43 protein-coding genes (1 of these 43 cut by a window edge) are annotated in these 55785 nt (G+C 61.6%); 18 read left to right on the top strand and 25 right to left on the bottom strand.

Features of this window, described 5'->3' with window-relative positions; translation table 11 throughout:
• Nucleotides 1-41 precede the first annotated feature (41 nt).
• Complete coding sequence (locus BLQ58_RS25075) at nt 42-1583, top strand: IS3 family transposase (RefSeq protein WP_092602868.1); 1542 nt, start codon at nt 42-44, stop codon at nt 1581-1583.
• A gap of 249 nt (nt 1584-1832) precedes the next feature.
• On the opposite strand, the gene BLQ58_RS25070 is transcribed toward BLQ58_RS25075, so the two are convergent.
• A complete protein-coding gene (locus tag BLQ58_RS25070) occupies nt 1833-3590 on the bottom strand; it encodes a hypothetical protein (protein WP_368086174.1) in 1758 nt (585 codons plus the stop codon).
• A 149-nt stretch (nt 3591-3739) separates the two neighbouring features.
• Between BLQ58_RS25070 and BLQ58_RS25065 the strand changes: the two genes are divergently transcribed.
• The gene (locus BLQ58_RS25065; RefSeq protein ID WP_029051478.1) at nt 3740-4849 is read left to right on the top strand and encodes a helix-turn-helix transcriptional regulator; all 1110 of its coding nucleotides are present in this window, start codon (nt 3740-3742) and stop codon (nt 4847-4849) included.
• An 852-nt stretch (nt 4850-5701) separates the two neighbouring features.
• On the opposite strand, the gene BLQ58_RS25060 is transcribed toward BLQ58_RS25065, so the two are convergent.
• The gene (locus BLQ58_RS25060) at nt 5702-6610 is read right to left on the bottom strand and encodes a LysR family transcriptional regulator (RefSeq protein ID WP_029051477.1); all 909 of its coding nucleotides are present in this window, start codon (nt 6608-6610) and stop codon (nt 5702-5704) included.
• Between the two features lie 111 nt (nt 6611-6721).
• On the opposite strand from BLQ58_RS25060, the gene BLQ58_RS25055 reads away from it, so the two are divergent.
• From BLQ58_RS25055 to BLQ58_RS25035, 5 genes are all read left to right on the top strand, one after another.
• Nucleotides 6722-7453: an SDR family oxidoreductase gene (locus BLQ58_RS25055; RefSeq protein ID WP_029051476.1), complete on the top strand. Its 732-nt coding sequence runs from the start codon at nt 6722-6724 to the stop codon at nt 7451-7453.
• A gap of 135 nt (nt 7454-7588) precedes the next feature.
• Entirely contained in the window at nt 7589-8782 is a 1194-nt protein-coding gene (locus BLQ58_RS25050) for an MFS transporter (RefSeq protein WP_092602865.1), read from the top strand.
• 42 nt (nt 8783-8824) lie between these two features.
• Nucleotides 8825-9685 (top strand): oxidoreductase, encoded by an 861-nt coding sequence (locus BLQ58_RS25045; protein ID WP_092602863.1) that lies wholly within the window; start codon nt 8825-8827, stop codon nt 9683-9685.
• A gap of 80 nt (nt 9686-9765) precedes the next feature.
• Nucleotides 9766-10788 (top strand): LLM class flavin-dependent oxidoreductase, encoded by a 1023-nt coding sequence (locus tag BLQ58_RS25040; protein WP_029051692.1) that lies wholly within the window; start codon nt 9766-9768, stop codon nt 10786-10788.
• Between the two features lie 352 nt (nt 10789-11140).
• Entirely contained in the window at nt 11141-15004 is a 3864-nt protein-coding gene (locus BLQ58_RS25035) for an autotransporter outer membrane beta-barrel domain-containing protein (protein ID WP_175459999.1), read from the top strand.
• Nucleotides 15005-15558: 554 nt separating this feature from the next.
• Here BLQ58_RS25035 and BLQ58_RS25030 read toward each other — a convergent pair.
• From BLQ58_RS25030 to BLQ58_RS25005, 5 genes are all read right to left on the bottom strand, one after another.
• Nucleotides 15559-15774 (bottom strand): hypothetical protein, encoded by a 216-nt coding sequence (locus tag BLQ58_RS25030; protein WP_029051465.1) that lies wholly within the window; start codon nt 15772-15774, stop codon nt 15559-15561.
• 566 nt (nt 15775-16340) lie between these two features.
• Complete coding sequence (locus BLQ58_RS25025) at nt 16341-16943, bottom strand: DUF6036 family nucleotidyltransferase (protein WP_029051464.1); 603 nt, start codon at nt 16941-16943, stop codon at nt 16341-16343.
• A gap of 1465 nt (nt 16944-18408) precedes the next feature.
• On the bottom strand, nt 18409-19866 hold the full coding sequence (locus tag BLQ58_RS25015) for an efflux transporter outer membrane subunit (protein WP_368086173.1): 1458 nt from the start codon (nt 19864-19866) through the stop codon (nt 18409-18411).
• Nucleotides 19863-23036, bottom strand: a complete 3174-nt coding sequence (locus tag BLQ58_RS25010; RefSeq protein ID WP_092602859.1) for an efflux RND transporter permease subunit — start codon at nt 23034-23036, stop codon at nt 19863-19865. Before BLQ58_RS25010 ends, BLQ58_RS25015 begins: the two co-directional genes overlap by 4 nt.
• Nucleotides 23037-23038: 2 nt before the next feature.
• A complete protein-coding gene (locus BLQ58_RS25005; protein WP_092602857.1) occupies nt 23039-24235 on the bottom strand; it encodes an efflux RND transporter periplasmic adaptor subunit in 1197 nt (398 codons plus the stop codon).
• A 215-nt stretch (nt 24236-24450) separates the two neighbouring features.
• Between BLQ58_RS25005 and BLQ58_RS25000 the strand changes: the two genes are divergently transcribed.
• Both BLQ58_RS25000 and BLQ58_RS24995 read left to right on the top strand, forming a co-directional pair.
• Entirely contained in the window at nt 24451-25131 is a 681-nt protein-coding gene (locus BLQ58_RS25000) for a response regulator transcription factor (protein ID WP_029051695.1), read from the top strand.
• Nucleotides 25132-25146: 15 nt separating this feature from the next.
• Nucleotides 25147-26556, top strand: a complete 1410-nt coding sequence (locus tag BLQ58_RS24995) for an ATP-binding protein (protein WP_049816001.1) — start codon at nt 25147-25149, stop codon at nt 26554-26556.
• Nucleotides 26557-27374: 818 nt separating this feature from the next.
• Here the strand turns inward: BLQ58_RS24995 and BLQ58_RS24990 are convergent.
• The 7 genes from BLQ58_RS24990 to BLQ58_RS24965 all read right to left on the bottom strand — a co-directional run bounded on the left by BLQ58_RS24990 (nt 27375) and on the right by BLQ58_RS24965 (nt 35277).
• Nucleotides 27375-27776, bottom strand: coding sequence for a type II toxin-antitoxin system VapC family toxin (locus BLQ58_RS24990; protein WP_029051547.1), 402 nt, complete (start codon nt 27774-27776; stop codon nt 27375-27377).
• Entirely contained in the window at nt 27773-28015 is a 243-nt protein-coding gene (locus BLQ58_RS24985; RefSeq protein ID WP_029051548.1) for an antitoxin, read from the bottom strand. Before BLQ58_RS24985 ends, BLQ58_RS24990 begins: the two co-directional genes overlap by 4 nt.
• Before the next feature lie 332 nt (nt 28016-28347).
• Nucleotides 28348-29511 (bottom strand): Wadjet anti-phage system protein JetD domain-containing protein, encoded by a 1164-nt coding sequence (locus BLQ58_RS24980; protein WP_029051549.1) that lies wholly within the window; start codon nt 29509-29511, stop codon nt 28348-28350.
• Complete coding sequence (locus tag BLQ58_RS29575; protein ID WP_254776138.1) at nt 29508-30230, bottom strand: SbcC/MukB-like Walker B domain-containing protein; 723 nt, start codon at nt 30228-30230, stop codon at nt 29508-29510. Before BLQ58_RS29575 ends, BLQ58_RS24980 begins: the two co-directional genes overlap by 4 nt.
• On the bottom strand, nt 30185-33178 hold the full coding sequence (locus BLQ58_RS24975) for an ATP-binding protein (protein WP_254776136.1): 2994 nt from the start codon (nt 33176-33178) through the stop codon (nt 30185-30187). The genes BLQ58_RS29575 and BLQ58_RS24975 overlap by 46 nt, the downstream gene beginning before the upstream one ends.
• Nucleotides 33168-33854, bottom strand: coding sequence for a DUF4194 domain-containing protein (locus tag BLQ58_RS24970; protein ID WP_092602855.1), 687 nt, complete (start codon nt 33852-33854; stop codon nt 33168-33170). The genes BLQ58_RS24975 and BLQ58_RS24970 overlap by 11 nt, the downstream gene beginning before the upstream one ends.
• Nucleotides 33847-35277, bottom strand: coding sequence for a Wadjet anti-phage system protein JetA family protein (locus BLQ58_RS24965; protein WP_029051591.1), 1431 nt, complete (start codon nt 35275-35277; stop codon nt 33847-33849). Before BLQ58_RS24965 ends, BLQ58_RS24970 begins: the two co-directional genes overlap by 8 nt.
• A 988-nt stretch (nt 35278-36265) precedes the next feature.
• Here BLQ58_RS24965 and BLQ58_RS28960 point away from each other — a divergent pair.
• Nucleotides 36266-37057 (top strand): hypothetical protein, encoded by a 792-nt coding sequence (locus tag BLQ58_RS28960; protein WP_139186172.1) that lies wholly within the window; start codon nt 36266-36268, stop codon nt 37055-37057.
• On the opposite strand, the gene BLQ58_RS24960 is transcribed toward BLQ58_RS28960, so the two are convergent.
• On the bottom strand, nt 37000-38076 hold the full coding sequence (locus BLQ58_RS24960; RefSeq protein ID WP_049815975.1) for a helix-turn-helix transcriptional regulator: 1077 nt from the start codon (nt 38074-38076) through the stop codon (nt 37000-37002). The two genes, BLQ58_RS28960 and BLQ58_RS24960, sit on opposite strands and share 58 nt — an antisense overlap.
• A 187-nt stretch (nt 38077-38263) precedes the next feature.
• On the opposite strand from BLQ58_RS24960, the gene BLQ58_RS24955 reads away from it, so the two are divergent.
• Nucleotides 38264-39679 (top strand): hypothetical protein, encoded by a 1416-nt coding sequence (locus BLQ58_RS24955; protein WP_092602853.1) that lies wholly within the window; start codon nt 38264-38266, stop codon nt 39677-39679.
• Between the two features lie 10 nt (nt 39680-39689).
• On the top strand, nt 39690-42959 hold the full coding sequence (locus BLQ58_RS24950; RefSeq protein ID WP_029051403.1) for a hypothetical protein: 3270 nt from the start codon (nt 39690-39692) through the stop codon (nt 42957-42959).
• 164 nt (nt 42960-43123) lie between these two features.
• Here the strand turns inward: BLQ58_RS24950 and BLQ58_RS24945 are convergent, their stop codons facing one another.
• On the bottom strand, nt 43124-44014 hold the full coding sequence (locus BLQ58_RS24945) for a restriction endonuclease (protein WP_175459998.1): 891 nt from the start codon (nt 44012-44014) through the stop codon (nt 43124-43126).
• A gap of 1099 nt (nt 44015-45113) precedes the next feature.
• On the opposite strand from BLQ58_RS24945, the gene BLQ58_RS24940 reads away from it, so the two are divergent.
• The 4 genes from BLQ58_RS24940 to BLQ58_RS24925 all read left to right on the top strand — a co-directional run bounded on the left by BLQ58_RS24940 (nt 45114) and on the right by BLQ58_RS24925 (nt 47835).
• Nucleotides 45114-45509, top strand: coding sequence for a hypothetical protein (locus BLQ58_RS24940; RefSeq protein WP_029051402.1), 396 nt, complete (start codon nt 45114-45116; stop codon nt 45507-45509).
• A 177-nt stretch (nt 45510-45686) separates the two neighbouring features.
• Nucleotides 45687-46082: a response regulator gene (locus BLQ58_RS24935; protein ID WP_092602849.1), complete on the top strand. Its 396-nt coding sequence runs from the start codon at nt 45687-45689 to the stop codon at nt 46080-46082.
• A complete protein-coding gene (locus BLQ58_RS24930) occupies nt 46027-47304 on the top strand; it encodes a LytTR family transcriptional regulator DNA-binding domain-containing protein (protein WP_029051401.1) in 1278 nt (425 codons plus the stop codon). The genes BLQ58_RS24935 and BLQ58_RS24930 overlap by 56 nt, the downstream gene beginning before the upstream one ends.
• A 288-nt stretch (nt 47305-47592) precedes the next feature.
• Nucleotides 47593-47835 (top strand): hypothetical protein, encoded by a 243-nt coding sequence (locus BLQ58_RS24925; protein WP_029051400.1) that lies wholly within the window; start codon nt 47593-47595, stop codon nt 47833-47835.
• Between the two features lie 178 nt (nt 47836-48013).
• On the opposite strand, the gene BLQ58_RS24920 is transcribed toward BLQ58_RS24925, so the two are convergent.
• From BLQ58_RS24920 to BLQ58_RS24905, 5 genes are all read right to left on the bottom strand, one after another.
• A complete protein-coding gene (locus BLQ58_RS24920) occupies nt 48014-48466 on the bottom strand; it encodes a metal-dependent hydrolase (RefSeq protein WP_175459997.1) in 453 nt (150 codons plus the stop codon).
• A gap of 57 nt (nt 48467-48523) precedes the next feature.
• Nucleotides 48524-48832 (bottom strand): hypothetical protein, encoded by a 309-nt coding sequence (locus BLQ58_RS24915; RefSeq protein WP_139186170.1) that lies wholly within the window; start codon nt 48830-48832, stop codon nt 48524-48526.
• The gene (locus BLQ58_RS24910; protein ID WP_029051397.1) at nt 48829-49233 is read right to left on the bottom strand and encodes a hypothetical protein; all 405 of its coding nucleotides are present in this window, start codon (nt 49231-49233) and stop codon (nt 48829-48831) included. Before BLQ58_RS24910 ends, BLQ58_RS24915 begins: the two co-directional genes overlap by 4 nt.
• The gene (locus tag BLQ58_RS28955) at nt 49233-49541 is read right to left on the bottom strand and encodes a hypothetical protein (protein ID WP_139186169.1); all 309 of its coding nucleotides are present in this window, start codon (nt 49539-49541) and stop codon (nt 49233-49235) included. The genes BLQ58_RS24910 and BLQ58_RS28955 overlap by 1 nt, the downstream gene beginning before the upstream one ends.
• Nucleotides 49542-49909: 368 nt before the next feature.
• The gene (locus tag BLQ58_RS24905) at nt 49910-50920 is read right to left on the bottom strand and encodes an IS30 family transposase (protein ID WP_092602843.1); all 1011 of its coding nucleotides are present in this window, start codon (nt 50918-50920) and stop codon (nt 49910-49912) included.
• A 926-nt stretch (nt 50921-51846) separates the two neighbouring features.
• On the opposite strand from BLQ58_RS24905, the gene BLQ58_RS29755 reads away from it, so the two are divergent.
• Together BLQ58_RS29755 and BLQ58_RS29345 are read left to right on the top strand one after the other, a co-directional pair.
• Nucleotides 51847-52110 carry a hypothetical protein gene (locus tag BLQ58_RS29755; RefSeq protein WP_139186168.1) on the top strand — a complete coding sequence of 88 codons (264 nt, stop codon included), beginning with the start codon at nt 51847-51849 and terminating at the stop codon, nt 52108-52110.
• Nucleotides 52111-52326: 216 nt separating this feature from the next.
• On the top strand, nt 52327-52497 hold the full coding sequence (locus tag BLQ58_RS29345) for a sigma factor-like helix-turn-helix DNA-binding protein (RefSeq protein WP_217636078.1): 171 nt from the start codon (nt 52327-52329) through the stop codon (nt 52495-52497).
• 141 nt (nt 52498-52638) lie between these two features.
• On the opposite strand, the gene BLQ58_RS24890 is transcribed toward BLQ58_RS29345, so the two are convergent.
• The 4 genes from BLQ58_RS24890 to BLQ58_RS24875 all read right to left on the bottom strand — a co-directional run.
• Complete coding sequence (locus tag BLQ58_RS24890; RefSeq protein ID WP_029051357.1) at nt 52639-52962, bottom strand: hypothetical protein; 324 nt, start codon at nt 52960-52962, stop codon at nt 52639-52641.
• Nucleotides 52963-52985: 23 nt separating this feature from the next.
• Nucleotides 52986-54128: a hypothetical protein gene (locus BLQ58_RS24885; protein ID WP_139186167.1), complete on the bottom strand. Its 1143-nt coding sequence runs from the start codon at nt 54126-54128 to the stop codon at nt 52986-52988.
• A 242-nt stretch (nt 54129-54370) separates the two neighbouring features.
• The gene (locus BLQ58_RS24880) at nt 54371-54736 is read right to left on the bottom strand and encodes a hypothetical protein (protein ID WP_029051355.1); all 366 of its coding nucleotides are present in this window, start codon (nt 54734-54736) and stop codon (nt 54371-54373) included.
• Nucleotides 54737-54903: 167 nt separating this feature from the next.
• Nucleotides 54904-55785: the end of a CHAT domain-containing protein gene (locus tag BLQ58_RS24875; protein WP_175459996.1), read on the bottom strand. 1242 nt of this gene lie beyond the right edge of the window; the window shows 882 of its 2124 coding nt (coding positions 1243-2124); its start codon lies off the right edge, out of view — the gene reads right to left on this strand; it ends in the stop codon at nt 54904-54906.

Genomic DNA, 55785 nt, shown 5'->3' with positions numbered 1-55785 from the left:
TGGGGGTGCGGCCGAAAACTTGGACTACCTGGAGGTAGTTCATGTACTCGTATGAAGACCGTCTGCAAGCGGTTCGGCTGTATTTGAAGTTAGGTAAGCGCATCGGAGCGACCATTCGACAGTTGGGATACCCGACGAAGAACGCCCTCAAAGCCTGGTATCGCGAGTACGAACAGTGCCATGATTTGCGGGCTGGCTATGTGCGTCTACGACAAAGGTATTCGGCCGAACACAGGCAGGCGGCCGTCGATCACTATCTAAGCCACGGGCGCTGTGCTGCTGCAACCCTGAGGGCGTTGGGATACCCGTGCCGGGCGACGCTGGCAGCCTGGATCGAAGAACTGCATCCCAGCATCGGAAAGCGCGTAGTCGGCAGAGTCGCTGGCAGCGCCCCGAAATCGCAGGAAGTGAAACGGGCAGCAGTCATCGAACTGTGCACCAGAGAGCAAAGCGCACGCGCGGTCGCTCAGAAGGCAGGCGTGAGCAGGCCAACACTGTATAACTGGAAGAACCAGCTACTCGGGCCAGAGGCTCCCGCATCCATGAAACGCCAAACCAAGCGCGCGCCGGACGAAGAGAGGGTGAAACTGGAGCAGCAGGTCGAATCCCTTCGACACGATATCCGGAAACTGCAGCTCGAACACGATATCCTCAAGAAGGCGAATGAACTGATAAAAAAAGAAGTGGGCGTCAACCCGCAGCTCCTGAGCAACCGGGAGAAGACGATGCTGGTTGACGCCCTGAACCAAACGTACGCGTTGCCGGAGCTGTTGGCAGCATTGGGGCTTGCTCGTAGCTCTTACTTCTATCACCGTGCACGCCTGCGCGTCGCTGACAAGTATGCAAGCGCACGTTGTGCTATCGCGAACATTTTTGAGGTCAACCACCGCTGCTATGGCTATCGGCGGATACGCGCGGCACTGGCGAGACAGCAAGTCTTCCTCTCGGAGAGGGTCGTGCGGCGCTTGATGAAGCAGGAAGGCCTTACGCTTGCTGTCACCAAGCGCCGTCGTTACGGCTCCTACCTCGGGGAGATAAGTCCTGCACCTGAGAACCTCATCAATCGCGATTTCCAGGCCGCTGCGCCCAATGAGAAGTGGCTCACCGACATTACCGAATTCCAGATTCCGGCAGGCAAGGTCTATCTGTCGCCGGTGATCGACTGCTTCGACGGGCTTGTCGTAAGCTGGGCTATCGGCACCCGGCCAGATGCTGAACTCGTCAATACCATGCTTGATGCTGCCATTGACTCTGTGGCCAACTGCGATGAAAGGCCTGTGGTTCACTCCGATCGCGGTGCGCACTATCGCTGGCCCGGATGGCTCTCACGGATGCGCGATGCCAAGCTCATTCGTTCGATGTCACGCAAAGGATGCTCGCCCGATAACGCAGCCTGTGAAGGTTTCTTTGGGCGACTGAAAACCGAGTTGTTCTATCCTCGTGACTGGCGGACAGCAACCATTGAGCAGTTCATCAAGGTCGTTGACTCTTACATCCGCTGGTACAACGCAAAGCGGATCAAGCTCTCCCTCGGCTTCCTGAGCCCGATCGAATACCGGGAGAGTCTCGGAATAGCGGCATAAAACAGTCCAAGATTCCTGCCGCACCCCCTTCTCTTGGCCACAGTTTTTGCCTCCGAACGGACCGTTAGCCCGCCCCTAGAGACGATCTCGGCGGTGGTGACCAGTTCTTCCCCGCTCCGCCACTTATGGTCCGCCATCATCTCCATCTCATCGACGGTCCAGCCCTCGCGCGAAACGGATTCCTCGAAGAACCAACAAAAAGCCCCACGCGGCTGCGTGGGGCAAGGGCTGAATCGCCAGTGAGTCGTCTTACGGACGGTCGACCGAGATTGAGTAGAAGTGGTTCAGCGGGTCCGGCGGGTTGACACTGATCGCCACGCTCAGGCCCGTGTTGGGCAGGTTCATCGTGATGGCCTCCGCCGCGCCAGGAGCGCCGCCGGGAATTGCCTGGACCTGCGGGCGATAACGCAAGCCAACCGAAGGCATGTTGTCCTTGAACGTGTCGATTCGGCCGTCCTCGGCGCGCTGGCGCGTAAAGAGGCCATTCGCCGTATCGACGGAGATGACCTTGGTCGTGAACGCGTTGATGCCGTTGGTGCCGATGTTGCCACTGGAGTTCACGTTGACGTCCCAATAGGAATTCGTGAATCCGAGCGCAGGCATCGCGCGAGGCGTGGGCCGTTTCGCCATCCAGAAGCCGTTGGCGTGGATGACTACGATCGACAACTGCCCGTCCACCCCCTTAAAACCAAACGCGCGTGCGGTGCCGTCGCTGAACACGGCGTCGAAGCCGCCATTGGCGTTGGCCGAGACCGTCGGAAGATCTGCGGGAGCCCACGCCGAACAGCCGTTCATACCGCAGTCGGCACCCTTGGTGAACTTGCCTGCGATGTCCACCGTGAACTTGATCAGGCCGGAGCCATAGGTGGAGACGCTGGTTTCTTTTTCGAAGGCCATTGCCACCCAGTCGCCGGCAAGTTCGGCAAGCGGGATGGTCTGCTCGGGAATCACCAGGCTCGGGGCGCCGAGGCGACGCTCCACACCGATTCCAGACTTGGAGATCAGCAGGCGAGCGTCGTTGTTGCTGAAGCGGCACGCTTCGCCAGCGAATGCCGGGAACGACTCCACGGCGCTGGTCGAATCGTTCGTGCGCGTCAGGGCCACGGCATCCACCGTGAAGCGCTGGACGGTATTGCCGGTCAGGTCGACCTTCTGGTACTTGCCGCTGCGGAACGATGCGCAGGTGGCGGAAGCGGGCTGCAGGATCGTCGTGACGCCAGCGGTCGAGCCCGAGTTGGAACCTACTGCGGCGGACAGATCCGCAATCGAGGTCTTTGCGGTCTCAAGCACCCTGCCAAGCGTGTCGAGACGCTGGTCGAGCGCGTTCCCCGGCGTGTTGCCATGCGCGGCCACCAGCGTGTCCTTGAGCGGGTCCATGCCGGCGAGGTCCACCGTGCCGGTCAGGATCACCTTGACGGCCTCGATGGCGTTGCTCACGCCGCTGTTGTTGAGCTTCGATTGCGCCTGGGCGTCGAAGCTATCGAAGAAGGTCTTGGTGCTGCCGCCGGCAATCGACGCGGTGATCAGCTCGGTGAGCGGCGTGATGTTGGCGACGGCTGTCGTGCCGGTGCCCGCTTCGACCACGGAATGCAGCGTGGTGCCATCCGGCGTCGTTACGCTGAGCACGCACGGGCGCGTGGCGTCAGCGATGTTGATCGTAAAGGTGCCGTCGGAGGCCGTCGTTGCGGTACCACTGCCGGAAGCGCACTTGGCCTGCACGGTTGCATTGGGCAGTGCGGCGCCCACGGCTGCCGTGCCGGCGATCTTGGTGGTTGGCGTATTGGATGTGGATGGCGTCGACGACGTCGAGTCCGAACCGCCTCCGCATGCGCTCAAGGCCGCTGCAGCGATAGCAGCCAGATAAAGTTTTGTTTTCATTTCCCGGATTTCCCCCTGTCTGATCAGAACGATTGCGGGAAACGTTGCGTGCCCTAACCCATCCGGGCAATGCGATCCACTTCCCGCGATGCGATTCTCTGAGAACGCCAATCCGCGCGCATCATTCATTTAGATGAAAGGATGGCAATCCCCGCTGACGAAGGGCATCAAATCCGCATGGCCCTATGGGAAGCTGCAATCAGGTCCGCAAGAGACCACCAGCGTTGCGTTGCGATGTAAGCGTGTGCTGAATGAAATGACCCCGGGGAGAGAGAAAATTGTTAAAAGATCACTTGATAGGCGATCTTTACGAGGCCGCAGTTCGACAGGATGGCTTTTTGGCCACATTCCAAGCTGTTGTGGAATCACTGGGTGCCACTGTATTCCACATGTTTAGCTGGGATGCAGCGCGCAATGCGCCGCATTTATCAGTCCACACCGCCGACAGTCACCTGGACTGGGTCGTGTCGCTCTACGACCAGTACTACGGGGCGCTGGATCCCAGGCGCGAGGTCGTGGAGAAAGGGAGCCGCGGCAATTTCCTCTTTTGCCAGGACTATCTCACGGAGTCGGACGTCGCGCGTAGCGAGTTTTACCAGGACTTCCATATTCCGACGGGCTTCCGATATCTTGCGGGCGCGCGCCTGGCGCGTCCGGGGGCAGACGATATTCTTCTTGGATTGGTGCGAGGTAGCGACATGACGCCTTTCTCGCCTGAGCAGCGGGTTGCCATTTCCGGCATGGCGGGACATCTGCAGCGATCGATCAACCTTTGGCAGGATGCGCGGGTGCTGCATCGCGACGCAGCGCTCGGCACGGAACTGATGGCGCAACTGGGGCTTGCAGTGTTTGCGCTTGACCGGGACCGCAAGCTCGTTTTCGCCAACCAGGAAGCCGAAGCCATGCTGCGTGCCACAACCTGTCTGAAGTTGATTCACCAACAGCTGGTCGCGTCGGTCGCCGCCGAGAACACCGGCTTGCAAGCCGCCATCGCGCGCGTGGCACAGTCACGCCAAGGTGAAAGCCTGGCGTTGCGCGCTGAGTCGGGGGTGCAGCCCGAGATTTTCCTGAACATCAGCCGGCTGCCAGGGCGAGACACCCATTCGGCCTTCGGACACGCTGAAGTTCTGGTCACGGCCAGACGGCGCGGCACGGCGCCGCTGGTCACAGCCAGGCAACTACAGCAGTCGTTCAGGTTATCCGCGGCCGAAGCGGCAGTGGCCGAGGCGCTGATTTGCGGCAGGACGCCGGACGAATATGCGGCTGGCACCGGCGTTTCCGTCGCAACCGTGCGGACCCAACTTCGCGCCATCTTCGAGAAGACCAGCACCCGATCCCAGACGGAGGCCGTGGGCGCAATGCTCTGGGTACTGTCGCAGTCCGAGTAAGCCTTGGGGGTACCCGACCACGGCGGGCCAGCCGAAGGGGCTCAGGCAAGTCCGTCGGCGTCCGCGACGCGGAGAGCATCCGGTCCACGTAGCGTGCGATTAGGTGGATTCGGCCCCACCAAGCCTACCCCAGCAAGGGGGCAGCCTCAGACGGGCGCGGGTACAGAAGATGTTCACGTGCGTATCTTTTTTGATGCTGTCTCGGTTTGTCCAATTTCTGCCGTCCCTGACAGCGTTACATCTGCGTACGGAGCTCAGCGACGTCGACGCGCTCCGAGTGCATCGTCGTGTCAACGCGTCCGCCTCTACTGTTTCCACAATCCTGCTCAGATCGACTGACAGTACCGCCGTTTGCGCATCGCCTTAAGTATCGCGGCTCAGGCGCGCCGGCCAGCTATTGCAGGGCATGCGGCTCTATTGAGAGTGGGCAAGGTCGAGCTGTGGGGAAATTTTGTCCGCTGGCGTGCGAAGCGCGATGGGTCTTTGCCCCCGCACAGGCGCGACCGGACCGTAAAGCGCGTCCGATACGTAGTGCTTTGGTCTGCTGCATTCCACACCGTTGGAAAAGTCGTCCAGACTACCCGAAAAACCGATATTCGCGAGCGGCGGCAACTGGCCGGGCCCGGTTGTCGGCCCTCATTCACAGGCCTGGTCTAGCTCAATCGGCGGTTCGCGACCCCTTCCAGACATCAGCCTAAGCCGCACCGATGGCTGCGATGGGCGCCAAATCCGTCACTCGTACTGCCCCATAACGACCTCGGGCGGTGGGTCCTAATGTAAATTTGCGGCGCCGTAGCACCGCAGCACCGTCAACGTCTGCCGAAGTCGCTCATTGCAATCAGGTCTCGCGACTCACTGCGGAAGCCAAAGAGGGCTGTCCCAAGCCTTCAGCTCCTCAAGAAAAGCTCTTAGCTTCGACGGCATAAAGCGGCGCGTCGGATAAACGGCGTGCACCGATATCTCCGGTGATGACCAGTTGGGCAAGATGCGCACAAGCTCACCCCTGGCGATCTGCGCATCGGCATATCCGGAAGGAAGGAGCGCGATACCATGCCCGCGACGTACAAATGCGTTCACGATGTGAAAGTCACGTGCGGCGACAGGGCCGGTCACCCGGATCTTTGCCGACTTTCGGCCGCTCATCAAGTGCCAGTCCGTCTCATTGTTTCGGGCATTGATCAGAACGCATGGATGCACGCGGAGGTCTTCTGGCCGAGAGGGGAGGGCATGAGTCCGCGCGTACTCCGGCGACGCAACCAAATACCGCACACTTCTTCCTACGCGTTGCGCGACCAGGCTGGAGTCTTGCAAATCGCCGAAGCGAATGGCAACGTCCACGTTCTCCGCGATCAGGTCCACGAACAGGTTGGTGAAGTACAGGTCCACTTGGATGCCTGGATACTTGTTCAAGAATGCCGATAGAAATGTATAGAAGGGCTCATATTCCAGCATTACCGGACCCGATACTCGGAGCAGCCCTTCCGGTTTGCGCTGCGTCTCGGTAATCGCGTGCTCCGCGTCGAAAAGGTGACTCAACGGCTCACTGCACTGGTCGTAGTAAGCGCGCCCCTGCGTCGTCAGGCTGAGTTTGCGCGTCGTACGTTGCAAGAGCGTCACGCCGAGGCGTTGTTCCAGGGCGGTGACCTTTCGGCTCACCGTCGAGACCGGCATGTCCAGCGCTTGCGCTGCGCGGCTGAAGCTATCGAGCTGCACCACACGCACGAAGACGGCGATGTCGTTCAGATCCGTAAGTTCGGCCATGGCGACTTTTGCATACGTGGAAAAGAGATTCCAGATATTCTAGTCTAATCAAAAATCGCTCCGTAGCCGAGACTTGTCTCCAAGCAGTTCAACCTCCCTTGGAGAACAGTCATGTCAAGCAAAGTCGTCCTCATCACCGGTGCATCGAGTGGAATCGGAGAAGCCACCGCAAGGCTGCTGGCCTCGCAAGGCGCAACCGTCGCACTGGCCGCGCGTCGCATAGACGAGCTCAAGCAAATCGCTGCCGATATTCAGGCAAAAGGCGGCAAGGCGTCCGCGCACCACGTCGATGTCACCGACCAGGCGCAGGTCGATCGCCTGGTCAGCAATGTCGTCGCCCAGCACGGCCGTCTCGATGTGATGGTGAACAACGCCGGGCTGATGGCCATCGCGCCTCTGACGCTTCGGAAGACCGAAGAATGGGACCGCATGATCAACATCAACATCAAAGGGCTTCTCTACGGCGTTGCTGCGGCGCTCCCGATCTTTGAACAGCAGCAATTCGGTCATTTTGTGAACATCGCGTCGGTTGTCGGGCTGAAAGTCTTCAGCCCGGGCGGTACGGTGTATTCGGGCACCAAGTTCGCGGTCCGCGCCATTTCCGAAGGACTGCGGCACGAGGTCGGGGGCAACATTCGCACCACCGTCATCTCACCTGGGGCGATCGACACCGATCTCAAGTTCGGCTCCGGTGACAAAGACAGCCGAGATTTCGTCGTCGATTTCTACAAGATGGCCATTCCGGCCGATGCGATTGCCCAGGCTATCGCATATGCCGTCGCCCAGCCCGCGTCCGTCGACGTGAATGAGATCGTGATCCGTCCCACGGTGCAGGATTTCTAAGAAGCAGGCGGCCGGTATCGCGGCGCCGCCTCTGGAAAAGTCTCCACGCGCCGGCCTTTGCGGTTGGCGCCCCCCCCGATTGATCATGCGGTGCAGCCACCAGCCAGGCCGGGACCGCGCGCGAGGACAGAGATCATGAAACTTCCGGTTCCCCTGTTGGCCGCAGCCGCCTTTGCGATGCTCACCAACGAATTCAATATCATCGGCGTCATTCCGCTGATCGCGCAGGATCTTGACGTGCCGGTGCCGCAGGTCGGGTTGCTGGTCACTGCCTTCGCTTTCACCGTGGCGATAACGGGCCCCTTCCTGACGCTCGCATTGCGACGGGTCGAGCGGCGACAGCTCTTCACCGGCGTCCTCGCGGTCACCGCCGTCGGTGCGGCCATCGCAGCGATGGCACCGAACTATGGGGTACTGGCTGCCGGACGGATCGCTTCGGCTCTGGCGCTGCCCGTGTTCTGGAGCATGGCTACATCGGCAGCGGCCCGGATATCCGAGCCAGGCAACGCCGGACGCGCCATCTCAACAGTATTCGCCGGCGTGTCCATCGCGAGCGTCATCGGATCGCCTATCACCACGATATTGGCCGACGCGTTTGGATGGCGGATGGCATTTGCCGCCGGCGCCGCACTCTGCGCCACCATGGCTCTCCTGATATGGAAGTTCTTTCCCCGCATGGAGGCGCTGCCCGAGGACACCCCCCATGCGTCTTTCAGGTCGCTGATCCAACCCAAAATCGTGAGCCATCTGGCGATGTCTTTTCTCGCCTTGACGGCCATGTTTACGTCCTACACCTACCTCGCCGACCTACTGACGCGGGTCGGGCATTTCAGCAGTACCTCGACCGGCTGGATCTTGATGGGGTTCGGCGTTGCGGGCATCGTTGGCAATGAAATCGCGGGCCGGTTCGTGGATGTGAATCCTCTACGGGCGGCAGTTGCCGCCGTTGTCATCGCCGGTCTCGCCATGGCGGCTTTTCCCTACCTCCTCGATAGCCATCTCGCTGCCATGGCAGCGCTCGCGATCTGGGGCGCCGCGCATGCGGCCGGGTTCGTGACCAACCACGTGCGGACGATTCGCGCAGTGCCTCCTGCGCTCCAAGACGTAACGGCATCGCTCAGCGTTTCCATCTTCAACGCCGGAATCGGTATGGGTGCGGTCGTTGGCGGCAACGTCATCGGCGCGCTGGGCCTGCGCGAGATCGGTGTTGCTGGCGCATTGATCTGTGGCCTGGCGTTGGGTGCCGCAACGGTGATTGCCCTCGCCGCCGGAAGGCCCCGCGTCATCCCGGGTCGAGCGGGCGCGGTCCTGTCACGGCAGCAATGCTGAGGCCATTCATCGAATTCCCCCCCCCCAACTCAGGAGCAACTCATGACTACCCATACAAAGCAACAGTTCAAGCGCGTCTGGTTCATTACCGGCCCAACGCGAGGCCTAGGCGCACTGATGGCGAAGGCGGCCCTTGCCGATGGCAATGCGGTTGTTGCCAAAGGTCGCAACGCCTCCGCAATCGTCGAGCGGCTGGGCGATTCGCCCGCGCTGCTGGCGCTCCGCCTTGACGTTACCGACGCAGGGCAAGTCCAGGCGGCTGTCGATGCCGCCATCGACAGGTTTGGTCGCATCGACGTACTGATCAATAACGCGGGGTTCGGGCTGCTTGCTGCCATCGAAGAATCGAGCGACACCGACGTCCGTCGCCTCTATGAAACCAACGTTTTCGGCTTGCTAGGCGTGACGCGAGCGGTGCTGCCAACGATGCGCAAGCAGCGTTCGGGCCACGTCATCAACCTTTCGTCGATTGTGGGTTATCAGGCGTCAGCGGGCGGGGGCGTGTATAGCTCGACGAAGTTCGCGGTCGAGGGCATTACGGAAGCGCTGCACGCGGAACTGAAGCCGCTCGGCATCCATGCAACAATGATCGAGCCAGGATTTTTCCGCACGGATTTCCTCGACACATCGTCGCTTGTGGTCGGCACGGACGTGGTCGACGACTACGCCGAGAGCTCGGGCAAGCTGCGCGAGCTTGCCGTTGTCATCAATCACAACCAGCCAGGCGATCCAGTGCGGTTGGCAACGGCGGTCGTCGCGCTCGTCAACGCGGAAACACCGCCGTTGCGCTTGCCGCTCGGTACCGATACCCTGCATGCGATCGCGGCTAAGAACGCGTACGTGGCGACGGAAACGGAAGCATGGAAGACGCTGTCGGCGTCGACAGACTTCCCGGCGGAATGATCCGCCATCCGGGAGACCTCGCTGACTGACTGACGCGCGACTCGCCAACCCGAATCGAAACACCACTGCAGTACACCGTCATGAAAAAGATCGGATTTCTCTCTTTTGGCCATTGGGGCCAAAGCTCGAGCTCTCGCACAAGGACCGCTGCAGACGTGTTGCTGCAGTCGATCGATTTGGCTGTCGCCGCCGAGGAACTGGGCGCGGATGGGGCATTCTTCCGCGTCCATCATTTTGCGCAGCAGCTGGCCTCGCCGTTCCCGTTGCTTGCGGCAGTCGGTGCGAGAACCCATCGCATCGAGATCGGGACGGGTGTCATCGACATGCGTTACGAAAACCCGCTGTACATGGCGGAGGAAGCTGGCGCGGTTGATCTGATCTCCGGCGGCCGACTGCAGCTTGGCATCAGCCGAGGCTCCGGTGAGCAGGTCGTGGACGGATGGCGCTATTTCGGGTACGCGCCTGCCGAAGGCGAAAGCCACGCCGATTTGGCACGGCACCATACGGAGGTGTTCTACGAAGTCCTGCAAGGCAAGGGTTTTGCGCAGCCGAATCCGCGGCCGATGTTCGCCAACCCACCCGGCCTCCTACGCGTCGAGCCGCATTCCGATGGGCTCAGAGACCGCATCTGGTGGGGTTCGGGCTCTAATGCGACCGCGCAATGGGCCGCCAGAATGGGCATGAACCTGCAGACCTCCACGCTGAAGAACGACGAATCCGGGCGCCCTCTCCATATCCAGCAAGCTGAGCAGATCCGCGCTTACCGCGCCGCATGGAAAGAGGCCGGTCATACCCGTGAACCGCGGGTCTCGGTCACCCGCAGCATTTTCCCATTGATAAGCGAGCAGGACCGGGCGTATTTCGGTCGTGGCACGCAGACCGCGGACACCGTCGGCTTCCTCGAGGATGACGTGCAGAAGATTTTTGGGCGGAATTACGCTGCAGAACCTGACGTACTCATCGACATGTTGGCAAAGGATGAGGCCATCGCCGCGGCGGATACGCTACTGCTGACGATCCCGAACCAGCTCGGCGTGGAATATTGCGCCCATGTTATTGAGGCCGTTCTGCAGCAGGTGTCTCCCGGTCTCGGGTGGCGTTGAAGGGCGCTTCTGCATCGGTAGCCGGCACCTCTTATCGCCGCTCGGTTATGCCAGTCGATGTTTGATCGCTGATGCCTCGGAATCGACAGAAGCCTTTCGGAGTGGTTCAAAAGCAACACGGAGCCTGCAGACTGCAGCGCTTCCAAGCCACGTAAACGTATCTTTCGATCCGTAAAATGCGAAAATCCGGTCCCGAGGGACCAGTCGCCTATGCCGTTGCGGCTTTTCGCCGACGCCGCTGAGGTTGGCACGGGCGCCCGCACATTAAAACAATGAAAGCGCGGACATAGCCGGCAAGCAGACGGCTGCCGCGCATAAAAAGGGTCGCCGGCTTGGCCGGTTAAAAATCCGCATGACAAGACATTCGAGTCTCTCCGCCGGTGAACAGCCGTGCCTGCGCGCCATTGCCGGCGCCGTCGCCCTCTTCACGATGTCCGTTGCCGCGTCGCCGGCACAAGCCTCTGGCGGGAACGGCGGTGCCGGGGGCTACACTGCCTTCCTACCAGGTGGGTGGGGCGGCTACCTCGCGGGCCAGGCTGGGCAGAGCGGTCTTACGGTGTTCGATGGCGACGGGACTGGTGGCGGCGGTGGCGCTCGCAACGGGGCCGGTGGCTCGGGTGGCATCAGTTCGTCTCAGACAACGCCGCTGGGGCTGGCCGGCACAGCGGGTACCGCGCCAGGCCAGTTCGGCGGCAATGGTGGCGACGGGCAATTCGACTATGCCTGGTTCACAGGGGGCGGTGGCGGCGGCGGCGGAGGTGGGGCAGATGGCATGGTCAGGGCTGCCGTGCCGACTACCATCTCCACCGCAGTGTTCGGCGGCAACGGGGGCCGGGGCGGCAACGGTGGAAGCGATGCGACCGACCCGCAAGCGGGCTACCAGGGCGGCGGCGGCGGTGGCGGCGAAGGCGGATACGGCCTGATCCACGCGGGTAGCGCCGATATCCTTGTGAAGGCGGGCGGCGCGGTGTACGGCGGCTCGGGTGGCAGCGGCGGGAATGGCGGCGCGTCAAAACCGATGCCCGGCTTCTCGGGCGCCGGCAACGGCGGCGACGGCGGTGTCGGCATATTGGTGAGCAGTGCGGCCACCGTACATATCGAAGCAAATGCCGTGGTGGCGGGCGGCAACGGCGGGGCCGGGGGCAACGGCGGCGACGGCGTCTACGATCTCTACGGCAGCCTGGGAGGAAAGGGCGGGGTGGGGGGCAGCGGCATGGAGCTGGCCAGCGGGTCCACGCTGCTAAACGAGGGCATGATCATGGGTGGCGCGGGAGGCGCCGGTGGCTCGGGCGGCATGAACATGGATGGTTCGCGGGCAGCTAACGGCGCCGCAGGCGCCGGCGGCGTGGGCGTGCTCGGCAGCAACTTGACCATCGTCAACAAGGGGACCATCGTAGCAGGCGGCCCCGGCTTGGCGGCTGTCCAGTTCACGGGCGGCACGAACCGCTTCGAGTTCTGGACCAACAGCGTCGTGGGGAGAATCGAAGCCTACGGCACGGATGACACGTTTGTGCTGGCTGGCGACACCGGCGCTGCCACATTGACTGGCGGCATCGGCAACGCCGGCCTTTATCGTGGCTTCGAGCATTTCCAGAAAATCGGTGCCTCGGTCTGGACCCTCGCCGGTACCAATACCGATATCACAAGCTGGCAAATCCTGGGCGGTACACTTGCGATTGCCTCGGACGCCAACCTTGGCGCGCCAGCCGGCACACTTGGGTTGAACGGCGGCACGCTGCAGACTACCGCAGCCATGACCACGGCGCGTGCAACGACGCTCGGGGCGGGGGGCGGTACGTTCGAGGTGACGAACGGCACGCTCACGCACAACGGTGTCATCGATGGCCCCGGCAGCCTGACCAAGACGGGGAGCGCCACGCTTGACCTGAACGCCGTCAATACCTATTCCGGTGGCACGCTGGTTAGTGCTGGCACGCTGAGCGCCAACGTCAATGGGGCGCTGGGCACTGGCGGGGTCAGTGTCGATGGCGGCACGCTTCGTCTTTATGGGAACTTTGATCTCGGTGCCCGGCAGGTGGTCAATCGATCCGGCTACATCCAACTCTTTGGCGCAGGCACCCTCGGCAATGCGCAGGTGACGAACCTCGGCGGGTTCACATACCTGCTCGGCAGCAGCACGGCGGCCAATGCGACGATCATCAACAACGGCGGCGTGATGTCGTTTCAGGAGGGCAGCACCGGCGGTAACAGCCAGGTGACGACCCGCAGTGGCAGCTACACTGAGTTCTGGGGCTGGAGTACCGCTGGCAACGCCTCGCTGGTGACGGAGGCTGGGGGCTGGGTCGATTTCTCGGGCACGTCAGGTCCGGCGTTCGACCACCGGATTACCGCCGGCGCCATCGCCGGGGCGGGCCGCTTCCAGCTTGGCCAGAACGTCCTGACCGTTGGAGGCAACAACACGTCCACCACCGTGAGCGGCACGATCGAGGACGGCGGGGCCGGTGGCGGCAGCGGCGGGGGACTGGTCAAGATCGGCGCTGGCACACTGACACTGAGCGGCGCGAATACCTATACCGGTGCGACGACGGTGAACGCGGGCACGCTGGCCGTGAACGGCAGTGTGGCAGGGGCGGTCACGGTGAACGACGGCGCCACGCTGAGCGGCACTGGCAACGTCGGCAGTACCGTTATTGCATCGGGCGGCACGCTAGCACCGGGCAATTCCATCGGCACACTGACGGTCAACGGCAACTTGACGCTGGCGTCGGGTTCGACCTATCGAGTGGAAGCCGACCCGGCATCGTCGGCCAGCGACCGCGTTGCGGTGAGCGGTACAGCCACACTCGGCGGTGCGGTTGTCCATGTCGGCCCCGACGGCAACTTCACGTCCACGCGCCGCTACAGCATCCTGACCGCCGGCACGGTGCAGGGCCGCTTTGCCTCGGTCAGCTCGAACTACGCGTTCCTCGACCCGACGCTGACCTATGGCGCCAACGAAGTCACCCTGGCACTCACGCGCAAGGTGGTGACGGACCCCGTGCCGCCCGTCTCGCCGCTCGTTCCCGGCGCAGGTGGTGGCGCTGGCGGGGGCACCCCGCGTGCGATGCGCTTTGCCGATGCCGCAGTCACCGGCAACCAGCGTGCCGTGGCTAACGCACTGGAGACCCTGCCGGACAGCAACCCGGTGCACGAAGCCGTGGTGACGTTGCGCGAGGGCGCGCCGCCGGCCGTCTTCGACAGCCTTTCCGGGGAGGCCCACGCCAGCGTGTCCACGGGTCTGATGACCCTGGCGGGTGGGGCGCGGGCGCTGCCGCTGGCGCATTTGAATGACAGCCTGTCCGCCGGCATGCTGCCCGGCGCGCCCATCGCCCAGCTTGGTGGCCTCCTGCCGCCTGCCGCACTGCCCATTTCCGCCGCCCAGCCGCTGTGGGTGGAAGTGCTTGGCAACTGGCAGAACTTTCATGGAAGCGCAGATGCAGCGCGCGTGCGCCAGCAGACTGGCGGCTTCTATCTGGGTGGCGACGGTGCGGTGGGGCAAGGCTGGCGCATCGGCGGCGCGTTCGGCTACGCCAACAGTACGCTGCGAGTGAGCGAACGGTCGTCGCGCGCCATCACCGATTCATTCAGCGCCACGCTCTACGGCGGCCGCGCATTCGCGCTTGGCGGCGGCAAGCTCAAATGGCTGTTCGGTACCGCCTATAGCTGGCACGACGCCGACACGGACCGGCAGGCCAGCCTCGGCGGCAGTACGGTGCAGTCCCTGACCGCCAGCTATCACGCCAGCACCGCGCAAGTCTTCACGGAAGCCGGCTTCGCCATGCCTCTATCGGCAACCATCCAGCTCGAGCCGTACGGGGGCGTGGCGTGGAGCGACACACGCACGCGCAGCTTCGCGGAGACCGGCGGCTCGGCGGCTCTACACAGCCTAGGCGATAGCAACACGTTGACCACCACAACGCTCGGCCTGCGTACTAGCGCGCGCGTCCAGTTTGGCGGCACTGACGCGGCGTTCTACGTCGGAGCCGGCTGGCGCCATGCGTTCGGCGACGTACGCCCGGCTACCACGCTGGCTTTCGATGGCAGCCAGCCGTTCACGGTGACGGGTGCGCCGATTGCCCAGAACGCGGCGCTGGCCGAACTGCGCGCCGACTTCGCCATTTCGCCCATGGCCACGCTTGGCTTGCGCTATACCGGCCAGTTCGGTAGCGGCAACCAGGACCATACCGGCACGTTGGGCTTGCGGTGGAGGTTCTAGGGCGACGGCGGAGGGCGGTTCGGTCGCTTCGAAGGCGGCCTCTGCATGGCGTCATCCGCAGGGTCATTCGCGGAGTGTCGATACCAATGGCCTGCGCGCCGATGACTTCACCGGCGCGCAGGGCTGCGTCGTAGGCTTCAGCGCGCAGCATCAAGGTTCACGGCGTCAAGCGGGCGGGCAGCCCGATGCTATTGCTACTCTCGTAGCTTTCCTTCACCGGGCAGCCCTTTTTCACGCAAAAGTCGCCGTCACTGATCCTTCATATCCCCCGAGCGGTGGCCTGTGCCGCTGCGGCGTCACCGCACATCGTGCAAGCAGCACAAGTGTTGCTTGCGCTCAATGGCGACCGATCGCAGATGCCAGCGTGGGCCCCACGTCCGACGGCGACGCCAACAGGAGCCAGCAACCACGAAGTCATTTTTGTCCGGGTGGATGCCTTCCGGGGGAAGACGTCGACACCCACCCGCGGCCGTTCGAGCGGTACCCATGGGATGGATTTGATGAAGGTAAGCGCGATGAAACCGGACAGATTAGTGCGTGACGATACGCCTAAACTAAGAACTTTTCCGCTGCTTCTTGCCCCGATCTGCACGGTCTTCCTTACCGGCCGTTGTCTCGCTCTTTGCCTTCTTTCCGCTCTTCGACTTCTTGCCCGACGCCGAAGCACGATCGCTGGACTTTTTGTCCGCCTTCTTGTCTTCGGATTTCTTCTCCGCCTTCTTATCCTTCTTTCTTGTGTCGTCGCTCGCTGTACCCTTGTCCTTCTTCATGATGGTCTCCTGTGAATGGTATTCAGCGTGAGGAAGGCCCACGCTCGTCGTGATATCGCAAGGGCTATGCCAAGACGCTTCACATCGCAAAGTTCACCAGGAAACTGGAGTGTCAACCACGGCGAGTCCATTCTCGCAAGGTGAAGCAGGAAAAATTGTCGTGTAAAGTCGCGCCCACGCATTTGCGGCTCTCGGCAATTGCGCTTCGGCCGCTGCCACGCCTGCGGTCTTCCGCGGCAGCGGTCGTCATTGTTTCGCTTTGGATCGCACGCTTGCCTTCGCTGCCATCCTGCGACTCAAGCGCTTCTTTCGCCTCAGTTGCCGAGAATGCTGGGCATGGCAGCGCCTCACACGACGTCTGCGATTGCGACTGCCATCTATGGCCTCGGGCTGCGGAACAAGTGGTACTTCGGATCTCGACGCTTCCGATCCCGGCGACTTTCGCAACACCTCTTGGGCAAGTTGCGCGCGTTGATGGCTGGCTGTTGATTTGCACGGAAAACGGACCCTACCCGGGTCAGTTCTCAGTGCAAATCAACAATAACGACGCCCCAAGGCGTCAGCACTTAGCATTTTGGCCGGTCCATCGCCCTGTTGGCGTCCATCGCCCGCTCCTCATCCTGAGCTATGGCGACGGCGTCCCGGAGGTTTGCGCGTAGCATCTCAATACCGCCGACATACCCACCAAGGGCTTCGGTAGCTCGCGCCTCGATCTCCGCGGCCGAAGTCAGTCCTTCCGACACCAGCGCCCGAATATCTTCCCGGTCGTTGTCGGCTAGGCGAGCGATTTTGCTGACGGCCAGATCCGTCGGTGACAGGACCCGCACACGGATTTGCTTGAGACCAAGGTCCACCGGAATCGAATCTTCCTGGTAGTCCTCGTGCATCAGAGCGAACGTGGGGTTGTAGTTGGTGTCCAGGTAGATCGCTTGCGTGACACCGTTCTCTAACTTCACGTCCACGAGCAAATCCTGCGGGAGCATCACGCGACCGGCGAACTCGGCGTCAACATCCGTCGTCACCCGGCTGGCTGTGTACAGATGAACCGCCATCCCGCCGGCCAAGTACACGGTCAGCGGCTTTTGCAGCGACAGCCGACCTTCAAGTTGCGCCATCAGATCCCGAAGGCCCTCGGCGAGAGCGGTGTGAGTGTAGAAGCCGTCGGACATGTCAGGCGTGGCGTAGACGCATGGTCAGCATGTCCCGAAGACGCGGAACACTGAGCACCCAACCGTTCCGGACAACGTCGCCACTCGCCACCAAGTCCGTAGGATGCTGGCTGAAATAGGATTCACTGACGGTCAAGAGCCTCTCCGCCTCTGACGGCATCCGCGGTCGAAGAACCATCGAGGCGAGCCGGAAAACGTTGGCTTCACGTTGATCGGTCGCACGCGCGAGTTCACCCCTTGCCGCCGCAGCGCAGCGGCTCAGTAAGGTTTGCTCAACATCTCTGGACGACATCGCATTGCTCCGATCAGAGGCGGTCCGGATTCCGCCATCGAGATCACTTTACCGGTTTATAGTGGCAATCTCAAACCCGGCGGAACAGAATCTTTAAAGTGCCTCATAAAACACTATAATTAAGGTTATGTTAAATAATTAATAAGTGGCTCATCACTGAAACAACCATGCCGTTTAGCCGCTAAACGGGGTGTCCGCCAGCGCGGCAGCGAAATTCCCGCCCTTGCGATGCCGCCAAAACTACTGTATGCATGTACAGTATTCCTGGCTGTTCTCATGTCCGTTGCCCCCACCAAGCCTTGCAGACGCCGAATACCCTCTGTTCGCGCGCGGGGCACCCAAGCCACAAGCACACCCTAGCGCGCTCGGGTTGGGCCCGTTGACTCGCTCTCCACAGCGACGGATGGATCGCCCTGGGGATCGATAAGCGGATCAACCCTCTTGGAAGAGCCGACCGAAATAGCTAGCTCCGCAGCTTCGGCGTTCACGGCAGGCAAAGTCCTCTCCAACGCCCTCCAAAAGGGGCAACTGATGGGCATTGGTGTCAACGCCAATCGGTTCTTTGCTAACCTTCTGTATCGCTGATTGTCGACGATTTAGGTTCAGTCGTCGAACAGCGGCTCCTGGCCGGATCCCGACGCCGGATCTTCAATGACCGTTGTCAGGCTTTTGACCCGGCAACACGCTGCTCAAAAGTCTGCAGCTTCAGGCCAGCATCACCGCCCTACAGGAGTATCCGTCAATGCTGTGCCGCACAATGAGTGCAGGAACATTGGCTTGGCTCTTTGCAAGTTTCGACCGCCCCAAACGTGCAAATTTCGTCGAATGGCAGCTTCGAGGAAGTACCGCTGTCCGCTCAGGGTCGCAGTCGTCTCTGGCGTCTGCAAGCCCGGCCCCAGGTAGGCCGAGGGCAGAGACCGGCCAGATACGGACATAGGGCTGTCGTGGCCCGATGCCCGCTTTAACGTGCTCACCCGTCACTGGGCAGGATTCTTGCTTAAAGACTGATGCCGGAGACCGATGCCGTCGCCCACCTTGCTACCTCTACGCCCTTGAAGGTCGGCAAAGCGTAATTGCGATGAAATGCGGCTTAAGCCGACTTCCACATAGACATCGGTCCGTTTGGAAAAGCTCCTGTGGTGTCGCCGCGCCTGGCGGCTAGCTTTTGGGACTTCACACCCCCTCCCCGCCGCCGCCAAGCACCTTGTAAAGCGTGACCAGGTTTCCCTGCCACGTCAGCTTCAGCGTGACCAGATCCTGCTGCGCGGCGTATAGGGAACGCTGCTCCACCAGCACGCTCAGGTAGCTGTCCACCCCGTTGCGATAGCGCGCCATCGACAGGTCATAGGCAGCCTGGCTCGCATCGACGAGCGACTGCTGCGCCGCCAGCCGCTCGTCGAGGGTGCCGCGTGTGGCCAGCGCATCGGCCACCTCCCGGAACGCGGTCTGGATCGCCTTCTGGTAGTTGGCCACCTCGATGCGCTCGCTCACCTCCGCGGCGTCGAGATTGGCACGATTGGCCCCGCCATCGAACAGTGGCAGGCTCACCGACGGCGCAAACGCCCACGCACCCGAGCCTGCCTTGAACAGCCCCGACAGCGCGCCACTGGCCGTACCGGTGCTAGCGGTCAGAGTGATGCGCGGGAACAGCGCCGCGCGGGCCGCTCCGATATTGGCGTTGGCCGCCTGCAGCGTGTGCTCGGCCTCCCGCACATCGGGGCGCACCAGCAGCACGTCGGACGACACGCCGGCGGACACCTCCCGCATCACGCTCGCGTTGAGGTCTTCCAGCGGCGCCACGTCGTCGGGTATCTGCGTGCCCAGCAGCAACGCCAGCGCATTGCGGTCCTGTGCCACCTGCGCGGTGTAGCGCGCCACGTCCACGCGGGCACTGTCCACGCTGGTCTGCGCCTGCTTGACGGCCAGCTCCGATGCGGTGCCAAGTTCCTGGCTCCGCCGGGTGATGTCGTAGGTGCCACGCTGCGCCGCCAATGTCTGCTGGGCCAGCCTGTACAACGCTGCGTCGCTGCTCCAGGTCAGGTAGGCGGTGGCCACTTCCGAGATCAGGGTGACCTGTGCGGCGCGACGCGCCTCGGTGGTGCCCAGGTAGCTTTGCAGCGCCTGCTCGCGCAGACTGCGCACGCGGCCGAACAAGTCGAGCTCGTAGCTGGCGGCGCCCACGCCCACGCTGTACTGGTGCGAGATGGTGGCGGATGAGCCGCGGGACGCGGTGCCGGCATATGAGGCCGGCGTGCGCGAGGCCGAGCCGTCGGCCGTGGCGTTGATTGTCGGGAACAACGCCGCACGGCTCACTTGATACTGCGCGCGCGCCTTCTCGACGTTGAGCAGGCTCACGCGCAGGTCGCGGTTGCTGTCGAGCGCCAGCGCAATCAGCCGGCGCAGCGTGGCATCGGTGAAGGCTTCGCGCCACGGCAGGTCGGCCGATACGGCGGCCGACTTATTATCCGTGGCGCCTGCGGCATCGGCGCTCTTGCCGTTTGACTCGCCTGCCGGCCACGTGGCCGGCGTGGCGGTGTCGGGCCTCTGGTAGGCCGGCGCCATCGTGCCGCATCCGGCCAGCGCCGCGGCGCAGGCCAGCGTCAGCGCTGCGAGAGAAGTACGCTGCATCATGTCGGCTCCTGGGTATCGGTATGGGTATCGGCATCGGGTGCTATGCGCGGCCGCCGTGCGGCGCGTTGCGCCATCACGTCGGTAATCATGTGGAAGAACAACGGCGCGTAGAAAATGCCGAGCAGCGTGGCGGCCAGCATGCCGCCGGCCACGCCGGTACCCAGCGCGTTCTGGCTGCCGGCACCGGCGCCGGTGCTCACCGCCAGCGGCAGCACTCCAAGGATGAACGCGAACGACGTCATCAGGATTGGGCGCAGCCGCATGCGCACGGCTTGCAGCGTGGCCCGCGTCAGGTCCATGCCCTCGCCGTGGAGCTGCTTCGCGAACTCCACGATCAGAATGGCATTCTTGGCCGAGAGCCCGATCGTGGTTAGCAGGCCCACCTGGAAGTAGATGTCGTTGTCGAGCCCGCGCAGCGTGGCCGCCACCAGCGCGCCCAACATGCCCAGTGGCACGACGAGCATCACTGAGAACGGAATCGACCAGCTCTCATAGAGCGCTGCCAGGCACAGAAACACGAACAGCACCGAGAGCGCATACAGCGCTGGCGCCTGCGAGCCGGACATGCGCTCCTGGTCAGATAGCCCGGTCCACTCGTGGCCGATGCCATCGGGCAGCGTGGCCAGGATGCGTTCGATCGCGGCCATGGCCTCGCCCGAGCTCTCGCCCGGCGCGGCCTCGCCGACGATCTCGACCGACGACACGCCGTTGTAGCGCTCCAGGCGCGGCGGCCCCTGCGTCCACGATGCCGTGGCGAACGACGAGAACGGCACCATGTCGCCATCGGCATTGCGCACGTACCAGTGATCGAGGTCCTCGGTCATCATCCGGCTCGATGCCACACCCTGCACATAGACCTTCTTGACCCGACCTTGGTGCAGGAAATCGTTCACGTAGGCACCGCCCCACGCCGTGGAGAGCACGTCGTTGATGTCGGCCACGGTCACGCCGAGCGCGCCGGCCTTGGCGTGGTCGATGTGCAGGCTGACCTGCGGCGTGTCGTCTTGACCATTGGGACGCACTGCCATCAACGCCGGATCCTTTGCGGCGGCAGCGAGCAGCGTGTCCCGCGCGCCCATCAGCTTGTCGTGGCCCAGGCCGCCTGTGTCCTTGAGCTGCAGGTCGAAGCCGGTGGAATTGCCCATGCCCATCACGGCGGGGGGCACCATTGGGAACACATTGGCTTCGCGGATCTTCGCGAAGGCCATGCGGGCGCGCCCGGCCAGTGCGGCGGCACGCAGCGATGCCCGGTTGCGCACACTCCAGTCCTTGAGTTGCACGAACACCATCGCATTGTTCTGGCCGTTGCCGCCAAGGCTGAAGCCAACCACCGCAAACGCGGACTCGACCGCGTCCTTCTCCTGCGTCAGGTAGTATTGCTCCACCCGCCGGATCACTTCGAGCGTGCGCGCCTGCGTGGCGCCGGCCGGCAGTTGCACCTGCGTCATGATGATGCCCTGGTCCTCCTCAGGCAGGAACGATCCGGGCAGGCGGGCCAGCAGCAGCGCCATCACGACCCCAAGGGCCACATAGAGTGCCAGGTAGCGGCGCCGCCGGCCGAGCATGCCGCGCACCGCGCCTTCATAGCGCGTGGCGCCGCGGTCGAATGTGCGGTTGAGCCAGCCCAGCAGCCCGCGCGACGCTGGCCCACCACCGGGCGCGTGCTGCGGGTGTGGCTTCAGCAGCGCCGCGCAGAGCGCCGGCGTCAGCACCATCGCCACCACCACCGACAACGCCATGGCCGACACGATGGTCACCGAGAACTGCCGGTAGATCACGCCGGTGGAGCCACCGAAGAACGCCATCGGCACGAATACTGCCGACAGCACCAGCGCAATGCCGATCAACGCGCCGGTGATCTGCGACATCGATTTGCGCGTGGCTTCGCGCGGCGACAAGCCTTCCTCGCTCATCACCCGCTCGACGTTCTCGACCACCACGATGGCGTCGTCCACCAGCAGCCCGATGGCCAGCACCACGCCGAACATCGTCAGCGTGTTGATCGAGAAGCCCAGCGTCGCGAGCACGCCGAACGTGCCCAGCAGCACCACGGGCACGGCAATCGTTGGGATCAGCGTGGCGCGGAAGTTCTGCAGGAACACGTACATCACTAGGAACACCAGCACCACGGCTTCCAGCAGCGTCTTCACCACTTCTTGGATGGACAGCGTGACGAACGGCGTGGTGTCGTACGGATACACAGCCTTCACGCCGGCCGGCAACGAGGCCGACAGCTCCGCCACCTTGGCCTTCACGGCCTGCGCGGTGCTCAGCGCATTGGCGCCGGTGGCCAGCTTGATGCCCAGACCTGTGGCGGGCTTGCCGTTGAAGCGCGAGGTGGAGTCGTAGCTCTCACTGCCGATCTCAACCTTGGCGACGTCGCGCAGTCGCACGGTGGCGCCATCAGTGGCGGTCTTGAGCAGGATTGCCTCGAACTCCGCGGGCGTCTGCAGGCGGCTCTGCGCCGTGACCGTGGCGTTGAGTTGCTGCCCCGCGACCGCTGGCGCACCGCCAATCTGGCCGGCGGAGACCTGCGTGTTCTGCGCCTCGATCGCGGTCTTGATGTCTGCGGGTACGAGTTTGTAGCTGCGCAGGCGGTCAGGGTCCAGCCAGATGCGCATGGCGTACTGCGCGCCGAAGACCTGGACGTCGCCTACGCCGTCCACGCGGCTGATCGGGTCCTGGATGCTGGACACCGCGTAATTCGACAGGTCCGCCTGGCTCATCTTGCCGTCCTCGGAGACGAAACCGACGATCAGCAGGAAGCTAGTGGACGACTTGGTCACCGACACGCCAAGCTGCTGCACCGTGGTGGGCAGCAGCGACGTGGCGAGCTGCAGCTTGTTCTGCACCTGCACCTGCGCGATGTCGGGGTCGGTGCCGGCGTTGAACGTCAGCCGGATCGACGCATTGCCTGACGAGTCGCTCGACGACGACATGTAGCGCAGGTTGTCGATGCCCTTCATCTTCTGCTCGATGACCTGCGTGACGCTGTCCTCGATGGTCTTGGCTGAGGCACCGGGATAGGTGGCCGAGATGCTGACCGAAGGCAGCGCGATCTCGGGATACTGGGCCACCGGGAGCGTGCGGATGGCCAGGGCGCCCGCCAGCATGATGACGATGGCAATGACCCACGCGAAGATGGGCCGGTCGATGAAGAAGCGCGACATCGTTATTCGGCCCTCCCCGCCTCACCGGGCTGCGCGTGGCTCGCCACCACGGGCGCCGCCGCCGGCCTGACATCGGCCGCGACCGGCGTCACCGCCATGCCGTCGCGCACCTTCTGCAGGCCGTCCACCACCACGCGGTCGCCCGCGCTGATGCCCAAGGCTACCACCCAGTTGCCACCGGCGCTGCGCGACGTGCTGACTTGCCGCACATGGATTCGGTTATCGCGGTCCAGCACCATCACCGTGGGATTTCCTTTGCTGTCACGGCTCACGCCCTTCAGCGGCACCAGCAGCGCCTTGTCCTCCACGCCTTCCTGCAGCACCGCGCGCACGTACATGCCTGGCAGCAACTGCTGCCTGGGGTTGGCGAACGTGGCGCGCAGGGTGACCGCGCCGGTGCTCTGTTCCACCGAGACTTCGGTGAATTGCAGGCGGCCCGCCTGCGCGTAGGTGCTGCCGTCCTCCAGCACCAGCTTCACGTCGGCCGCGCCGTGCTGCAGCGTGCCTTCGGCCAACCGGCGGCGCAGCCGCAGCAGTTCGGCGCTGGACTGCACCACGTCCACGTAGACCGTATCGAGCTGCTGCACCGTGGCCAGCGCCGTGGTCTGGCTGGCCGTCACTAGCGCACCGGCCGTGACGCTCGACCTGCCAATGCGCCCCGTGATCGGCGACGTCACCCGGGTGCGTTGCAGGTCGATGCGCGCGCTCTGCAGCGCGGCTTCGTTCGAGATGACCTCGGCCTCGTAAGCGTCGAGCGACGCCTTGGCGTCGTCGTAGTCCTGCTGGCTCACACCCTTGATGTCGAGCAGCGCCTTGTAGCGCTGCGCCTTGAGCTTCGCTGTGGCCAGCGAGGCCCGCGACTTGGCCACCGCGCCACGCGCGTTGTCGTAGGCGGCCTGGTAGGAGGCCGCGTCGATCTGGTACAGCACGTCGCCGGCCTTGACCTCGCTTCCCTCGGCAAACAGCCGCTTCTGCACAATGCCACTCACCTGCGGGCGCACTTCGGCCACCAGCGTGGCCGAGACGCGACCCGGCAGCTCGGTCGTCAGCGTGGTGCTGGCCGGCTGGATGGTGACCACCCCAACTTCGGGGGCGGCGGCAGAGGGCGCCGCGCCTTCATTGCCGTGGCAGCCGGCCAGAATTGCAATGCCGGCCACCGCCAGGGCTAGCGGCGGCATGCGTTGGATACGAGTTCTCATGCGTTCCTTTTCCTGAAGCCCGGCGCGGTTGCCCAATGTGATGCAAGGGCAACGCCGACACCGTTCAATTGGCATGCGGCCATTGTCGCGAGGGGCGTCACGGGCAGGGGTAAGCATTCGAAAAGGAATTCGTAAAGAAGCTGTAAAGCCGCAGTTTCGGGGCCAGCGCGGCGGCCCGAATGGCCGATAATGCGGCAACGGAAAATGGGGATAACGTGGAAATCCTGCTGATCGACGACGACGCGGAACTGTGCGAGATGCTGGGCGAATACCTGGCCGGCGAAGGCTTCGCCGTGACGGCCTGCGCTAATGGAGAGGCCGGCGCGGAGCTAGCTGTCTCTGGCCGCTTCGTGGCGGTGGTGCTGGACATCATGCTGCCGCGCGTGAGCGGCATCGACGTGCTGCGCGAGATCCGCACCCGCAGCGCCGTGCCGGTCATCATGCTGACGGCCAAGGGCAGCGACATCGACCGCGTGATCGGCCTGGAACTTGGCGCCGACGACTACGTGCCCAAGCCCTGCTACCCGCGCGAACTAGTGGCGCGCCTGCGCGCCGTGCTGCGGCGTACGCAGGGTGGCGTGCAGGCCGAGCGCACTGACGAACTGACCGCCGGGCTGATCACCATCGCCCCATCGCAACGCGTGGCCCGCGTGGGTAGCCAGCCGCTGGACCTGACCGTGACCGAATTCAACCTGCTTGAATACCTGGTGCGCCATGCCGACCGCGCCGTTTCGAAGGACGACCTGTCGCTGCAGGTACTGGGCCGGCCGCGCATGCAGTACGACCGCAGCCTCGACGTGCACGTGGGCAATCTGCGCCAGAAGCTGACCGCCGCAGGCGCGCCCGAATCGATGCTTGCCACGGTCTGGGGCTTCGGCTACCGGCTCGATAGCTAACAGGGTAACTGAACGATGAAGCGCCACGCGGAGACTTCCATCCCGAACTGTCCCGACACCCCCAACGCACCCAACACCCCGGATGCGCCCAAGCCGCCACGCCGCTCCTGGCTGGGCCGCCTGCCCGTGGGCGGGCTGTTCTGGAAGATCATGGCCGGCTTCTGCCTGACCGTGACGGCGGTATCAATCGGCATCTGGCTATGGTTCACGGTGCTGCGCAACGATGCCCCGCACGTGCAGCTCATCCATGAAATACAGCAGGCTTCCGCACGCAACACGCTGGCTGCCGCACGCACCCTGATGGAAACGGGTGGACAGCCCGCGCTTGAGCGCTTCCAGAGCGAACTGGTTGGCCAAGGCACGCTGACGTGGTCGCGTGTTTCCACCACGTCCGATCCGCTGGCCGAGGATCTCGTCTGGAGTCCGGACGGCCAGCCGTGGCAGATCCACTATGTGCCGCCCGACGTGCTGTCGCGGGTGCCCCCCGATACCGGACCGCCTGCGCCGATCATTGTGCTCTACGTGCTTTGCGGCCTGCTCTACAGCATCGCGTTGGCCTGGTACCTGACCGCGCCGCTGCAACGGCTGCAGCGCGCGTTCGATCGCTTTGGCGCAGGCGATCTGGCAGTGCGCACTGCCGCCGGCGTGCAGGGCCGCCACGACGAGATCGCCGAACTGTCGCGCGACTTCGACGCCATGGCCGCACGTATCTCCCGGCTTGTGGAAGGCCGCGAGCGACTGCTGCACGATGTGTCGCACGAACTGCGCTCCCCGCTTGCACGCCTGCACGTGGCGGCCGCGCTGGCGCGCCAGGAACCCGCCCGCATCGGCCAGTCGCTGAACCGCATCGAACGTGAGGCGGCGCGTCTGAACGAACTCGTTGCCGGCTTGCTGACGCTATCGCGGATAGAGAGCGGAACCCAGCCGGTGGTCGACCATTTCGACCTGCGGGAACTCTGTGAAGCCGTTGCCGCCGACGCCGATTTTGAAGGCTCGCACCGCGGCGTGCGCATTCGCTTCGAGGCAGCCTCCCCGGCCGAGGCGCCGATGCGCGGCAATCTGGAACTGATCCGCCGCGCGGTCGAGAATGTCATGCGCAATGCGCTTCATGTGTCGGCATCGGGCCAGACGGTGACGGTGAGCTTTGTCCACGACACCGACCGGCGCCTTTACCGCATTCACGTGTCCGACGAGGGCCCTGGCGTGCCGCCGCGGTTGCTGGAAACTATGTTCGAGCCGTTCGTCCAGGCCCAATCCAACCAAGGCGGCTTCGGCCTGGGCCTGTCCATTGCCCAGCGCTCCATCGCTGCCCACGGCGGCACCGCGACTGCCGCCAATCGCGTGCAAGGGGGCCTCGAGGTCAGCATCGTGCTGCCCGCGGGCACATCTTGCGCTTTTTCCGCCACAGCGCCTCGGCCGGCCTAACGGCCACCGCATGCGGCGATTGAATGCCTCGGAAACCTCCGAGCATTCGTTTTTTTGGGTGGCTTTGCAGACTTGTTCGAAAGATCTCGCCGCAATCTCTATACGGACAGTGGGGGCGAGGCAGCAAAGGAGAACGGCGAGTTCGCGAGCATTGCTGCGCCGGCCAAATCTATGGCCTGCGTTTACGGGGTGTAGACGGCCGCAATTTGACCGGTATCGGACGCCCGATGTGCCGGTTGCAACGACCGGCGGTCGGTCCGCCAAGGCCGGCTAAGAACGAGTTTGTGTAATCCGGGCGGCAACGGCCTCGCACTGCGAGACGTAGACCGCGGTGCTACCCGGCACCTCCACCAACGTTGAACTCGCGCGCTGGCAGATCGAGACTAATGTCCGGCTCCAAATACCTCGGCAGCCCGTCGCCCTCGATGCGTCGCTAGGCGTAGTTGTTCTTTCGGTGCAAAATCTGGCGCTAGCCAGTAGAGGAACCGTATGCAGCAAGCCTTCGTTGTCGACCGCGCTTTGTGAGATAGGCGCTCTTGCAAACCATTGAATCCGTATGAATTTTTGCTGCCTAACCGCCAGATTTCGCACCAAAAGTACGATCACCCCTAGGGGCGATCAACGGTTCAGGAGGAGGAGCAAAGGACCAGTCAGCAAGTGACTGATGTGACTGGGGTATCAGGCGAGCGCGGCCCGGAAACCCGCACGGATGCTAGGGGTGGCTACCCCGGTAAATTGCACGGGAATCGAGGGGACCCCTACTGGCGATACCGCCGGCTATAGGAGTCGTCTCAGGCCATAGACTGTGCACAGCATTCCTAGTGGCCGCCAGCATGCCAGTCTTCGACCAGCAGCTGCGTCACACGGGAAAACTCGCGTACGTTGTGTGTCACAAGAATGAGGTTGCGCGCCCTCGCCTGTCCGGCAATCAAGGTGTCATAAGGGCCGATCGGCGTACCAGCGGCCGCCAGTTGTGCACGAATTTCGCCTGCGTGCTGGGCGTCCTCCGTATCAAATGGCACCACCTCAAGCTGCAACGCTTCGATTCGCGCAAGGTTCGCCGCCGCGCGCTGGCTCTTGTAAGCCCCGTAGTACAACTCGTGAGCAACGATGGACGGCATCCCGAAGTCCGCCGGCAAATGCGTTCGCAGACGGGCAAGCATGTTGGGCTCGCCCTTGAGCATCGCGATCACCGCGTTGGTATCGAGAAGATACTTCATTCAAAGACGTCCAGGCCAGGCCGCTCCTGCTCCCCAGGCTGGGAGACCGCCGCTGCCTCAAAATCCGCATCGACTGGTCCGATCAGCGGTGATAGCCAGGCCCAATCTTGCGGGACTGGTTCCAGGATAACGGCGGCGCCGTGTCGGCGAATCCGCACTTCCGCACTGTCGAAACGATAGTCCTTGGGCAAACGTACGGCTTGGGAGCCGCCATGGCGGAAGATCTTGGCAAATTCCATTTTTACCCCCCTTTTTTTGTATCTACAAAACGTAGATATCATACAGGCGCAAGGCAGCTGATTCAACCTTCCCGCACGCTTGCTCCTCACGAGTTGCTAAGGGGAGCTCGCCCTGGCCATTCCCAAGTAACCCTCCAATTTGGAAGAACGTTGTGACGACCGAAGAATTGGCCTGACATATCACGGTCCCATGCAGATCCCCTGGGCTCAAGCTCTGCGCCGGTCATTCGATCTACAGTCTGCTTCGAGGAGCACGGAGCATTGAGAATGCGCTTCTCAATACGCTTTGCCTGGCAGGTTTTCGCGTCGTTGTCTGGTATGGGGATCCGACGCTACAGACTTTCTTGATCGACAAATCGGCCAAGCCTACGTAGTGCCGGAAGCAGCACTTCATCTGCATAACGGCATCCGGTAAGGCCAGGATCGGTCTGCCCCGACTTCTTTGCCTCATCCGGGGCGTGGGATTCCTCGGCGAACAGGTGTGTAAGCAGCGCATCGTAGCCAGCCTGCCATGCTTGTGCTTCTGGGAACACTACTCGCAACTCCTTGAGGATCCCCATCCCGGCAAAATCCAGGTCGCCCCAGAAATGAACAGGGCGCGTCATGTCGTTGCCGTGCAGCCACGTAAGAACGCTGAGCCCCAATGCCGTATTCCGCTCAAACACGCTAGGGGCGAAATAAACCGAGCTCCCCATCGGCTGGCGCAGGCGCCTCGCGCTTGCCTTGTAGCCTGATGCATATATCAGGACAAATCCTTCGGCAGCGCTTATCCTCCCCGCCGCCATCGCTTCAAAAGTTGCGGCGTTTTCCACAAACAGAATCGGGGCGGCAGGATCGGCTGTACGGGTGGCTACCAGCAGTTGCACCGGCTTGTCCGGAAACGGGCAGACGTCCGTGTCAAGCAACAAGGCAATGGCTTCCTGCTGGCCGTTAAGAATTTTAGACAATCCCCAGAACTGCCGGCTTGCGACTTCATGGAGCATGAGGTTCTCGCCCGCAAGCGCCGAGATGTCCGCAAAACGCTCCAGCACGTGCTCCGGTGAACGTGAGAGGATGAGGACCGGGCGGGACAGCAGTCGCTCGCACAGCGCCGCGTTGCTAAAGCGCGCCGGCACGGCCTGCCGCCACTGAGCCATCCAGGTGACCAAGGCACTGGGCTGACGCCCCGTCTCGTCGCGAAGAAATGCCTCCGCTCTTTCAGCAATGACAAGCTTCGGTGAGCGCTCCCAGATGTCGAGATCCCGCTGGCCGCGCCGTTGGTCGAGCACCAGCGCCAACCCGGGCTGCGCCTGCAGCGCTTCCAGGGCGCGCCACACGAACATGCGTTCGCCGTGCAGGGCAATGGCAAAAAATTCCGGCCACGTCTCGGCACGCAACGAGAAGCTGATGTCGCGGCGCCTCTCAGCAAATGGCTTAGCCTCGATGCGGTCCACCAGTGCATTCAGCAACGCGGTCAGGGCTGCCGGCCGGCGCGCCAGAAGGTCCTCTGCGCTCATGTCCCTATGTCCGAGATCAACTGCTTGCGTGCCTCCTGAATGTCGAACTGCCATGCCGCTTCACGCTGCACCGCCTCACGGCGTTCAGTCCAGAGGGCTTGCAGCCGGTCGGCCTTCAACAGGGAACTGTCCACCTCGGTAATCTTATCTAGTTCCCCTGCCAGACCCTCCACCTTCATCAGGGAAAAACGATGCTCGAAACTGAACAACTCGAGCAGTGGGCCAGACGCGCGGGAGGGCATGGCAACGACCAGTTGCAGGCCGAGATTCTCGTTAAGGTAACGCATCACTGCAGCAGTGCGCCCCTCATCCATCTTGTCGAAGGCCTCGTCGATCATCATCAGTTTCAGGCTCGGCGTCTTCTCGAACTGGCGAAATGCCTGGGCCAGCACTGCGGCCCTTACGAGATAGGCCGGCGTCATCAACTCGCCTCCCGAGAACGTTGCCATTCTCGCCAAGGACGCCTCGCGTCCATCTTCCGAATACTTGCGGATGTCATATTGGCGATAGTTTCGGTAGTCTGCTATGTCCTTCAGTCGCCGCAACGCGTGGTCGCGGTTGGTGTCGAGCAATAGCAGCTTGATGTCGTCCAGCGCCACGACGCTGTCGGCCGACAGCACGCCTGCGTCCGCCGAGAATAGGTCCACCGGCGTTTGCGTCTCGGCTAGCCGGTTCAATTCCTGGAACAGGTCGAAGTACTTCTTGTACTCCTTAACCATCTGCCCGTATTCGATCTCGAAACGGTCTTCGCCGAATGCCAGTCGCTTGAGCTTCTCGTTGAGCCGCTTGAGGGGATCGATGCCCTGCTCCACCGCAGTGCGTACGGCCAACGCGAAATGCGTACTGAAGGTATTGTTGAAGCTCTTCTCGGCACCCGCAGCTCGCTGGTGTTGTTCAGAATGCGCACTTGGTCCAGCCGTTCTAGCATGGCCGCGATCTGCCGCCGGGCGGCGGGTATGCAGCCATAGGCTTGCCACTCGTACTCCCCCTGTGTTGACTGGCAAGGCTGAAAGTCGACTCGTTCATCGAACGACGAAGACAATAGGTTATGTGCCTCCAATTTTCGCTCGAATGCCTCCCGCTCCTGGCGGTAGAGGCCGGCCTGCTGGCGTCGCCGTCCATCGAAGGACGCGGAGGTCTGCTCCATGGCTGCATCCCGGGCGCGCCGGTCCAGCCGGACCGGATCGAAGTGTGGATTGAGCCGAATCAGTTCTGCGACGCGGGCGTTGACCTGCCTCACCCCGTCTTGGCACCCCGCAAGCTTAGCCTCGGCGTCAGCGATGTTCCGTTCGAAGCCACGCGCCTGCCCCTGCGCGTCGCCCGCCAAGCGCGATGCAGTATTGGATAGGCGTTGGTGGCCGTCCAATAACTGTTCCGCACGCGAGACGCGGCGCTCCAGCGCGATGAGATCGGAATCATCCAGACTGGCGAGCTCCGCTGCGAGACTACTCAGTCCGCGCTGCGTCTCACCCAGCTTGTCCAGCATTGGCGCGATTGGGACAAGCTTCAGCCCGAGCAAACGCGCGCCCCAAGCGGCCAACGCCGCAGCGCTTGCACGATGTGTGTCCCTTTCTCGCGTCTTTTCTTCGATCTCACGGGAAAGCCTTACCACGCGCTTACGCCGCGCCTCTGCACCGAAGGCAAGTTCGCCATCCTCCACCCACGACGAGAACATCTTGAACCCACCGCTGGCCATGCCGTCCATGGTCAGTGCCTGTGGCGCGCCGCGCAGCGCCTGCGCATCCGCTACCTTGACATAACGGCCGTAGCTTGCAACCAGATAGGCGCGCGCGGTCTCATCGGCGATCACCAGCTCCTGCAGTACGGCATCGGGCGACAGCGCTTGGTTTTCCGCCCGCCGTTTGGCGAGTTCACCCTGCACCACAGAAGCTTCTCGCCCTTGCCTAACCGCCGGCATCTCATGCCGCATCGACCGAATAGCGCTCGCCTCGTACTGCGGGTCCACGAGGATTACGAAGCGGTTGCCGCCCAAAAGCCCTTCGATGGCGTTCTGCCAGCGTGAGCCCTCACGCGGCTGAACAAGGTTGCAAAGCACCTGAGGACGGGCGGCCGGTATCTGAGTTTCCAGATGCCGGACTGCGGCCTCCACATGCGCCGGCAAATCAAAGTGGCCGTCTTCAAGCCCTTGCCGGCGCCGCTTCAGCTCGTCGATTTCGCCTTGCAGAGCGGCAGCGCGATCAGACTCCCGCACCTGCTCCTGTATCACTGCGCCATATAGGCCTTCGGCGCTGTTCAATTGCTGCGAAATGGAAGCCAGGGCGGCATCCATCCTGGCGAACCGGTCGCGCTGCAAGCTTGCCGGGTCAATCTGCGCGCCTGTCAGCATTGCCGCCAATTCACGCGCGGCAGCTCGGCCGTCGGTGGCATCGATCGCCGCGGCCTCGACAACGAGACGCTCCACATGGGGTGCGTAGGCGCAGGCCTGGGGTGCCGGCTGTTTAGCCAGGGTAGCCAGTTCGTCCAGCACGCCTCGCAAGCCCGTCAGGGCGGCTAGGACGTCCAACGCGATTTGCGATCGACTTTCAGTGGCCACGGTCATCTCGCGGCCGAGGCGCTCACGCTCCTGGGCCACCGGATTGCCGTTGAGTCGCCCCTTCGCCGTGCCATGCATTTCCGTGGCGCGCTTTAACGCCTGTGCATGCCGGTCGGCAAGCGCCTGCTGTTTTTCGACATCGGCTAAGGCACGGCGCCGGCTGGCCTCCAGTCTTTGGATTTCCTCCTCGACATCCTGCTGCCGGCGCAGCGCCTCACCCAGTTCGGCCTCCATGGCCTCTTCGAACGCATCCAGGAACGCATCCGCGTGTGCCTTCAGCACGCCCAGCCGCTCCCGGCATGCCAGTAATTCGGTGGCGATCTTGCGCAGACGCTGTACGTTTTGCATGAGCGAAGCGATATGCCCGATCTGATCGGAGAAATCAGGCTCGGCTAGCACTTGCTCCCGGATCAGCTCGTCCACCGAGCCGACGGTCTTGCGGGCAATGGACTGGACAAAAGCCCGCGCCGCGGCTTCGGCCTCACGCGGCCCCACAAGCGTCTTGCCGCCACCGCGAAACTCGGCATAGAGCTTGCACAGATAGTCTTCGATACTGTTCTCGAACGGCAGAACGCGCGGATAGCGCTGGCGCAGCCGATGGTATATATCCTCGACCTTCACGGCCGTAATCGAATTGCCCTTGCGGGACTCGATGAAATCCGCCTCGATTGCGCGGCTGCCTGGCAGCACAAAGTAGAGCTTGCGCGCCACGTCGACGCTTCGACCTTGCTCGCGCGTACCGGACACGACGGCTTCCACCGCTACCACGGCGGTGAATGGTTCGGCGGACTCCCCCTCATCGGGCGCGAAGACCGCTACGACATAGGTGTGAGACCCATAAGGTCGAACGCATAGATTGTCGCGCATGCCTACCGCATAGGACGCCAGCGTCCGCCTCACCTTGCCACCCGCACGCGAGACACCGCTCTCATCCTGCGCGGAGTTGAAAACGTTGATGTGCTGCTTGCCGCCGGTCATGACCAGCTGAATTGCGTCTTGGAAAGAAGACTTCCCAACGCCGGTCGAACCCGATAGCAAGGTGGTGTGGCCAAAGGGGTATTCCCGGGACACCACGAAACCCCAGTTGACCAGGATGAGCTTCTCAAGCTTCATCTTCAGGCTCCGGCGACGTGACGGCCGACACGGGTGCCCGTGTTTCGACCAGCAGGGCATCGATAGCGGAATCCGCCACGAACTGCAGGATCGTTCCACGAATGGCGACCAGAGCGTCAGCATCTTCCACCTCGGAGTCCGCCCGGTAGTCGATCAGGCGGGCGCGCTTCAGGTCGGCGAAGAGCTTCTCCCGCGCAGTCTTGGCTGGCAGTGAGCGACGCGCCTGGGCAGTCAGCGTGGCATTCAAGTACTCAACGGTAACGAGCGCCTCGTTGCGCTCATTGATCGAGCCTAGCCGCAGGCTTTCGTTGTACAGCAAGCGAAGTACCAGGCAGCATGCCACGAAATCCGCGGAGAGCTTCGCCCGCACGGCGTCCACCGCAATAGCGTCGTCCTCGGCGGGTAGTCCCGGCACGCGCGCCCCTGGCGGGTAAAGCCGGAAATAACTCTGATGCCGCTCGTGCAGGAGCCGGAAGCCGCCCACGTTGAAATACGCATTGAGCAGGACCTCGATACGCACGGCGTCATCATAGAGCTGACGCTCGATGGCGCTGTCTTCCCGGTGCAGGATGGACAGCCCGAACAGGCGGCCGAGAATCTGCTGGAACGCCTCCGGCCTGACGCCCCCCGCCTTCAGTTCCGCCTCCACCAGTTGGCTAATCGTAATTTCATCCATGGTCGATGTATCGCCTCCTGATTGCATAGTCGGTGCCAGACATGATGGCATTGTCCAGCGGCTCGGCGTCTAGCCGTTCCACCTCTAGCCCCTCATGGTCCCGTGCAGCCTCGACGGCCCGCAACAACGATAACGCTTGGATGGCATCGTCGACCGGCAACTCGGACAGGCGCAGCCCGCCTGAGCCACGCATGGCGCCGAGCAGGTAATCCACGACATCGTGATGCGACAGGGAGAAGGCCCGCTCCGCCGATTGCCGTACGAATTGACGCAAACGCTCTTCCCGTGTGATTTCCGGAACAATGCTCACCGCCTGTGCCCGGTTACGCTCGGCTGCCTTTCTCGGATGCACCGCGGCGGGATCATAAAGCGCCACGCTTACCGGTGCCAGCACGGCTCCCTGCCGCTCCAGCCATGCGCCTTGCTCCCGCTCTGGCATCTCCCCAAGGCGGCGGATCAGCGCGGACAATGCGGCCCCGCTGCCCGATGCCCCCATGAACAGACTCTGCGACAACAAGACCACATGGCGGCGGACATAGCTTTCCATGGCCCGGAACAATTCCGGCTGCTTCGTCCGACAGGCCGCAGTCACCATCTCGTCGATCCGATCCAGCATCCATCTCAAGATTGCCCCGTCCGGCGCGGACTGCGCGGCCCACGCCGCGTGGTTGGCCAGGTCATCGTCAATGGATTGCATCTCGGCTGCACTCAATTCGTTAAGACGTTCGATCAGCGCCCCAATGTCCAGGCGGTGGCGCTCGGCATTGTCATAGACCAGCCGGGGCGAGAATTCGTCACGAAAACGTCGTTCTACGAACTCTATGAACCCATCCCAATTGCCCTGCACATGCGCATCGAGCAATATCTTGCGGGCCAGGTCGTAGAAGAGTTCGATGTCCTCGGAGAGGTCGGCAATAACCCGATCCGCATACTCGTAGGCGTCGAGCAGGTCTTCCACGTCGCGGCGCTCGATGAAAGCGCTCAGTGCGTTCTTGCAGGAGCGCATGTTGCGCTGACGGGTCCGTTCCCGTGGACGGTCGGCTAGCGTCAGCGCCTGAGCAAAGATCTTTCCGGCGCGGGTGAAGCGATAGGCTGTTATCAGTCGGACGCGATCCTCCGCGGTTTCGAGCCAGCCGTCCGCGACGAGGAGGCGCACGATGGCGCTTGCCAGCTTTTGGTCGTCTGCAAGGTCACCGGCGTTGAATCCATCGTCGCCATCTTCCCCGGCAAGGTCGGCCGACAGCGCGGCAGACTGTATGGTCTGAACGAACAGGTCACGCAAGTCCTCGCGCCCGAGGATGGAACGGTAGTCAGCATGGGAACCATAAAGCCGCGCATAGAATGCGCGGATGCAGGCGGCGATCAACCGGCGTCTCTTCAGTGTCAGCGGACGAAAGAACTGCGGATAACCCGAATCCACCATGGCGGCTGATGTCCCCTCTTGATACCAAGTGTTGCACCTGCGTAGCGTCGACGCAGCGACCAAGAGCGTACGATATCATCCCTGTCCGCACTGCCAGGCCACGACCTACCTGAACGATTCCACATTGCCGCCTGTGCCACCTGCTCGGTCCCTTCGACTACGCCCGGCGAGCCTGCGAACCCTACGCGCGCAAGGTCCCCGGTTCTGCCCGGCTCTACCCCTTGGGCTTCCTGCGCAATGGCCGCCGCCAGGCCTGCTGAGTCCGCTAGTTAGAATTGGAGCAGCACCGGCCGCGCCCGCCGACCTGGCTTTCAGCCCTACCGCGCCCCGACCAGGTCTGGCCCGTCTTGGGGTTGCGGTTGATCCTGTCCCCGAGGGCATTGACAACGCCCACACTCGCTGGCACGCCTCCCCGCCGTAGGGCCCATAGTAGCCGCGCGGCATTTTGCGCTGCATTGCTATCTGTCACTAACTGAGCATTGACTGCCAAGTGCTGATGCCCTCGCCTGGCGACGGGAGTTGGAAGGGCCTGATCACAACACGGCCCTAGCGTGGCTGCTCGGGGCTCCACGGCTGAAGTTACCGCTCATTTGAAGAAGGGGCGCTGGAATTCAGCCATCGCGGGCGGTCCTCCCTCAACCTACTTTGGCAGGCTGAAGATCATGAGTAACGTGTCTTATGCAGCACCTATTCCACTTTGGCACTAACAGCGCGGGATCGACCGCAATTTATGTTAAATGAGGTGTGTACTTCGGAATGATGTTTCGACACTCGGACTACCCTTTACCTGTCCTCCCTGATCGCCCGACGTCCCATGCGAATAGTAGTTCGATCGGTTGAATCAGCCGTCGCCCGCTGATAAGGGGCAACAAGCTAACTGGCGAACTGGACATCCTATGTCCAGCTCAAACGCGCACCGTTCTGGACACTGAACGTCCACCTCGGGCCCAAAACTGGCTACATCACAACCAGCCAGACCGGGCCCCCCATGCCACACCTTACGGGTAGTAGCGACCATGCCAGCCACCGCGAACATCGTACCGATCCGAATATTGCCAACGATGTCGGCAACGTGCCGGCGATCCGAGTGTCCTTGCAGCGCTGGGGTATCCCAGCCGACGCACTTCGCGCGATGGTGGCTACGTTGAATGCTGCCGACCAGCGTATCGTCTGGTCGGAACACGAGGATGGAGCGCCCGCCGACATGATCGTGCATATGGTCAACGTCGAGGGCCTTGCCGGACCATCGTTCCAGGCCTCGTGGAATCTTATGGGCCCCGTCGATGCATTGCGCACCGCACTCGAACAGGGCGTCCCGGCGATCGCACTGGCCACGGGCGAAGCTCGGCACTTGCCACTGATCCGCTCGGGACATTGGATCACGTCGGGTTCGCGCAATCTCGTGACTGCGGCGCGCATCCTCGCAGGCGCGGCCATCCTGGATGCGAGCGAGACTGATCCAAAAGCCATATCCATACGGCTTTCAGCGCTGGCGTCACAGAACGCTCTCGCATGTCTGCATCGCGTCGTTGCCGCATCTCCCGAAATTCTGGCGTCCAGTGTCCGCATGATGATGGACGACGCGTGGCGCGCTTATGCAACCCCGTCTATTGTCAGCATCGGCGTGGCGCCGGGTGTCGGGCTGGATCTTCCGCCAGGCAGTACGAGAGCGCGAATACTGCGTTCCCAGCCCGCTGAGACCGAAGCCGACGTGCTACTCGCCTACCCTTGGCCAAATCTATTCAATCCGTTGGAACCGGACGTACTCGCGTCGTCATAGGCGACCAGCGCACGTCGCAGCCGCCCAGCAATATCGGCCCGCAGGGCGGCGGGCGAAATCACCTCGACGGCATCCGCACGCTCAAGCAAGAGATTGCTCAGTGCGACAGATGGCGCGACGGTGGCCGTCAGCATGAAGCCGCCGTCCGTATCGGTGATCGCCTGGTCTTCCGAGAACTTCAGCTCGCGAAACGGGCTATGAAAACCGCCGGTCTCGCGCACACGCAGCACCATTTGCACGGGAGGTTCGGAGAAAAACTCGAAAGTCCGTTCGTCACGCACATATGTGTCTAGCGAGAATGCCCCGTCGCGTGCCAGCACCGCATCGCACGTCGTGGCGGCGTGAATCCGATCCATGCGCAACAGGTGCCGTTTCGTCCCGCCGTCGGCACGCGGGCGATCGGCCACCAGATACAGGACCGGACCTTTCTCTACCAAAGCAAGCGGTAATATGGCGAAGCGCCGCGGCTCCACCGTTGAGGTCCGACCATTCCGATATTGAATCTCGACGCAGGCATCCCGATACAGCGCGTCAAGCACCGCATCCAGTACCCCCTCGGGAATCCGTGGCGCGATCAGCGGATAGCGCCCGTCGAGCCGCGTCGTCTTGCCGACCCACGCCCGAGCCGCTGCCAGTCGCGTGGCCGTCACGCTTTCTTCAAGGACGCGCATGGCACCGTCGAAGTAATCCGCCAGACCGTCGGTCACACTGGCCGGGATATGCGTATTGGCGAGTTGCCGCAATTTCAGCAAGGCGACCGCAAGGTCAACCGGCGGGCGCAGCGCATCCTTGTTGACAGCAACAGCAGACATGGCGCGCCATTCGCGATTGGCATCCTCGCCACGACGCTGCGCCAGTTGCAGGGCTTCGAGTTTCAGGAAAGATCGTGTGACCTTCTTCGGGTATGCAGCAGCATCTCGCGCAACAACCTCGCGAATCAGGTCGCCCGATCGCTGCCACCTTCCAGCATGCGCCCGAAGCACCTTCAGCACCAGATAGTCGAAATCGCCCAACGGCATGGGTATCGTAGAAAAAACGCAGTTCGGCCAAATCTAGGCGAACTTGCGGACTGCTGTCTATCCCTCTATGGCGGGTGCCGCAATCCGCCGCCTTCCCCTCAAGATCATCGACAACGTCGCCGATAAGCCCAGAGGGTACATGACGGCTCGCCGCTTGACGAAGTGACATCCCAGTCAGGAGTTCGCATTGAACAACGATCAAAAGAAAGCAGTAACGGATTCGATCAGCGCATGTCAGATCTGGCCTGCTCAGGCCACGGAGAAGATCGGCCAGATGCTTGGTGAAATCAACCAGGCAAACTCAATCATGGGGAATATTTCCGCGACTGCGCAAAATAACGCCATCAAGGGCGGCTTTGCCGCTGAAACCTTCCACGCTGAATCCTTCAACCTTGACGCCATCCTGAAAGACAAGGATGTGCGCGCCTTCACTGACGGATTCTCCAACACGCCCATTCCTCGCAATGACCCCATGCACGATATCGTCGTCATGAAAGACGGCAAGCAGGTTCTGGGCGCGCAGTTGAAGTATTACAAGGATGCCGACGCCACACAGAAGGCGTTCCGGTCCAGCAAGGATGGCGTGCATCGCTATGAGCACAGCGATGTGTTTCTGGGGCCATCCGATCAGATCGACGGTATTCAGGCTTCCGCGCAGAAAGCCGTACTCAAAAACAAGGAGACACGTCCTCACGTCTCGCAGGCGGCCGAGAAAGTACGGGACAAAACGGCGGGCCAGCTCGATGTGGACGGCGTTCAATCCACGTCCCTGAGCAAAAGCGAAGCCGAGCAAATTGGTGCGGGTACCAAATCAGGCAAGGCGTCGCACGAAAAAATGCAGACGGGCTACCTGAACAAGGCCACAGTGCAGCAAAGCCTGCGGGCAGCAGGTTCTGCAGCGGTTATCACGGCCGTGACCGCGGGCTGCATCAACGCCTTCCAGTGTATTCGGCAAGTAAAGAATGGGGAGGTCACTGCGGAGCAGGCCGCCACGCGCATTCTGCGCGATACGGCGATTGCCGCCGCCGACAGCGCACTGAAGGCAGGTACGGCAACGGCAAGCGTCAGCATGGTGGTGCGCTCCTTCCCCGAACTCTTCGCGGGCTCAGCATTCCAAAGCAGTCTTGTCGGCGGCACCGTTGCGGGCGCCGCGATCTGCGCGGTGGATCTCGTTCAATGCCTCGTCATGGTTGCTGCGGGCAAGATGACCGTCGCGGAACTGGAAACTCGTACGGGCAAAAATGTCTTCCAGACTGGTGCCGCTGTCGTCGGGTCCGCTGTCGGTGGATCGATCGGCGCGCTGGGGGGGCCGGTAGGGGCAGTGATTGGGAGTGTGGTGGGCGGCATGATTACTTCGCTCGCCATGAGCATCGCACTGGACAACCACGTCGAGAAGAACTTCAGGCTCACACTTGCTGCCTCGGAACGGGTGGCCAGCAATGGCATCGCCGTGCACGACACCTTAAAGTACCTGCAGTTCTCCCAAGAATACTTTGCGGATTTTCACAAGGGACTTTATCTGTCCGAACGGCATTTCACACATCAAGTCAAGACTATGCAGGCGCAGAGCGCTCGCCTGAAGCAGAAGATCAACAATCTCTGAGACCGAAACAATGAACGAAGCATCCGTAGCTGAACAACAGCAGATCTTTGATGCACCGATGGAACAGGCGGAACGCGAGGCGGTCAACGCACTGGTCACCAAGCACAAGGCGAATGCCGCTCTAACCCAGCAACTTGCACTTGATGCGTCGCGACTGGTGACGACGAGCCAGGAGCGGCTTGCCCGTCAGGCCGAAGCGGGGTTCTTCAAACGCTTGGCCAGTGCCATCAGCGGCAAGACCAACGAGAACCAGGCATTGAACCAGTTGGACATGTTGAAGATTCAACGGTTCGCATGGCACTACCTGCAGCAGCTTCAGCAGCAGAACCTGATCAACGCACAGGCAATCGCTGTCATTCGCAACAATCTCGGGACGATGAATGACTACATCATCGAAACCCGGGATTTCCTGGAACACGCCGTCGACAGACTCCATCACCGTCTGCAGCATGTTGAGAACAACACAGGCTTCAACACCTGGGCACTCAACGTCGAGGCCAACAAGCGCCGTTTCAAGTCGATTCCGAAGAACCTGTTGATCTTGCGGCTGACATATGACTTCATGCGCCGGAATCCACAGGTCAATCTCACCGGAGACGATGTCGACAACTACCTTGTGACAACGCTCGAGAAGCTCCATGTCAATTGCGATGAGGAGATCAGGCTGCTCGATTTCGTCAGTGAACTGATCGACCAAATCGACGTCGTTGGCATTGCCCAGTATCGCGCCGCAATCGAGCTGTCATTCGATGACCACACTATCGATTCCGACTTCATCCAGAAGAACGTCTCCGGCATTGGATTCAACTCCCTTTACTTCCTGTCTGATCACTACGACAAGATCGTCGATCTGATCGGCGATGAGTCACTGTGCAACAGCGACGAAGCGCGCGAGAAAATCATATCGAAGTTCTTTGGGCGCGAGTTGTCCGGGCTTTCCACTGTCTATGGCATCCGCGCCCTGATTCACGAGATGGTAGGAGGTAGCCAGGTCGCCATTGATATTTATAAGGATGTGCATGGGCTGAACGTCGTGGAGGAAGCGGTGGAGGAAATTCCTGCGTCTTCCGCGTCAGAGGCCGTGGCGCTCGTCTCATCGCTGTCGGATATCAAGGCACACACCGGCCTCGATAGCAGCAGCAGCGCGGAGTGGAAGCGCCAGTACCTTGTACTTCTCGCGCTGTGCGTGGAGAATTCGGTATCCTTGAATGCCATGTCACGCGAATTCATTTCGCTGTTGACGGAACGGGCTGACTTGCCGGATCTTCAGCCGGAAATGCTTCAAGTGGCGGATCAGCCCCGCAAGCATAGCGAGTATCAATCCACGCTGCTGGCGACGCTTGATACCGAGGACAAGAAATACACCTGGCTGATCGATGCGTTCTATCTTTTGACGCTCGCTGGAAGACCTGTCGAAAGCCCATCCGTCAAGGTGCTCCTAGGCGTTCTCAAGCCGGCTCAGCTAAAGGAATGTCTGCCGGCCATGCTGACCCTCGTCAACGGCGATGATGAATCAGAGGTGTTGGCTGCGGCGAAGACGCTGTCGGCCCTTACACGCGGCTGGCGAAACATACTCCAATATCGGACGCTGCGTTTCGATAGCTACTTCGCAGAACCAGTCAAGCGACTGGACGCAGTGAGTTGGCGCGTTACGCAACAGCTGCTGGAAATGAGCAGCGTGTACGCAAAAGGTATGGAACATTCTGTCTTCTTCAATTTCTCCGATGGCAGTTTCGTGAGCAACCTTACTGACAAGGCCTCCGCAAAAGTATGTAGCATGGGGCGTAGTTCCGCACTATCCGGCTTGAACGAACACCGCAAGAAGGCCCGCGCCTTGATAACAGAGAACCGTTCGGCGTTATCGCAGGCCAACAGCGTGATTTCCCAGTGGGGCATGCCTGATTTCGAGTGCAAGGACGACATCGCTTACTCGGACTACGAACTCGACAATTCGGCCGAGAACGAAGACTGGGGTGATCAGTTCGGACGTTACTACCACCAGGTAGAGGGCGTGCTGGAAGCGTTCTCGCGAGCATGCAGCGATGCTTCCGATCAGATCGGATTCTTCATGGGGGGAGATTTCGATAAGTCCGTCGTCAAGATCCGGGAACAGAAGCAGGCGGATCGCTTGCGACGGGAGCAACTGGAAAAACTGGAGAAGCAATCCGTAACCCTGACAAAAGATGGTCGAGAGCACCTGTTCACGATCGAGTGGACGAAGGTGGAGAACCCCCCGTGCGATCCAGACAAGATCAACCACGTCAAGACGGATGGAAAGATTTGGCTGATTGTCGCCAGCGTCGACTCCAATGACGTGTTCTATCGCAGCGAAGATGGGGTCCATTGGCAGGAGGTGCTACTCGATACCCCCGACTTCAAGGTCTGGTTCGAGAGCATCTCCATCGTCAACGGTACTTGGCTAATCAGAAACAGAGCAAGCTCACGCGGCACGCGCAGCGAGGGCGTCTACTATTCCAGCGACGCCCTCGAATGGCGACATAGGTTGGGCCCAGTACCGGCCAATAACAGCAGTCTCTCGCTCAACGACGGCCACCTATCCACCAAGGAAATTATTTATTTCAATGGCATGTGGCTGTGGATCTGTACGCAATATGAGCGATACAGCTACATCGAGAAAGGCTTTTTCTCCGACTCGACAAAGACCGGCTCCTACGCCAGGACAATCGTGTTCTGCGCCAAGACGCTTGATGGACCCTGGCAACGCTGGGACAAGTCACCGACACCTGATGAAGGCGTAAAGATCGAGACGATCTCTGCCCTCCCAGGACGAAATGCGCTGCTGGCCTTCTGCGAATACGACTACTCGTACTTGCGCGACAAAAAAAAGCCAGAGATGCCGCCGTTTGTCATGTACTACGGTGCGGCAAAGACATGGCAAAAGTGCAACTGGGGTGGCAGCACCAACTTCGGGCACTATCGGACGCCGCCAGCCTTTGCCGATGGGGGCGACGAGCTGGTATACATCGGCTCAGAGATCCTCAGTTCCGAAAAAGGATACGACTGGCAACTTCGGGATTCGAGCTTATCGTTCAAGGGCTATTTCCCGTTGAAGGACGTCAGTCTCTTCACACCGGACAACAGCGGCTCGGCCATTCACGTGAGTCAGGATCTCAGGGAATTCAAGGAGCTCATGCTGGACGATGGTGCTTGGAGTCACCTGACGGCAAACCAGGCAAACATCCTTGGTGTGTACTATGCCAACAGGCACGAGGAAACAATGCTCCGGATCGGCAATTACATCACCCAGGAAAAGTCGTGATCCTAGGATGCCCCTCTTCCACTGCAGGCGAGAGGGGCATCCTCGTACGGGTTATGGGTACGTCGTACCTACAGTTGAGGCCAGATGAGTTCCGAGCTTGATGCAGACAATGTGGGGATGCGCTATCAGGGGCATCGGAGCGGCGCTCGACAATCCTCAGTGAGTTAGCTGCGTAGCAGTTCAATTTTCGATCGGCACTTTAGCCGACCGTAGTTTGAGCAGCCCCAGAAAGGACGTTTGACGTTAGTAACTGGGTTCATCAGCCCTCCGCATCGCGCACAATTGGGCCGCCAATACTGGCCCTCGGTAGCAATCTGCAGTAGTGCGGCTTTACGTGAGCCGTCCAACGTTCGAAGTCGATTGACCATTTCCATACCGTCGATGGTCATAATGCGTGCGATGGCAGCTTCCGCCATCGCGGGGCGAGTAAACGAAGACATGGTGACGAACACGCCGTCCTTCACCCCTTCTCTAGTCATGACCCCTAGAAGCGAGCGAATCTGCTCCACGTCCACGCGTCTCCTGCGCCATCCCTTGCATTGAATAAGCTTGACGGGAATCGGGATGTCCTTGAAATACAGCGAAATATCGATGCCGCCGTCGGCCCCGTGGCTGCGCTGTTCTGTTCGAAACCCATGCGCGGCAAAGTACGCTCCACACAGAGCTTCGAACCTGTTCCAAGACAATGCAAGCAACAATTCCAGGGAAAAATCGTCTGTCGAAATTTCCGGACGATCGAACTGCGCAAGCAGCGCGTTGCTATGCTGCTTCCCGGCCACGAATTCACTTTCATGATTTTCCTGAAGTGCCTTGCCTGCTTCCAGCATTGCAGCTGCAGCGTCGATGGCACGTTGCAGCAAAATTCTTCCTTGACCCATGTTGTTTCTCAGCGTTGTACTTCTTTGCAGGTGCCGTCTCAGGTCGACTGTGGTCGCCAGCGTGCATTGCACTAAAAATAACAGCGTGTATTGCGGCGTCCATACCCAAACGGTGGGGGCAGTTGCATATGTACAACTTCTGATATTTTGCGGGGCCGTCTGGACGGACGCTGCCATGGACGGGACATCCCGATATGGCGAGCGAGAGGACATCTGATTTAGCCAGCCACCCTCCGCGCCGGGCCTCAGCCGGGGTCAGATCACGCTGGAGGATGGCGGCCATTTTCCGGTTCGGGTGGTGAACTGCCACACCGGAAACGCCTTGCCGATCGCCCCGCCGCGTGGTGTGACACTGTAGACGTGACCATGCCGCCGCGGACTAGCGTTGCACGCCTACATGGCCACTGCGCAATATCGTTCGGACGGACGCCCCTAGCAGCGACGCGATCAATCGCGGTCTCGGTCGCAATTTATGTTAAATGCGATGCGTAGGCGGAACAATATTTCAACTTGCGGACTACAGCCCGATGTCAACCCGGAGATACTTTTGCTCTCTCTTCTGCTGCAAAATCATTCGATCGAGTAATTTGCGAACAGCGTCTTGGGGAGGCTGGCGCACCGGCGGCCATCGACCGCTATGCTGCGACCCTTCAAACGCCTTCTGCACCGGTCCGCCCTGACCCGTATAAAGAGCGCTTGCGGGTACTGTCCAACCTGGCTGCGCTGCCGGTGGGGTCAACCTTGCGGTGCGAGGAAGTGAAAAAGGTTCTTCTGCGCGAGAAGTCGGGCAGCATCACGATATTTGATTTCCCTCAATACCAAATTAGCCGGGGACTCATCTGGACGGAAGTCTCGTCGACGGCAACTCTAAGTTGTACGCGCCTCCTAGTTTACAAGCGGATGTGAGCCTTGTTTTTGCCCCATTGCTAACTCTGAGTTGATCCGTGCGGGTCTTATTCTGCGATGAGCGGCGCGCCGGGGAAGTTGAATCTGGCTAGAAACGGTCATAGGCGGATCGAAAGCCAGAGTGCTGCCGATTAACGCAGACAGCTCGCCCTCCGTACGTAGCCCACCCGACTTTGGTGGGATACGCACCCGTGACATTCCTCCGATAAACCGATTATCGGCCCTAATCCGCGCTCGTCGCTCGATCTCGGCACTCGTCGCAGACCCCGCGCGCCGGCAGCACTATCACGGCAAAGTTCGCTCATCCACTTCCGCCCGACGGGGTGGCTGAACCAAGACGCCAACTCATTGAACACAACACCAAGAGACCATGACTCACGCCATCCAAATGTCCACCCTCAACCGTGCCACTCTCGCCGTTGTAGCAATGCTGATCGCCATCGCGGCCCCGGTACAGGCGATGACATCCCAGGACGTAAGCAGCAAACTGGACGACATCACCTTTGAGGCAGGCGCCCGGAAGATTGCCTACTTCTGCGGGGGCAAGTCGTTCGGGGACGCGTTCACCCGCGACTCGAAGCAGTACGTGAAGCTGACTCTCGGCAAAGATGCCGAGCAGCGTATTGCAGGGACCCCCGTAACCCCGGAAGTTTCCAGGGAGGCTTGCCCTGGCTTGATGAGCCAGATGAAGGAATTGCAGCAGAATCGCAATGATTCGGTCAAAATTTTGCAAGAAATCGCGAATAAGGAATCCAAGGCGAAGTAGTAATGCCGCGCGAAATCTGCCACGACTGACGCATGCCGGGACACCTATGCTGTCCCGGTGTTGCCCTCCCCACCCTCTCCCACAGCCACCTCTACCAGCCTTGCCCACTGCCATAATTGCCGACGACGAGCCCTGTAATGCGAGCTTCGTTGCGCGACCACCTCACCGTTCTCCGGCCTGAGCTTCAGATCGTCCACGAGGCCGACTAGTGCCCTGGTTGTCATCGCGGTCCAGCAGTCCGATCTCGCGCTACACGATATCCAGATGCCGGGTATGACGGGTATTGAGGTCGCGCGCAGGTTACTCGCCCACGTTCGCGTGGTGTTTGAGACGGCATTTGATCATTACGACGTTCAAGCCTTCGAGGCCAATGCCATTGACTACGTGCTCAAGCCCGTCGAGACCATCCGCCTCGCCCAGGCGGTCGGTCGGGATCAAGCCGACGCTTCAGGACGAGTCCGCTACAAGCCGTCTCGATGCGTTGTTCCGGCAGTTGAGGCAACAGCCCACGCCTGCCATGCTGGAATGGCTGCAAGTGTCGAGCGGCTCGCAGGTCCTGATGGTGCATATTGACGACGTGATGTACCTCGAATCGGATTCCAAGTACACACGGGTGCTCGGCGAGGACTGCGACGGCATCATTCGCACGTCGCTCAAGGAACTGGCCCCCGCGCTTGAGGCGAGTTTCATTCAGTCTCACCGAATCGTGCTGGTTAATCGGCGCCATATTCGCTCCATCCACCGCACTGGCGAAGTAATGGAATTGGAACTGCGCGGACGCCCGGAACGACTCAAGGTATCGTTGTCGAAACAACTCCTCTTCCGTTCGATGTTAGCCGGCGTGGAGCATTCCACATCTTCCGCCGCCCGCCACTCCGTCCGTGCGCTCGTTGGCATGACGGCTCTCGTACTACTTGGCCTTGCCGACTGGCGGTTTGGTGCTGGCACGACCACCGATGGGATCTTGCAAGGCATGGCCTTGTTCGCGGTACTCGGTGGCGCAGCGATCCTCCTGACCGCCGCGCGTGCCCGTCCATGGCCACAGGCTTGGGCCGCGGCGTTACTGTCCGTTACCGAAATACTGCTCGGGGTACTGCTGATAGCAGCGGTCGCCGCACCCGTAATGGTGCTTTTTCCGGGGAGTCTGTCAGCCGGGCTGTCTGTCAGCCTTGGCTCGATGAATGTCGTCATTGCGCTATTGCTCGGGCTTGCGGCCACTGCCGTCACCCGCGCGTGGGCAAAATACGCTGGCCAGCACCGGCGCTGCTCGTTGCCGCCCGCGCCCGCGCCGACAAGGCAGAGGCGGAGCGCGAGCTGGCACGGGCTGAGCTGGCGCTGCGCGCGGACGCAGATCGAGCCACACTTTCTCTGGAATACGTTGGCGACGATTCAATATCTGTCGCGCACGAATCCCGGTGAGGCCGGCGACATGGTGGGCTTGCTCATTCGCTTCCTGAAGCGCGCCGCATCGGCGGCTGACGCAGGACGCGCCGCTTTCACGCTCGCCCAGGAAGTCGAATCTGCGTATATCGGCATCATGCAGATCCGCATGGGACCGCGTCTCAGAACGTCAATCGCCATCGAGGAAACCTGTAAGGCGATGCCGTTCCCTGCGCTGGTGCTGCACGCGCTGATAGAGAACGCCTTCCGCCACGGACTCGAGCCGAAGGCGGGGCCTTGCAGTCTTGTCGTCACGGCAGTGCTCGATCCCAACGCAGCGCACGCCTGGCAGGCACGGTCACCGACGATGGCATTGGCCTGCGGCCTGATCCTGGCCCGCTTGGCACGGGGCTGAAGCTGCGAAGCATTCGCGAGCGGCTTCGCCAGATGTACGGCGAAACGGCCCGTCCGGTACCAGAATGAACTGACCGGCGTCACCGCGACTGTCTCGGTTCCAATTGAACATGCCTGACAAAATGAAGTCGCACACCTCATTGTCCTGAGCTTGCTCAGAACAGCTGTTTAATGGAATGTTCATTGCTCTGTCAATTTTGGCCAGCGGGGGACTGCTCCCGTTTCGACAGCAACTGCGCCGGGGCAACCGGCTCGCCTCCGCGAGGAATATCTGCGAGCCGTGCTATGGATGGTTGAGCTCCAGCAGGTAGAAAGGGTGCCGTTCTATCGCGACATCGAACTGTGCATGGCCCAATGCGCGAAAGCTCGCCCCGCGCAGATGTCCAGGCAGCAGCTCGAGGACTTACGCGCTCACTGCAGCTCAGTGGCCAAGACGCGCGAATGGGGCATGCCTGGCATCAGCGCGCTGTTTGACAAGGCCATCAGTCCGGCAACGACCGGAACGCTCGCCAAGGATGCCGATGCGCGCTGACCGCATCCGGGCCGCTGTGCAGTCGGCCAAGGCGTGCGTCGATCGACATCGCGACCTGGAGAGGCGCCTGTCGTGCATTGCGTTGACGGTGGCAGGACGCCGGCTTAGCAGCAGTGAAACCGAGACGGTCTCGGCGCTGGCGGAGCCAGCACGTCGGTGAGAGCCGCGCCACAAGAACTCAAACATCTACGCCTGACACCCGAGACCGCCCGAGCGCCCTCTTCCTGAACCTGCCAATCCAATCCAGCCCGCTGGATACGCATTGGAAAATGAACCAGCAGGTCAGCGGCGCAAGCCCCCAGGACAGCGGCTCCATCCAATCCATGAAGAATGCATTACCCTTAAGTGGGTAGAAGGGTTGCATCTCGGCGTGCACCAGCATGTCCAGAAGAATGTGGCTCAACGTACCGAGGAACGCGCCAAGGGTCCAAGGTCGAGATCTAAAGCCGACCAACGCGATAACGGCTCCCAACGGGATCGCGGCAAGGAAACTGTGCGTCATCGGCGGGTGATCCGGAATCGCCTGGCTCGTGAGCCAGCACTTGATCGCCGCACTATCGAGGAAAATATTGGCGAGGACGAGCGAAACCGCGCTCACCCGGCCGCGAGCGAATTGGTTGATCGGAGCCATAACTCCGAAGTGCAAGGGTGTGATCGGCATAAAGGTTGTAAACTTCGATGCTTTCCGCTACTTGGGCGCCCGGCTTAGTATCTGGAGCTTCCCGCCAACTGCGCCAACAAAAACCCGGTCCCCAACTTTCAGTTGAAGCGTTTCATCGGCAGGCAGGCATCGTCGGATTGGGTCCGGATGGACGAAGAAGGTGAAGACCTCGCTCCCCGGCTCAGCATAAAAATCCGTCTGAACGAGAACCTGGCCTGTGGGGCAATTGCCGTCGAGAACCAGGCCGAGGTAGGCGTGTTGTCGCGGGCCTGCTTGCGCGAGACTGGCCATCAATCCAAGCGCAGCAGCAAAAAGGGCTGTCTTCATGGCGATCAACGAGCCGATACCTTGTGGTCGCTGAAGGCGAGGAACATTGCTGCCGCCATCACAACGACCAGCGCGTAGAGTGCCAGCCCGGCGGCGAGGCGTCCTTGCATCGTGAACATAAGAGAGATACCAAGCGCAACGCCAGCGGTGATGATCCGGGGCACGTGCTGCTCCAGCCAGGACAGCATGGCGTAGCCAAGGGACGCTAGGAACAGCAGATACGCTATCCCTCCAATGTGCTGGCCAGCCTGGTAGGTCCCGTTAGCCATATTCACCAGGGGGAAGTACCAGAGAATGATGGCTGTCGTACCGAGAAGAGTGCCGATCGTCTTGTGTTGCAATTGATTGCTCCATAGTTGTTGTTTGGCATTGCCGATGGCCCGCACTGTGTCCGATGCGGCGGCGTGCATCAATGCCAGGGCGACGAGCGCGGCGTGGGCGCGACGAAACTGTCGAGCGTAGTGACGAGCGTGGCGGCTCCGCCTTCGAGCAAACTGGCTGGATCACGAGCCGATCGTTTCATTGCCGGCTCGACGGGGGCCAAGAGCGCCCACCAGGCGGAAAAAGTTGCAGTCACCGTGCCAGTGACATCGCTGCGGGCGTAGGGAATTGCAGCAAGCGGGCATTTGTCCACCGTTGCAAGAGTTTCGTCAGCCAAACGGGTGGCTTGTCGCAATCCTAGCGACGAAAACGTTCGCGCCAGCAACGATTCACCCATGTCTCAACACCTGCTCCTCCCCATGGCCGCCTCTCTCTGCTCCCGCATTTCGCCGACCTTGATTGTCCTGGCGCTCGTTCGCGCTGTCGGTGCTTGCGCCGCACCTACGAAAACGCTAAATCCTCTCCCGCCACCTGCCAGTCAGCCGCCGCAGGCCCCTCAGGCGTCGGTTAAAGAGCTTTCCGAGCAGGAGCTTCTCTCGTTTCCCTTCCGTCGCAATCCAAAGGGAGCGGCGGAACTACGCGAAATCTCAGGCTTCGACCTCAATGGGCACCTACCAAGGCAACCGTTTTGAGGCGGAGTACATCTGCTCAGACGTGTGCCCCAACTACACAGTTCTCGTTTACCACTTCATTGACATGGCGGTTTCAAGTCTGAGATGCAACACCAGTTCGTAATTTGTTGATCTCTTCGGCCATGGCTTCGGCGGGAGTGGCGAAGTCGAGAACCGCCCGAGGGCGATAGTTCAGCGCCTTCGCGACTCTGTTCAAGTACCCCTGCGAGAAGACCGATAGATCGTCGCCTTTCGGTAAATACTCCCGAACCAGTCCGTTCATGTTCTCGTTGCTTGGCCTCTGCCACGGACTGTGCGGGTCGGCAAAGAACACTTCGATACTGACTCGCCTGGTCAACTCCGCGTGATGCGCCATCTCTTTGCCCTGGTCGTAGGTCAGGCTCTTGCGAAGCGCCAGCGGCACACGACGAAACTTCTTGGTCAACGCCTCCAGCGCTGCCTCCGCCCCGCAACCGTCCATCTTCGCCAGCACCACGAAGCGCGTCTTGCGTTCCACCAGCGTCGCCACTGCGCTGCGATTGCCCGCGCCCTTGATCAGGTCGCCTTCCCAATGTCCGGGCACCAGCCGATCGAACACCTCCTCGGGCCGCTCGTGGATCGAGCGCATATCCTGCAGCTTGCCTCGGCGATCGTTCCCCGCGCCCCGCGACCGACGCTCCTTGTGGGCCTTACGCAGGCTGCCGACTAGCTCGCGGCGCAGCTCACCGCGCGGCGTGGCGTAGATCACGCAGTAGATCGTCTCGTGGGACACATGGAACTCCGGCTGGTGGGCATACATGCGCCGGAGTCTGCCTGCAATCTGTTGCGGTGAATAGCCCACGCGCAGCCATGCTCTCACCAGTTTCAGCAGCGCCGTGCCTGCTGCCAGCTTGCGCGGCCCACGTCGACGCCTTCTCAGCGCCATACCCTGCGCGCTCGCAGCATCGTAGGAACGATGACCTCCGGCCCGGGCAACCTCGCGTGAAATAGTCGACGGACTTCGCCCCACCACTCTTGCGACCTGACGCAGGCTGCACCCCTCGTTTAGCAGGCGATGAATACAGTTACGCTCTTCGATACCCAGTTGACTGTAGCTTTGTCCCATCCCAACACCCTAACATCAGGGTGTTGCACTTCATTCTAGAGACCGCCCATTAAGACCCCGAAGCCTGCAGGAAGCTCGGGGGCGGATGGGTCGGGGCGATAGTGCCCTTCGCAATTGGGAAACGAGAACGCATGTTTTGCCGGCCTCGCCGCGGGATGAGCCAGTTGCGCTGAGCGTCAACTAATGCGGACCTGGACTGAGCCCTGCATGCACCCCTTCTCACGAATCATCCTTCTGGCCGCTTCAGCCTTTTGCGTCGGCTTCTTCGGGCTCGTGGGCCCCGCTAGCACTCGCGTGTTCCACCCGGATCTGGATGAGCCACTTAACTGGGCGGCCTGGTCACTCTTCGGCGCAATGCTCGCTGCGCCCCTATGGGTGCCAGCCGTGGTACCGCCAAGCGGGCCTTGCCTTCTCTTCGTATGCCGCTGGCTCAGTGCATTGATCCTCATCGTGTCAGCGATGTTCACAATCGCCGGTAGCATGCCACTGTCCGTCACGCTCCTGCTTTTTGCCGCTGTACTCGCACTTGGCGGGACAAAGCGCCAATAGCCGCGCCGCGGCGCGGAGCTGCGCTACATGACCGGCTTTCGCCAGTCGTACGCCCTCTTGCGCGATTCGACAACGATACCTCGGATGTCAGTGACCGTGCGCAGGATGACGGCGACGGCAAAGCTGGCGCCGACGAGTCAAAAAATATGACGAAGCGCGGCCCGCCTCGAACAGTTTCTGACCGCAAGTCTCTGTATATTTTTGCGCATGCGTGCCCGGTTCGAACACGTTTCTCAAACGATTGGGGACTGAAGAAGCCCGTTCCGAAGCAATTGCAGACGTGCCCGCGGAAGCCCGGAGCGAACTCGCGCCGATCCGCTTGACGGTCAAAAACGGTCGACCGCCGGAGTGCAAGCGTGCTCTGAGCGTAGACTGAGGTGCGTACGTTTGAACGGAGCATCCTGGAGATTGCGGTCAAACGCTGTGCTATGCCCCGGGAGACGTCTATCGAGTTCTTTCTGGGCCACAAGATCGATCTGAAGCGGACCCGCCACATCGGGACAAATGGCCCCACACTTGAACGGAATTTTCCGGCCATGCAGGCTTGCCAGCAGAAATCCTTCGACATACAGGCGAGAGCTATGCTATCGCTCGAACGACTCATGCGGATCAACCGCCAGACGTACACCGGAGAGTCGTAGGGCAGGCCAAGCTCTAGATGATCAAGGTCCTCCGCAACTGGTCATTTCCATCGCCGAGAAACATCTAAACGGAATACAACATCCACCTGATAAAGGCGGTAGACAAGCGCGAATACCGGCGGGGTTGGAGTTTCTCGACCTACGCGACGTGGCAGGTGCGGCAAGCCGTACCACGCACTGGCCAATGGTGGGCGGAGCATCCATGCGCCGGTCCCCATGATGCAATCGCGCGTCGGGCTCGGCAAGAACACCGAGCACGCGCTCGAAGAGATGGGCAAGCAATTCGATACGACCCGGGAGCGGATCTATCAGATCGAAGCCATAGCGATGCGCAAACTAAAGAACCCCGCTTGTGCGGACAAACTGATGCAATTTCTCGAGCGTTGAGCAAAGGTGAGGCGATTCGCAGCCTTTGTTCAACAACGCCGCATACGGGTTCGCGCTTTCCTAAGTCGGTATATATAGACGCGACCCCGTATCAGATACGGCGAGAAACGTGGCGCAGCTGGCCTTGGGTTCGGCGCGGAGCTATTTTCCGAATTCGCGGGCGTAGCTCTCCGCCACGGAGCGTTCGACCCGATTATAGGCACGCTTGTACGATTCGCTTTGGTCCTGCCTGCGAATCTCCGCTGCGATTTCGCCCGCAGTCGGGGTCGGTGCCTGTACACCACCGCATCCGGGGCAGGATTCGGGCGTGATGCCAGGGATCACGCCAGTGGTCATCTGAATGGCCGCCTCCTCCGAGAATCTTCGGCCGGAGATCTGATCGAAGAAGTATGCTGCAATCTGGGCCATGGCCGGAAAAGAAACGAGCAGAAGCGTCGTCAGAACGGCGGTGTGTTTGATGCGCATTATTATTTTCCTGGTGGATTGGATCAAAGCGCGCCTTGCACGGAGAGAAGCGAGCAGACACGTTTGCCATTGGGATCGCTGGGCATGCTAGCGCTGCAGTCGCCTCGCGTAGCGTACGCATTGCATCTGGGCACTGCGTCGCGAAGGTACTTGCTGGCGACAGCCGTGCAGACGTCTCGACGGCGCGCAACGCGTGCCTTCGGCTCGGCAAGGGTCGCCACGATCGACTTCGCGCGCGCCTGGCAGATCTCAAACTCGTCTGAATCTTTCTTGAACGGCTGACAATACTTCTCCGGCTTGGCCGGCATGAACTTCGCCTTGTAGCTCGACAACGGCGATACACGGGCGGTCGCAGCGTCGAACTCGGCCGTAAGCGCGTCGATATCAGCGATGCGCGCCTTCGCCTTCCCGATCAGGTTCTCCGGGTCGGGGGCGCCTTGGTTACGACTGATAAACCGTTGCAACGAAGGCTTGTCCCTGGCACTGGCATACTCCGCCCTGAATTCCCCCAGTGCAACGAAACCTGGCAGGTTGGCGGCCGCAACAGCAGCGGTCACGGCTTCGGTATCCGTCTTGGTGAAGCTCTTCTCCGAATCCACCACCTCCGACAAACCGAGGGTCAGGACTCCCATCGTAGCGCGCGCGGCGGCAACCCCCGCATCGGTGTCGGCGCTCCGACGGAAGCCGGTCGAGCAAAACGTGTAGCCGCCAGAACGATCCGTCTCTTTCCCCGCACCACTCACGACGCAAAGCTCGAGGTAGTCGGTCTTGCCGCTACGCGGATGCTTTTCAAAGTACAGGGCCACAGTCTTCGTGAGCGGATCGTAGATGACCCGCTCGGTGGCGGGATCGCGCAGATCTCCGGTGGTTGTGGTGATCCAACCGCCAGCGGTTTTCGTGAGGAAGTAGACTTGACTTCCCCTGGCATTGCCGATTGCAGGTTTCCCATAGGCAATGCCGCTCGCCGATCTCTCCGGCGAAGTCGCGGCGTTCGCCCCGTTCCGCGACCGCGCGTTGTCCGTCGCGCAGGCTCCGAGAAGACCAGAGCACGCCAGGGAGACCAGAATAGTTGCCACTGATGGGCGCCGTTTTGTCATCGCATTCGCTTTCCATTGCCCCGAGGGGGCTTGATCGAGAAGTGGCCCACGCTTGCGCTGCGCAGACATGCCCGCCACACCGGGCGCGTTTCCTTAAATAGAAGAGTGGACCCAGAGCTACATATCGGCTGCCTGTAAAAAGAATTGAGCGCCTCACAGGCGGTGCGAAGCATCAGCCTGCGCGTGGAGGCCGTGATGGCGGCGTTTCGGCACGGCTTACACGCTTGTTATGTCGTCGCTCAAGCCCTAACGGCATGGGGAGGCTCGGAATGTGCCCCCGCAACGTACGGCACAGGCCGGTCCAATGCGCGTCAGCGTGGTTCCGGAGAGAAATACAGAGCCGTGCCGCACTGCGAGCAAAAGTGTTCACGCATAAACGTACGTTGCATGAGCCCGCGGACCCGAATATGGCGTCCGGCACAGGCATGGCAGGTGATCGCATCGCCCCGGACGGCGTTGGGATAGGTGCGGCGATACCAGGCATGGTTCTCGGTTTTCATCCGAACCATGCGTCGGTGCTGGTGACGAACGTTCACAAGAATGGTAGCGCCAATTCCGCCAAAGAAGAGCCAGAAGAAGCTATCGGCGAGTTTGCCTTGGAAGATCAGGATCAGCGCGGATCCAAGGCCGAGTACGGCGAAGGCGCCGGCAAACACGTAAGCGAAGATGAAACTCATTTGAACAGGCTCCCATCCATGTAGGAAGGCGTTGGTACTTCGGGCCGATTCATCTCTCACTCGTTGAACCGTCCGCCATGCACGCATTCTCAAGAAGTTCTTCGAACGAAGCGACGAACTTCCGACGAATGCAGCCAGTGGCGCGACGAACTCCGGCAACCGGGCGACTAAGCCGGACTGGCGCCGGCACCCATGGTGCCGTCGCGCCCTGCGAACAGGAACGCGGCCCACGCCGAGGCAGGGTCGCCACGGCGCCACGAAGCTTCCTTCGCGCCCCGAAGCGCCTGGCTTTTCGGGACACCACTGGCCAGCAGCCGATAGAAGTCGGCCATCAGTCTCGCGGTCGCCTCGCCGGGTACTGGCCACAGGGACGTCACCGTACTGGCTGCGCCTGCCTGCTCCAGCGCGCGACGCAAACTGGCGACGCCCTCTCCAACATCGATGTCCCCATTGGCGGTGTCACATCCTGAAAGGACGGCTAGAGAGGTCCCTTGCAGAGAAAGCCGGGCGATATCCTTTGCCAACAGGACCCTATTGCCCGACTCGCCGGCCAGCAACAGGCCCGCCCGTCGACCAGGTAAGATAAGATCGACGATCTCGTCGCCCATAGGTCGCAGCGCGCGGTCAGAGCCCGTGTCGTCCGGAAGCGTGCCGATCAGCATGGCGTGCGTCGCAACGTGCAAGACGGTCGGCGCCTGACTCAGCTCCGTCAACGCATTTGGCGTCGCTTGCCCGCCCTCGTACATTACCGAGCGAATCTCCATGTGCGCGAGGCTGCCAGCTACGTTCGCGGCTTCCGTCGCAGTATCAGGCAATGTGGAAACCGCCCTGATGCGCATGCCGGCCTCCGTAAGCCTGACGGAAGCCATCCCGCCATCAGTCGTGGACCCCGTGCGATATGCCGGATTGGCGACAATGCATGCTGGCCCCGTGGCCCTCGGTTGTACCGCCGAGCCCGCCAGCGCTGCCAGTGATGAGACATGACGAATTGCTCGTCGGACGATTAAAGGCTGGCCATTTGGGTCCGGCAAGGCGTCGAACGGCAGCAG

The sequence above is a fragment of the Ralstonia sp. 25mfcol4.1 genome (assembly GCF_900104095.1).
GTDB lineage: Bacteria > Pseudomonadota > Gammaproteobacteria > Burkholderiales > Burkholderiaceae > Cupriavidus.
Note: the sequence above shows the minus strand (reverse complement) of the source record. Positions and strands in the feature narration are given on the sequence as shown.

What these genes read in the sequence shown, in the direction of transcription:
- BLQ58_RS25075 (WP_092602868.1), top strand. Translation starts at nt 42, where the DNA reads ATGTACTCGTATGAAGACCGTCTGCAAGCGGTTCGGCTGTATTTGAAG.
- BLQ58_RS25070 (WP_368086174.1), bottom strand. Translation starts at nt 3,590, where the DNA reads ATGAATGATGCGCGCGGATTGGCGTTCTCAGAGAATCGCATCGCGGGA.
- BLQ58_RS25060 (WP_029051477.1), bottom strand. Translation starts at nt 6,610, where the DNA reads ATGGCCGAACTTACGGATCTGAACGACATCGCCGTCTTCGTGCGTGTG.
- BLQ58_RS25055 (WP_029051476.1), top strand. Translation starts at nt 6,722, where the DNA reads ATGTCAAGCAAAGTCGTCCTCATCACCGGTGCATCGAGTGGAATCGGA.
- BLQ58_RS25050 (WP_092602865.1), top strand. Translation starts at nt 7,589, where the DNA reads ATGAAACTTCCGGTTCCCCTGTTGGCCGCAGCCGCCTTTGCGATGCTC.
- BLQ58_RS25045 (WP_092602863.1), top strand. Translation starts at nt 8,825, where the DNA reads ATGACTACCCATACAAAGCAACAGTTCAAGCGCGTCTGGTTCATTACC.
- BLQ58_RS25040 (WP_029051692.1), top strand. Translation starts at nt 9,766, where the DNA reads ATGAAAAAGATCGGATTTCTCTCTTTTGGCCATTGGGGCCAAAGCTCG.
- BLQ58_RS25035 (WP_175459999.1), top strand. Translation starts at nt 11,141, where the DNA reads ATGACAAGACATTCGAGTCTCTCCGCCGGTGAACAGCCGTGCCTGCGC.
- BLQ58_RS25030 (WP_029051465.1), bottom strand. Translation starts at nt 15,774, where the DNA reads ATGAAGAAGGACAAGGGTACAGCGAGCGACGACACAAGAAAGAAGGAT.
- BLQ58_RS25025 (WP_029051464.1), bottom strand. Translation starts at nt 16,943, where the DNA reads ATGTCCGACGGCTTCTACACTCACACCGCTCTCGCCGAGGGCCTTCGG.
- BLQ58_RS25015 (WP_368086173.1), bottom strand. Translation starts at nt 19,866, where the DNA reads ATGATGCAGCGTACTTCTCTCGCAGCGCTGACGCTGGCCTGCGCCGCG.
- BLQ58_RS25010 (WP_092602859.1), bottom strand. Translation starts at nt 23,036, where the DNA reads ATGTCGCGCTTCTTCATCGACCGGCCCATCTTCGCGTGGGTCATTGCC.
- BLQ58_RS25005 (WP_092602857.1), bottom strand. Translation starts at nt 24,235, where the DNA reads ATGAGAACTCGTATCCAACGCATGCCGCCGCTAGCCCTGGCGGTGGCC.
- BLQ58_RS24995 (WP_049816001.1), top strand. Translation starts at nt 25,147, where the DNA reads ATGAAGCGCCACGCGGAGACTTCCATCCCGAACTGTCCCGACACCCCC.
- BLQ58_RS24990 (WP_029051547.1), bottom strand. Translation starts at nt 27,776, where the DNA reads ATGAAGTATCTTCTCGATACCAACGCGGTGATCGCGATGCTCAAGGGC.
- BLQ58_RS24985 (WP_029051548.1), bottom strand. Translation starts at nt 28,015, where the DNA reads ATGGAATTTGCCAAGATCTTCCGCCATGGCGGCTCCCAAGCCGTACGT.
- BLQ58_RS24980 (WP_029051549.1), bottom strand. Translation starts at nt 29,511, where the DNA reads ATGAGCGCAGAGGACCTTCTGGCGCGCCGGCCGGCAGCCCTGACCGCG.
- BLQ58_RS29575 (WP_254776138.1), bottom strand. Translation starts at nt 30,230, where the DNA reads ATGGTTAAGGAGTACAAGAAGTACTTCGACCTGTTCCAGGAATTGAAC.
- BLQ58_RS24975 (WP_254776136.1), bottom strand. Translation starts at nt 33,178, where the DNA reads ATGAAGCTTGAGAAGCTCATCCTGGTCAACTGGGGTTTCGTGGTGTCC.
- BLQ58_RS24970 (WP_092602855.1), bottom strand. Translation starts at nt 33,854, where the DNA reads ATGGATGAAATTACGATTAGCCAACTGGTGGAGGCGGAACTGAAGGCG.
- BLQ58_RS24965 (WP_029051591.1), bottom strand. Translation starts at nt 35,277, where the DNA reads ATGGTGGATTCGGGTTATCCGCAGTTCTTTCGTCCGCTGACACTGAAG.
- BLQ58_RS28960 (WP_139186172.1), top strand. Translation starts at nt 36,266, where the DNA reads ATGCCACACCTTACGGGTAGTAGCGACCATGCCAGCCACCGCGAACAT.
- BLQ58_RS24960 (WP_049815975.1), bottom strand. Translation starts at nt 38,076, where the DNA reads ATGCCGTTGGGCGATTTCGACTATCTGGTGCTGAAGGTGCTTCGGGCG.
- BLQ58_RS24950 (WP_029051403.1), top strand. Translation starts at nt 39,690, where the DNA reads ATGAACGAAGCATCCGTAGCTGAACAACAGCAGATCTTTGATGCACCG.
- BLQ58_RS24945 (WP_175459998.1), bottom strand. Translation starts at nt 44,014, where the DNA reads ATGGCAGCGTCCGTCCAGACGGCCCCGCAAAATATCAGAAGTTGTACA.
- BLQ58_RS24940 (WP_029051402.1), top strand. Translation starts at nt 45,114, where the DNA reads ATGACTCACGCCATCCAAATGTCCACCCTCAACCGTGCCACTCTCGCC.
- BLQ58_RS24930 (WP_029051401.1), top strand. Translation starts at nt 46,027, where the DNA reads ATGCTGGAATGGCTGCAAGTGTCGAGCGGCTCGCAGGTCCTGATGGTG.
- BLQ58_RS24925 (WP_029051400.1), top strand. Translation starts at nt 47,593, where the DNA reads ATGGTTGAGCTCCAGCAGGTAGAAAGGGTGCCGTTCTATCGCGACATC.
- BLQ58_RS24920 (WP_175459997.1), bottom strand. Translation starts at nt 48,466, where the DNA reads ATGGCTCCGATCAACCAATTCGCTCGCGGCCGGGTGAGCGCGGTTTCG.
- BLQ58_RS24910 (WP_029051397.1), bottom strand. Translation starts at nt 49,233, where the DNA reads ATGCACGCCGCCGCATCGGACACAGTGCGGGCCATCGGCAATGCCAAA.
- BLQ58_RS28955 (WP_139186169.1), bottom strand. Translation starts at nt 49,541, where the DNA reads ATGGGTGAATCGTTGCTGGCGCGAACGTTTTCGTCGCTAGGATTGCGA.
- BLQ58_RS24905 (WP_092602843.1), bottom strand. Translation starts at nt 50,920, where the DNA reads ATGGGACAAAGCTACAGTCAACTGGGTATCGAAGAGCGTAACTGTATT.
- BLQ58_RS29345 (WP_217636078.1), top strand. Translation starts at nt 52,327, where the DNA reads ATGATGCAATCGCGCGTCGGGCTCGGCAAGAACACCGAGCACGCGCTC.
- BLQ58_RS24890 (WP_029051357.1), bottom strand. Translation starts at nt 52,962, where the DNA reads ATGCGCATCAAACACACCGCCGTTCTGACGACGCTTCTGCTCGTTTCT.
- BLQ58_RS24885 (WP_139186167.1), bottom strand. Translation starts at nt 54,128, where the DNA reads ATGTCTGCGCAGCGCAAGCGTGGGCCACTTCTCGATCAAGCCCCCTCG.
- BLQ58_RS24880 (WP_029051355.1), bottom strand. Translation starts at nt 54,736, where the DNA reads ATGAGTTTCATCTTCGCTTACGTGTTTGCCGGCGCCTTCGCCGTACTC.